We start from the raw sequence: 56559 nt of genomic DNA, 5'->3' as shown, positions 1-56559 counted from the left end.
GCCAGCGCATTGAGGTAGACCGCAAGGGTCGCCACCAGCGTCTTGCCTTCACCGGTCTTCATTTCGGCGATGGCGCCCTGGTGCAGGATCATGGCACCGGTCAGCTGCACATCAAAGGGTCGCATGTGTAGAACACGGCGCGACGCCTCGCGGGCGACGGCAAAAGCCGGGATCAGCAGATCGTCCAGCGATTTGCCGTCCGCAAGCTGCTGGCGGAACTCCGCCGTCTTTGCCGCCAGCGCGTCGTCGGAAAGAGCCTTGGTGGCTTCCTCCAGCGCATTGATGGCTGCGATCTTGCTTTTATAGGAGCGGACGCGGCGTTCATTTGCCGAACCGAACAATTTGCGGGCTATTCCGCCGAGGCTGACCATCTTACTGGCCCTTTCTGAAATTCCGTTTTCGCAGGCGGTTTTTTCCATCACGCCGATTTAGGCAACAAATGACGGACTTCGCCCTTCAACGTATCTGGACGCGAGGTTGCGTGACAGATAAGAGGGGGGGCAAATGATGTCAACGGTTCTGCCCGTTACAGAATGGCCACAATCCGGTGTTTGGAAGTTTTTTCAGAGCCGGAAACCATGTCTGGAGCCGGCATTGTCCCCGAAAGGTTCAAAATGTTGCGCTATAATAAAATTGCGGCTGCGGTGATTGTGGCCACGCTCGGCCTCCAGTTTCCTGCCTTTGCACAGGAAGACAAGGTTGTCGCCAAGGTTGGCGATCTGGAAATCCACCAGTCCGAACTCGACCTTGCCATGGGCAATCTCGATCCGCAGCTCGCACAGCTTCCCGACGAGCAGAAAAAGGTCGCAGCCCTTTCCGGCGCGATCGACGTCAAGCTTCTCGTGAAGAATGCCAGCGCCGAAGGTCTGGAAAAGACCGAAGACTTCAAGAAGCGCATGGAGTTCATTCAGGACCGTGAGCTGCACAACGCCTATTTCCGCAAGCATGTGGTTGACGCTGTCACCAATGAAGAGGTGAAGGCGCGCTACGACAAGGAAGTCGCAGCCTTGCCGAAGGAAGAAGAAATCAAGGCAGCCCATATTCTGGTTGCAAGCGAAGACGAAGCCAAGGACGTCATCAAGCAGCTTGATGCGGGCAAGGATTTCGCAGCACTTGCCAAGGAAAAGTCGACCGACTCCAACAAGGATGATGGCGGCGATCTCGGCTGGTTCGGCAAGGGCCGCATGGTTCCGGAATTCGAAGAGGCCGCTTTCGGTCTCGAAAAGGGCGCCTACACCAAGACGCCTGTCAAGACACAGTTCGGCTTCCACGTCATCAAGCTGGAAGACAAGCGCATCGCACCGCCGCCGGCTTTCGAGCAGGTCGAGCCGCAGGTTCGTCAGCTTGTCATGCGTGACAAGTACGTTGCCCTCATCGAGAAGGCAAAGGCTGACCAGAAGATCGAAATCATGGATGAGACGCTGAAGAAGGGCTACGACGAAGCCACGAAGGAACAGCAGGCACAGCCGCAGCAGTAATAAAACCATGTTACGGGGCGGCCACAGGCCGCCCCGCTTCATCTCAGGCACTTTCAAACCTTCCCCGTTTCCAGAATCTCAGGCGCTTTCCCATGTCCGTTGCCGTTTCCCCGCTCGCTCCGAAATCCTATCCCGACATGCCCGCGCTGCGTGGTGTTCGCATGGCGACGGCTGCCGCCGGCATCAAGTACAAGAACCGGACCGACGTTCTGTTGATGGTGTTCGACAAGCCGGCAAGCGTGGCTGGCGTTTTCACAAAATCGAAATGCCCCTCGGCCCCCGTTGATTTCTGCCGCGCCAATCTCGGCGGTGGCGTGGCGCGCGCCGTGGTGGTCAATTCCGGTAACGCAAACGCCTTTACCGGCGTCAAAGGCAAGGCCGCGACCGAATTGACGGCGAAATCCGCAGCCGCTGCAGTCGGCTGCTCTGAAAATGAAGTGTTTCTGGCATCGACCGGCGTAATCGGCGAGCCGCTTGATGCCACCAAGTTCGCCGGGGTTCTGGGCGACATGCAGGGCATGGCCGAAGCCGATTTCTGGCAGGAAGCCGCCAAGGCAATCATGACGACCGACACTTATCCCAAGGTCGCGACCCGCACGGCCGAAATCGGCGGTGTCGTGGTCACCATCAACGGTATCGCCAAGGGTGCCGGCATGATCGCGCCCGATATGGCGACGATGCTTTCTTTCGTGGTTACGGATGCCGATATTGATCCGGCCGCGCTGCAATCACTGCTTTCCGCCGGTGTCGGCCCGACCTTCAATTCCGTGACTGTTGACAGCGACACCTCCACCTCCGATACGCTGATGTTGTTTGCGACAGGTGCGGCGGCTGAGGACGGTCAGGTCAAGGTGACGCGCACCGATGACGAGCGGCTTTCCTCCTTCCGCGCCGCCTTGAACGATCTCCTGAAAGATCTGGCCCTGCAGGTGGTTCGCGATGGCGAAGGCGCACGCAAGATGGTCGAAGTCACCGTTACCGGCGCGGAAAACGATGTCGCTGCCAAGAAGATCGCCCTTTCGATTGCCAACTCACCGCTGGTGAAGACCGCGGTTGCCGGCGAAGATGCAAATTGGGGTCGCGTCGTCATGGCTGTGGGCAAATCCGGTGAAATGGCCGACCGTGATCGCCTTGCCATCTGGTTCGGCGGCGTGCGCGTTGCCGTCAATGGCGAACGCGATCCGGATTATTCGGAAGCGGAAACCACCGCCGTGATGCGGCTGGAAGACATCCCGGTGAAGGTTGACATCGGTCTCGGTGAGGGCAAGGCCACCGTATGGACGTGCGACCTGACCAAGGAATATGTTGCGATCAACGGCGACTACCGGAGCTGACCGTTGGAGCCGAAGAGAATGCAGGACAATAAAATCGTCAATCTGCCGCTGGTTCGCCGTCTGGAAGCAGTCAGCTTTCGGGCATGGCCGGCCTCGTCGGTGATTTATGACGGTAGCTGGCAAATCCGCCTGACGGGGTCGCATCCATCCAAACGCATCAATTGCGTGGTGCCGCTCGATCCTTCCGATTATGGAAACTGCGCGGTGCGGCTGGAAAAGGCGCGTAAGCGCTTCGAGGATTTCGGCCGTCCGCTGGTGGTGCGCGAAACGACGCTGATGCCGCCGCAGCTCAAGGATTTTCTGGTAAAGGACGGCTGGTCCATGGTTGAGGAGGTCAAGGTCATGACGGCCGATCTCGCTGGCATGGAACTGCCGGAAACGCTGGTCAGCCTGCCGAGCCACGATATTGGCCGTTTTGTCGAGGCGAGCATCAAGGTCAGCGATGGCGACCCGACCCTGCGCCCGGCGATCGCTGAAATCCTCAGTTCGATCAAGCCGACCCTTGGCCTGTTCATCAACGAAGAAGCAGGGGGCAGCGCACTTGCCACCGTTATCTGCGTGCAGGATAACGATCTTGCCGGCATTCTTTCCCTCGATGTCGAGAAGTCGCAGCGGAAAAAGGGCCTCGGCACGCAGCTGCTGGCGTCAGCACTGCGCTGGGCCCGCATCAGCGGCGCCAAAAGCGCCTGGTTGCAGGTCGTCTCCACAAATGCGCCCGCGATTGCACTTTATGAAAAATTCGGCTTCACCGAGGCCTATTCCTATCGCTACTGGCGCAAGGCTGGTGAAGAATGAGCGAAGCGGGCAAAAAAATCCTGCTGGTTGCCGCCTGCGCCCTTCTCGATCAGGACGGCCGTATTCTTCTGGCGCAACGACCTGAGGGCAAGTCGCTTGCCGGCCTGTGGGAATTTCCAGGCGGCAAGGTGGAACAAGGCGAAACACCGGAGGAGACCCTTGTCCGCGAGCTGGACGAGGAGCTGGGTATCAAGACCAAGATAGCCTGCCTTGCGCCGCTGACGTTCGCCAGCCATACCTACGAGACTTTTCACCTGCTGATGCCGCTTTACGTGTGCCGTCGTTATGAAGGCATGGCCCATGGGCGCGAAGGACAGGCAATTAAATGGGTAAAGCCGCAGGCTCTGCGTGATTATCCGATGCCGCCGGCCGACGAGCCGCTCATCCCCTTCCTTCAGGATTTGATTTAAAGCGACCTACCTGGCGGGTTCCATCCCCTCGCGCAGCCTGTTGAAAACATCCCGTAACTCCGCTTTACCGTGCCAAAACGAGGCTGTGTTAACAGATCGTTCAGCACCCTCTGGCAGATTGTTAAGCTAAAGAAGCGGTAAACTGCGCGTATGAGGTTGGCTATGAACGAGGATTTCTGGAAGACGGTGGAAGGTCGTCAGTCTTACTCCAACAAATCCCGTCGCACCGGCGTTCTTAATGTCGCGCTGCTTTTCGGGACGGCTGTGATTGCTCTTTCCTTGATAGTCACCCCCATGCTTGCCGGAAAATCATCAACGCGCGTCGCGCAGTTCTCCGACAATTACGACATGATAAGCACCGGCTCCATCAAGAAGACCGATGCCGGCAAGACCTATTCCATCCGCCGCAGTATAACCCAGCCGATGCCCGAGATGCCCTGTGTCGTGACGGGCTATAGCAGCGAGAGCGGTTGCTGATCGTTTACCATCATCGGTAACGGATTCCTCATGCCCGTGGCATAGTATAAATTCGATTTTAGCAATATATAATGCCGGTTAGCGTAATCACCGGATGGCGGATGGAGAATATCCCGTGCTGCATTGTTTTATTCGTTTCTTTAAAGACGAAAACGGCGCGACCGCAGTCGAATACGGCCTGATCGTCGGCGTTATTTCCGCCACCATCATCGGTGGCGGAGCCACCATCGGCAGCAACATCAATGCTGTATTCCAGTTCCTCGCCGATACTTTTGCCAACATCTGAGGCCTGCGCTACGCCTATCAGGAAAGCTTGACTTCGGTCGTCTTCAAGGCATCGGCAAGGCGCATTTTGGCGGAACCAGGTTTCAGCGGTTTCTGCTGGCTCTCGTGCGGTGCCCAGCCTGAGACATAGATGATGGAAAACGTGGCTCTGATCCGCCCGTCCGGATCGGAATAACGTTCGGCGTAAAGCTCCGCTGCCCGCAGGAAAAAAGCGCGATTGAGCGGTTTTCTGCTGCGGCTTGCCAGCGGATTGGCCATGCCCATGGCGCGCAGATCGCGCATCAGCGGAAAAATCGAGTCGTAACGCACCGTATAAGTTTCCGCGTCGGTGACGGGAAGCGCAAAACCGGCACGCTGCAACAGTGCGCCAACATCGCGCACATCGGCAAAGGGAATGACGCGCGGGCTGGCGCCGCCGGTCAACTCGGCTTCTGCCGTCAACAGCACGTCGCGCAGTTCCTGCAATGTGCCGCTGCCGGGAATGGCTCCGAGAAACAGCCCGTCCGGCTTTAACGCCCGCCTTATCTGGATCAACGCACCGGGGGTGTCGTTGGTGAGGTGGAGGGCAAGCGGGGAAACAATGAGATTGGCGGAGGCTTCTTCGAGCGGCAGATGCTCCATGGAGGCCACCTGCGGCAGATTCCCATCCGTCGCAAAGGAGGTATCCGTCTCGATACGGCGGATGGATTCCACCTTGCCCGTCTCAGTCACACGCCGGGCGGTGATGCCCGTCCCGCCGTGCAGTTCGATTGCGGTCTCGAAACGGCGCTCGACGATGGCGAGCCTGTCGGCAAACTCGTCGGCGGCCATGTCGAGAAGAAACAGGGCCTTGTCGTCACGCCGGTTCCACGCCCGGCGGCGATTTTGTTCGATCAGGGCCTGGTCAAAGAGAATATCCATCGTCGTGCCTGCTCGGCCTGTAGCGCCTTTGGGATCGGCGGGCCGCATCGTTGCTGTCATGCCGCTTCGGGCATTGTTTTTCCGGTCAGAGGCCGAAACATATCTCTCTCGCAAAGGCACCCGTTCGGCGCTAAAGTCAACCTCATGGGCGCTGGTGAAGATTTGTTTTCGGGATTGCTGTCGAAGTCCGCGACGGTTTCGATGGCGGCACGCAGCGTGTTGCACTCGGCCTTCCGCATGGTCTATCCTCCCACTTGCGCAGGGTGTTCCCGCATGACCGGCGGCGAGGGTGCCCTGTGTGCGGATTGCTGGCGGGATGTGGCCTTTATCGATCGGCCTTTTTGCGAGGTTCTGGGTATCCCCTTCGCCCGGGATCACGGCGCGGGTATTGTGAGCGCACAAGCCATCGCCGACCCACCGCCTTTCGACCGTTTGCGTGCTGTTGCCAGCCATGAGGGAACCGCGCGTAAACTCGTACACCGGCTGAAATATCAGGACCGGACCGATCTTGCGCGTTTCATGGCGCTGTGGATGCTGCGGGCAAGCGACGGAACGGTTGATAGCTGCGACTGTATCTTGCCGGTTCCGCTGCATCGCCACCGCTTCTGGCGTCGCCGTTTCAACCAGTCCGCTGAGCTCGCACGGCATCTGGCCAAGGCCACCGGCAAACCGCTGCTTGCCGGCACGCTGTTGCGCGTGAAGCCGACCGAGCGGCAGGTGGGGCTTTCAGCGCTTGCCCGGCAGGACAATGTGCGGGGTGCTTTTGCAATAGCGCCCGGCCGAAAAACCGATGTTTATGGCAAGCGAGTGGTGCTGGTGGATGATGTTTATACCACTGGTGCGACGGTGGGCGCGGCAAGTCGCGTCTTGCGGAAGGCGGGTGCTACGGATGTGACCGTTTTGACCTTTGCAATGGCCATTTCCGGTCCTATATGAAGCCTGAATGAAACGAGGATATCGTGCGTTTCAGCACACGTTTGCGAGGCTTCGAAATACATGGCACCGGTAACGATCTATACACGGGATTTTTGTGGTTATTGCGCGCGCGCCAAGGCGTTGCTGGACAGCAAGGGCGTCGATTACGCCGAATATAACGCGACGACGACGCCGGAGTACCGGCAGGAAATGATCGAGAAATCCGGCGGAACGACCTTCCCGCAAATCTTCATCAACGGCCAGCATATCGGCGGTTGCGACGATCTACATGCACTGGAGCGTGCTGGCAAACTCGACGTTATGCTTGCCGCTTAATCGGCTCGATTTTCGATACGGAGGACGTGATGATTTTCAAGGCTGCCGCCATTCAGATGCGCTCGGGTGTCGATACGGTGAAAAATGCCGCCGATATGGAGCGCCTGGTACGTGTTGCTGCGGCTGCGGGCGCTGTCTATGTTCAGACGCCGGAAATGACCGGCGCTCTCCAGAAGGACAGGCAGGCGCTTCGCGCCCAGCTGCGTGACGACGATGGCGATATCATCGTTGCGACCGCCGCGCGGCTGGCACGCGAACTCGGCATCCATGTCCATGTCGGCTCGACAGCGATTGCCCGCCCGGATGGCAAGATTGCCAATCGCGGTTTTCTGTTTGCGCCTGACGGTTCGCGTATCTGCAGCTATGACAAGATCCATATGTTCGATGTCGATCTCGACAATGGCGAAAGCTGGCGCGAAAGTGCGGCTTACGAACCCGGCGCTGTCGCTCGCGTTGCTGAGTTGCCACTGGGGAAATTCGGCTTTGCGATCTGCTACGATGTGCGCTTCCCGCAGCTTTTCCGGGCGGAGGCACTCGCCGGCGCCGAGGTTCTGACGGTTCCGGCCGCCTTCACCCGCCAGACAGGGGAAGCCCACTGGGAAATTCTGCTGCGTGCCCGCGCCATTGAAAACGGCGCTTTCGTCATTGCCGCCGCACAGGCCGGCCTGCATGAGGACGGGCGGGTCACGTTCGGCCATTCCATCATCATCGACCCCTGGGGCAAGGTGCTGGCAATGGCCGGTGGCGCCGGGGAAGAGATCATTTTCGCAGAGATCGACACGTCTCTCGTGGCTGCCGCGCGCGGGAAAATCCCCAATCTGCGCAATGCCCGCGAGTTCGGACTGGACACGGTTATTCCTGCTGGAGGTGAGGCGGCGTGATCCGTTATGCGTTGGCCTGTGAAAAGGGCCATGAGTTCGAAGGCTGGTTTTCCGGAAGCGACGATTTCGACAATCAGTTGCAGCGCGGCTTCCTGTCCTGCCCGATGTGCAATTCCCCGCAGGTTTCCAAACTTCTGATGGCGCCTTCGGTCTCCACCGCCCGCAAAAAAGACGAACGCCAGACGCTCGCCATGGACGCGGCCAGAAAAGAGGCGCTCGCAAAAATCCGCGAAGCGGTCGCCAATATCCGCGCGAATGCGGAAGATGTCGGCGATAAATTTCCCGAAGAAGCCCGCAAGATCCATTATGGCGAGGCCGACGAACGCGGCATCATCGGCCACGCGTCTGCCCAGGACGCGAAGGCCCTGATTGACGAGGGCATCGAGATTGCACCGTTGCCGGTGCTGCCCGATGATGTGAATTGAGTTTGCCTACGATTTTGATGACGTCCACCACTTAGGGCGACGTCATCCGTCGTTCATGACCGGCGAATTGGGTGCGCTGGCTTTATGCGGGTCTTTTCGCCAGCATCATGTAGTTGACTTCCATGTCCGGCGAGAGGTTCCAGCGGTCCTGCAATACGTTGTAGAAGACGCCGGTACGGTGGACGATATCCATGCCGCTGGCCACCAGCGGCCGTTCAAGCTCATCCGGGCGAACCAGCTTCTCATATTGGTGGGTGCCGCGCGGCAGCCAGCGCAATACGTTTTCGGCGGCGAAGATCGCGAGCGCGCGGGCTTTCAGCGTGCGGTTGATGGTGGCGGCGAACATCAGCCCGCCGGGGCGCACCATTTTCGCGCAGGTGGTGACGAAGAGATCGACATTGGCCACATGCTCGACCACTTCCATGTTGAGGACGACGTCGAAGGTTTCGCCCGCCTCCAGCAACTGTTCGGCGGTCACGGCGCGGTAGTCGACGCTGACACCGCTTTCACGGGCGTGGGTGGAGGCGATGCCGATATTCTTTTCTGAAGGGTCGGCGCCCACCACGTCCGCGCCCATGCGCGCCACGGGTTCGGAAAGCAGGCCGCCGCCGCAGCCGATATCCAGCACACGCAGCCCTTCAAGCGGGCGGTGCGCCTTCGGGTCGCGGCCGAAATTATCGCAGATGCGGTTGCGGATATATTCAAGCCGCACCGGGTTGAATTTGTGCAGCGGCCGGAACTTGCCCGTCGGGCTCCACCATTCCGCAGCCATCGCGGAGAAGCGATCCACTTCGCTCTGGTCGACGGTCGTCTGTGCGGTTTCGCTCATGGTTATGCTCCATATTGCTGTTGCATTGAAGTCGGATGATTGATCCCCGAAGTCAAGACCGGCGGCACATTCCGTCGGCAAATTCCCGGGTGCTTCATTGCCGCAGGTGGAACTGAAACGGGTTGCAATTTGTTTCATGCTGCGTTCATGGAACACGGCGTATTTTCCAGTCATGGCAGTATGTGGAACGCATGCTCGTCCATCGAAATCGATGGACGCCGACAAGGGCAAAGCGGGCTTTTGCTTGAGGAGAAGTAAGTGAAGAAAAAACTGTTTGGCGCAATTGCGCTGGTGGCCATGCTCGCCGCGCCGGCCCTTGCCGAAGCTGCGACTCGCGGCTTTGCCACCGCGAATGTGAATATGCGCTCCGGTCCGAGCACAGCCTATCCGGCCGTGGTCGTGATCCCGGTCGGCGCACCATTGACGGTACATGGCTGCCTGTCCGATACGCCGTGGTGCGACGTCTCTTTCGTCAGCGGTCGTGGTTGGGTCGCCGGTCGTTACATCCAGACGACGTTCAGGCAGAACCGGGTCTACGTTGAGCCGCGTTATTACCGCGATCTCGGCGTTCCCGTGATCACCTTCGAAGCCGGTCGTTATTGGGACCGTTATTATCGTGACCGTGACTTCTACCGCGAGCGTGACCGCTGGCGTCGTCCGCCGCCATCAGGCGGTTACTGGAATGCTGCGCCTCCGCCGCCGCGCGGTGACTGGGAACGCCCGCGTCCGCGCGACGAATGGCGTGATGGCCGCCGGGATGAATGGCGCGATCCGCGTCAGGGCGGTGGACCGAATGATGGCCGCTGGGAGCGCCGTTACGGCGACTGGAACCAGGGTGACAGAAACCGGGGCGATGGAAACCAGGACAGGCCGCGTCGAGATGGTGACCGTCCTCGGTTCGAGGAAGAAAATCGCGACCGCAATCGCGATCGCCAACCAAATCAGGACGAAGGCCAGCGTCGTCCGGAGCGCCGCCAGTGGGATGATCCACGCCGCGCGCCCGCTTCGGAAAACTTTCAGGGCGGTTGCCGGGTCGGTGATCCCGGTTGCGATCCGCGATAAACAGACAAAGCCCGGCGAGATTTCGTCGGGCTTTTCATTTGCCGGTTCAGATTGTCACGAGAGTACTTTTATTTCGCGGTTGCGGCCTTGCGTGCGCGGGCCTTGGATTTTGCGGGGGCTTGTGCCTCCGGCTCCGCAGCAGCGGTCTTCGGCGCTGCTTTCTTGCGCTGGGCAGGCTTGGTCGCCTCCGACGTCTTCAGCAGCGAAAATTCATGCTTTGCCTGTTCCCAATGGTCCGCGTCACGGCCATGAGGATGGCCTTCCTTTTCCCAAAGTGTATAGGCCCGTTTGCTGATCCACTCTTGTTCCGAAACCTGCATGCTCGTCTCCCGTTGCTGTTGACAACGCCTTTGACAAGGCGACATTCCGCTTGGTCCGGCACACGCTCGACAGGAATCAATGCCGGCATTTCAAACTCCATTACATGCCATGATTTTCCGGGCGTCAAGCAAACATGCTGCATTGCGAAAGCGGATTTCAGGCATTTTACGCGGGTGAAAGCGGTTTGAGCGAAAGACGTTCCTGAAGGACAAGATCAACGTTGCGTGATCGCGCCCGGACCTCCAAGATGGGCTGGTGAACGGTAGCGGAGGAGGCGACCTTGGAAGTTGCAACGGAAGCGGAGACGCAGGTCGTCATCGAGAGACGGGTAGGGGCGGGCATCATCCACCTGAACCGTCCGAAAGCCATCAACAGCCTGACGCTGCCGATGGTTCGTGCCATGCTCCAGGCGCTTCACCGTTTCGAGGATGACCCTGACGTTTCCTGCGTGGTGCTGACAGGAGAAGGCGACAGGGGGCTGTGTGCGGGGGGTGACGTTCGCATCATTCACGATCTCGGCAAAGCGGGCGATCCGCAGGTGCTGGATTTCTGGCGCGAAGAGTTTCCGCTGAATTATCACATTGCCCGCTTTGGTAAACCTTATGTCGCGTTGATGGACGGCATCGTCATGGGTGGCGGCGTCGGCATTTCCGCCCATGCCAGCCACCGCATCGTCACCGAGCGGACGAAGCTTGCCATGCCGGAAACCGGTATCGGCTATTTCCCTGACGTCGGCGGTTCCTGGCTTTTGCCCAGAGCGCCGGGCGAATGCGGCACCTGGCTGGGGCTGACAGGCAATGCGGTCTCTGCTGCCGATGCGATCTATGCCGGTTTTGCCGATTATTTCGTCCCTTCTGCGCGCCTTACAGATTTGGTGCAGAATCTATCACAAGCGCTCGATCCTGATGGTGTCGAGGCGGTAATCGGAACTTATACCGTCGAAGCTGGTGAGGGGGGCCTGTCGGCACACCGTGAGATCATCGACGCGGCATTCCGTTTCGACACGGTCGAGGAGATTTTCGCAGCACTTTCGGAGCGTGACGATACGTTTTCGCGCGAGACTCTGGAAATTCTCAAAAAACGCTCCCCTACCAGTCTCAAACTAACCCTGAAGCTGCTGCGTCTGGGGCGGGAAAGCGCCAGCCTCATCGAATGCCTCGAACGGGAATTTGCCGCCGGCACGGAGATATTGCGGGGTCATGATTTTTATGAGGGCGTGCGTGCGGCCCTGGTCGACAAGGACCGCAATCCGCGCTGGCGACCGGCACAGCTGGAAGAGGTGCGTGAAGAAGACCTTCTGCCATATTTTACCAAACATTCCGGTAATCTCTTTCCCGAGCACCGCCTTTAGATTGCGCAACGCAAAAGAAATCCGGCTTGCGGAGATATATGAAATCATCACCTTTTGAATTGCTGTTGCTTGGGTGAAATTTCTAATACGCTTCTGCTTAACGCACGGCTGTTGCTCGCAGGCGTTGTCGCCCCCCGTTATGTTGACGACCATTCGATTTTCCGGGGGTATTCATGAAACGTCTTCTCATCGTCGGCACTGCCATTGCCGCTCTTTTTGCAGGTGCGGCGCAGGCGCAGTCTCCGACCACCATTCTCAACGCCTCCTACGATGTTGCCCGTGAGGTTTTCGCAGCCGAGAACGAGGCTTTCATCAAGCTGCATCCGGGTATCACGGTTGATCAGTCGCACGCCGGCACCTCCAAGCAGGCGCGTGCCATCGTTGAGGGTCTGGAAGCCGATGTCGTCACCTTCAACCAGGTAACGGATGTCGATTTTCTGGTGAAGCAGGGTTTCGTTTCCGCCGACTGGCAGAAGGATTTCGCAAACGACGCCTCGCCGTTCTATTCCTTCCCGTCTTTCCTCGTGCGTGCCGGTAATCCCAAGCACATCAAGGACTGGGACGATCTTGCCCGTGACGACGTGAAGGTGGTTTTCCCCAATCCGAAGACCTCGGGTAACGCCCGTTACACCTATCTCGCCGCCACGGCCTATGCCAAGGAGAAGTTCAACGGCGACGAGAAGAAGGTTCAGGAATTCGTCAAGAAAATCTTCGACAACACCCCTGTTTTCGACACCGGAGGCCGCGCCGCCACCACCACCTTCGTGGAACGTGAAATCGGCGACGTGCTGATCACCTTCGAAGCCGAGACCCGCGGCATTGCCAAGCAATATGGCGCCGACAAGGTTGAAGGCGTGGTGCCTTCCGTCAGCCTGCTCGCCGAATTCCCGGTCGCCGTGGTGGACAAGGTGGTCGACAAGCGCGGCTCGCGCGAGCTGGCGAAGAGCTACCTCGATTTCCTCTATACCGAAGAGGGCCAGCGCATTGCTGCCGAATTCGGCCATCGCGTTCACAACGAAAAGGTTGTCGGCGAGTTCAAGGACAAGTTCCCGGCCGTTCGCCTCGTCAATGTCAATGACGTCTTCGGCGGCTGGAATAAAATCCAGAAAGAGCATTTTGCGTCCGGCGCGACGCTTGATACGCTCTACGGCAGCCGTTAATCACGACGATATGCAACAGGTAAAAGACCCGGCGGGAAACTGCCGGGTCGCTTTATGATGAATTGGGGGCGGGGTTTGAAGCGGAATGTTCTGCCGGGGCTTAAATTGTCCCTCGGCGTTACCCTCACTTACGTCGCCATCATCGTGCTTCTGCCGCTCTCGGCGCTGGTGTTCAAGGCGGCGAGCCTCGGGCCAGCCGAATATTGGGCCATTATCTCTTCGCCGCGCGCTGTTGCGAGCTATCGCGTCACGGTGCTCTGCGCTCTCGCCGCGACCTTGTTCAACGTCGTTTTCGGACTGGCGCTCGCCTGGGTGCTGACGCGTTACCGTTTCCCCGGCTGGCGCCTTGTCGATGCCATTGTCGATCTGCCTTTTGCGCTTCCCACCGCCGTTGCCGGCATTGCGCTGACGACGCTGTTTGCGGGTAACGGCTGGTTCGGCTCGGTGCTTGCGCAATTCGGCATCAAGGTTGCCTATACGCCGCTCGGCATCATGGTGGCGATGGCCTTTACCAGTCTACCCTTCATCGTGCGCACCGTGCAGCCGGTGCTCGAAGACCTCGATCCGGCATTGGAGGAGGCGGCGCAATCGCTCGGCGGTTCCGATCTAGAAATCTTCCGCAAGGTCATCCTGCCGCTTCTGACGCCAGCTCTGCTGGCCGGTCTCTCGCTCTCTTTCGCGCGCAGCCTCGGTGAGTTCGGCGCCATCATTTTCATTGCCGGCAACCAGCCGTTTTCAACGGAAATTACGGCACTGCTGATCTTCATCCGGCTGGAGGAATATGATTATCAGGCCGCCGCCGCCATCGCCTCCGTGCTGCTCATCGCGGCCTTCGTCATGTTGGCGGTGACCAATTACCTGCAGGCGCGTGCGCTTCGTTATACGGTGAGGAGCTGAGACATGAGCGCCATTTCCTCGCATCGCAAGCCACCGCGCGTCGGTGACGCGCCCTGGGTTCGCCGTAGCCTGATCGCTTTTGTGCTCGTCATCGGCGCGTTCCTGGTTGTCGCTCCTCTGACCATCATCGGGGTCGAGGCTTTTTCGCAGGGGTGGAAGGTCTATTCAGCGACCATCACCCACCCCGATACCCGCCACGCCATCATGCTGACGGTGCTGACGGCGCTGATTGCGGTGCCGATCAACACGGCCTTCGGCGTCGCAGCCGCATGGGCGATCACTAAATTCGATTTTCCCGGCCGGCGCTTCCTGCTGGTGCTGATCGAGATACCCTTCTCCATCTCGCCGATCGTCGCCGGTGTCGCCTATCTCTTCGTTTATGGGCTGCAGGGGCTGTTTGGGCCGTTCCTCGATGCGCACAATATCAAGATACTCTTTGCACTACCCGGCATCGTCATCGCGTCGATGTTCGTCACGGCACCCTTCGTGGCGCGCGAGCTGATCCCATTGATGCAGGCGCAGGGCCGCGATCTGGAGGAGGCGGCCACCTCGCTTGGCGCATCCGGCTGGCGCACCTTCTTTTCGGTGACGCTACCGAATATCAAATGGGCACTGCTCTACGGCGTCGTTCTGTGCAACGCCCGCGTCATGGGTGAATTTGGCGCGGTGTCGGTCGTGTCAGGCAATATTCGCGGCCAGACCAACACGCTGCCGCTGCATATCGAGCTGCTTTATCACGATTACCAGACGGCGGGCGCCTTTGCGTCGGCCTCCATCCTCGCTCTGCTCGCTGTCATCACCATCATCGCCAAGGTGGCGCTGGAACGGCGCGGCGCCGGGCGCGGGGCCAAGAAGACCAGCGGCGGTGCCGCCATCGCCACGGAGACCTGATTCCCATGAAAATCCGCCTCGAAAATGTGGTGAAGACTTTCGATACCTTCCGCGCGGTGCGCGATGTTTCGCTCGATATTGAAAGTGGCGAGCTTCTGGCGCTGCTCGGCCCCTCCGGTTCAGGCAAGACGACGATCCTGCGCATGGTCGCCGGTCTCGAATATAGCGATGGCGGCCGCATCTTTTTTGGAGACGAAGACGCCACCAATATTCCGGTGCGCGATCGCGGCGTCGGTTTCGTGTTCCAGCACTACGCACTTTTTCCGCATATGACGCTGCATGAAAACATCGCGTTCGGCATGAAGGTGTCGAAGGTGAAGCGCGACAAGGCCGCGATCGATGCGCGGGTCAGGGAACTGTTGAACTTGGTCAAGCTTGACGGTCTGGGCGACCGGTTCCCGGCGCAGATTTCCGGTGGGCAGCGGCAGCGTGTGGCGCTGGCCCGTGCGCTTTCGGTCGATCCCAAAGTGCTTCTACTGGATGAGCCCTTCGGCGCGCTGGATGCCAATGTGCGCCGCGACCTGCGCCGCTGGCTGCGTGAAATTCACGGCGCGCTGGGCATTACCACGATTTTCGTGACGCATGATCAGGAAGAGGCACTGGATCTCGCTGACCGCGTCGTCATCCTCAATCAGGGCGAGATCGTGCAACAGGGCACGCCGAAGGAAGTCTGCCGCCAGCCGAACAGCGCCTTCGTCATGCGCTTTCTCGGCGATGCCAACCGTGTGTCCGGCGTGGCGCGCGGCGGAAAGGTCTATGTCGGTGACAACGAACTGCCTTTCTCCTACGGTCAGGCAGATGGCGCCGTCGAGATCTATGCCCGTCCCTCCGACCTGGAATGGGAAGATCTGCACGAGGGCATTCCAGCCTCGGTTTCGCGGGTTCTCGACCGGGCAGGCGAGCGGCGGGTGATCGCCAGCACAGATGGCGGCGATCTCCTGGAATTCGACGTGCCGCCGGAAAATGATGTCGCGGCAGGCGATCGCGGTTCCGTCATCATCCGCCGTGCGAAGATTTTCCCGGCGGCTTGAGGGACGCTCTCGCCAGCTTCATATCAGCAGTTCGAAAGAGGCCTCGGCCGCCAGCCTGCCGTTGACCATCAGGTCAACCTTGTGAACACCCGCATAGTGCTTGCGGGTGGTGAAATCACGCATGGCGCGGCTTATCGAGAGCGCGCATGTTTCGCCCGGCTGCAACTCGATTTCTTTCCACTTGAAGACTTTCGCGGAGGCGTCACCGCTCTTTTTCACGTAATGCACGGCATAATCGATCACCAGCTTCTGCGGGCTTTCTGCCGTCGAGGTGAAAGAAGCTGAAATCCGCACCGGATTACCGAGAGCGACCCTTTCAGGAGAAACCTGAAACGCCGAGAGTGCGATCTGAGCCTCCTTATGGGCACCGAAATGGGCGAGCGCGGCAGCGTCACCTTTCTTGACCAGAGTGCGCAAGGCCTGCCGCACGATCCAGCGTGTATGCGGGTTTTCCTTCGGCCATGTGTCGATGAGCGCCAGCACGAAAGCGGGATTGTCCTTGGTGATGTCGTTCAGATGATTGGCGACGGATTTGCGCACGTAAAGCGCCTCGTCAGCTTTCATGGCATCAAGGATCGCGGTGACCGGTGAGGGATCATCGATCAGGGCTTTGAGCTGGAACGACCAAGGCAGGCGCGGCCGGCAGCCTTCGCTCGCCAGCCTCCGCACATGCTCGTTGTCATGTTGCGACCATGTTTCCATCACGGCAAGTGTTCGGGCCAGATCCCTTTGCAGGAAATGGCGGATGGCAAATTCCGAGGAGCCGAAACGGGTGAAATATTGCAGCGCCTGCATGGAAAGATCGAAATCGTCGAGACCGTAAAGCGCCACATATTCTGGCAGCGAAATGGATGCGAAACCGTTGCCTATTCCGGGTGCTGCGGCTGTCAGAATTTCGATGTTGCGGGCATAGTCGCCGGGAAGCGTGGCGTGCAGGCTGGTCGCCACCTGCCGCATGCGCTGCATGATGCCCAGCGCTTCGAGATTTGTCGTGGCAAGCGCCATGAAGGCGGGAACATCGAAAGGCGCATGAACGGCTTTGGTCTGATCGGCGATGTGTCGCAGTTTTTCGTGGTTGAAGATTTCCTTCAACGCGGGTGCCGCTGTCTCGCTCATAGTACCTCTCTAAGTTCACTTTTTGTTCTTTTAGGGCATGATGAGGACGGAGGCAAGGGAGGTGGTACTACCGAAGAAAAGACATAGCAGATCTTGCTTCTTCACAGATTGACGAAGGTCTTTCACTCCGTCATTCCGGGCTTGACCCGGCATCCGGCCACTGGGCGCCTGCGCGGTGAATAGTCTTTTGCGGTCAATGACTTGATCGCGCTGGACCCCGGATCTAGTCCGGGGTGACGACGCGTGGAGATTCCGAGTTCGCCAAATTCAGGTTCAGGGCGGATATTGTCATCCGCCCTGAGCTTGCATCCAAAGCTTCAGCTCATCTGGCTGACGAATTTCGTCTCCAGATAGGCCTGAACCGCCTCCGAACCGCCCTCCGTGCCATAACCGGAATCCTTGACGCCGCCGAAGGGGACTTCGGGAAGCGCAAGGCCGTTGTGGTTGATGGTCAGCATGCCCGCCTCGACCTGGTGGCCGAGCGCATGCGCTGTCTTGACCGAGCTGGTAAAGGCGTAGGAGGCAAGGCCGAAAGGCAGGCGGTTCGCTTCGTTGATGGCATCATCGAATGTCGAGAAGCGGTTGATGATGGCGACGGGACCGAAGGGCTCGTCGTTCATGATCTTGGCTGTCACGGGCACGTTGGCGAGCACCGTGGGCTCGAAGAAGTTGCCCTTGTTGCCGATGCGGCGGCCACCGGTCTTCAGTTCCGCGCCATGGGAAACGGCGTCGTTGATCAGGCCTTCCAGCGCTGGGATGCGGCGCTCATTGGCGAGCGGCCCCATGACGACACCTTCTTCCAGGCCGTTGCCGACCTTGATCGCCTTCGTGGCTTCCACGAAACCTTCAAGGAAGCGATCCGCCACACCGTCCTGCACGAGGAAGCGGGTGGGAGCGACGCAGACCTGACCGGCATTGCGGAACTTGGCAAGCGAGGTCACCTCGATCGCTTTTTCGATATCGGCATCGTCAAAGATCATCACTGGCGCATGACCGCCGAGTTCCATCGTGGCGCGCTTCATGTGCTTGCCGGCAAGGGCTGCCAGATGTTTGCCGATCGGCGTGGAGCCGGTGAAGGAAATCTTGCGGATGACCGGATGCGGGATCAGATATTCCGAAATCTCGGATGGCACGCCGTAAACGAGACCGATGACACCCGCCGGCACGCCCGCATCCACAAACGCTCGGATCAGTTCCGCCGGCGATGCCGGTGTTTCTTCCGGGGCCTTGACGATGATGGAGCAGCCCGTGGCAAGGGCAGCCGAAAGCTTGCGGACGATCTGGTTGATCGGGAAGTTCCATGGCGTAAACGCCGCGACGGGACCAACCGGCAGCTTGATGGCAAGCTGGGAAACGCCGGTTGCACGCGCCGGAATGACCTGGCCGTAGGTGCGACGTGCTTCTTCGGCGAACCAGTCGATGGTATCGGCGGCGCCCATGATTTCGGTTGCCGATTGCGACAGCGGCTTGCCCTGCTCGCGGGTCATTATATAGGCGATCTTGTCCTTGCGCTCGCGCAGGATATCGGCTGCCCTGCGCATGATCTTGGAACGCTCGAATGGCGAGGTGTCGCGCCAGACCTTGAAGCCACGCTCGGCGGCGGCAAGCGCGAGATCTAGGTCCGCCTTTTCGGCATGGGCGATCGCGCCGATGATTTCGTCGGTCGCAGGGTCGGATACGGCGATCGTCTTGCCGGAAACGGCGTCTCGCCATTCGCCATCAATGAGAAGTTTGATGTCGGGATAGGTGTGCATAGGGACTACCTTCATGATGTGGCCGATACGGCAGGGTGCCGTCCAGCCCGGAGACGTGAACAGAATTTTCCTGACCGGACTATATCCGGTATCGCCGCTTGCGCTGCGCGGAACGGGCGTCTGGGCATTTCCGGCAAGAGGAAGCTGAAAATGCCGGAAACGGAAATGACAGCTCTTATATTAAGTTGCGTACGGTATGTTTCAACCGTTCGCTCTGGCAATCGCCATGATTTTTCTGTGATGCGAAACTTGTCTCTCGGCTTTCCTGCCTGACAGGCAGGCGGATGCCGAACGCGCATTGGTCTTGTCCGATACGCGCGAATCATGTGTTGCTGTTGTTAAGCAATCACGCATATGCCGCAATTTGGCCTTTGTCGCACCAGACGGATTGATACGAAGACGTAACTTGTAGTGTTGCTTGCGTCATAACAGGGCGTGAAGTGTAAAAAAGTACAATAAGACGGAAAAATTATCCAAACGGTTTACTCAAAACCTAGAGAAAATACGGATAAAATCTCACTAAGGATATAACATTCATTCCTGATATATATTGCGAGCGTCGGTTCCCTTGACCCTCAGAGGTTGGCGAAAACCCCTCGACCTGAACGCTAGATGGAGAAAGAGTATGAGTTTCGCCCGGGTACTTCTCAGTGCGTTTCTGTCGCTCATGTGGCTTTCCTGTGCCGAGGCCGGGACGATCGCCAAGCCGCAAGGCAAGCCGATATTGACCATCTCCGGAAACATCACCAACACCAATGCCGATGGCGCTGCGGTATTCGATCGCGACATGCTGGAGGGATTGGGCATGGTGACGGTGGAGACCACGACGCCCTGGCACGATGGCCGCGTTCGTTTTGACGGCGTGTCACTGGCAAAGTTGATGGATCTCGTCGGCGCAAAAGGCACCAGCGTAACGGCAGTTGCACTCAACGATTATGTGAGCACCATACCGGTTGAGGATTTTAAGAAATTTAACGTTATCCTCGCGATCAAGCTGGATGGCAACTACATGACAGTTCGCGAAAAGGGTCCGCTGTTTGTCATCTATCCCTATGATAGCGACCCGGAATTGCAGAAGCAGACCTATTATTCGCGGTCCGCATGGCAAGTTGCCAAATTGATAGTGGAATAAAGGTGCCGTTTGCGAAAACTTGTGGCGGTGATCATCTGTTGCTTCGTCCTGGCAACGGGCTATATCGCTTTCGTCATTGCCGAGCGTCAGACCGCTCTGCAGAAATTTGCCCGCTATAACGATTCGTGGGCGGTCAGTCAGACCGTGGCGGAGTATCTCCGCCTTCAGAACAAATTGGCCGTTTTTGCGCTCAGTCCCGGTGTCATCGACCGGGACGAATTGCAGCTGCGCATGGACATCATGCTAAGCCGCCTGGAGCTCTTGAAGCAGGGTAACCTCGGCGCTTTCATCAATGAAAAACAGCAATGGCGGGATCTCGTAACCCGCCTTGACGCGGTTCTGGCCCGCCTGGAACAGCAGATGAACACCCTGGAGCCAAGGGATGTTCCGGATCTGCTCTCCGAGATGAGCTCGCTCGATGCGCCGATGACGACGCTGGCTTCGTCGTCGGTCGCCTATGACGTCAATCTGATCGATACGGCCCATGAGGACGTGCGCAAGCTGCATATCGTCTACACCGCGCTTGCGGGCGGATTGATCCTGTGCGGCATCGCGCTGGTGATATTGCTGCTTCGTCAGAACGATCTGTTGAACCGCGCGCAGAAAAGCATGCGCGGGCTGACGAACGACCTGCGCGCCGCCACGCTTGAATTGCAGGCCAAGAATGTCCGGCTTGAGCATGATGCCTATCATGATGCGTTGACGGGCCTTCCGAACCGCTCGCTGTTCCGGCAGGAACTTATCGAGCGGTTGCGCCGCTCTTTCGGCGGCAATGGAACGACGGCCATTCTTCTGCTTGATCTCGATGGGTTCAAGGACGTCAACGACACGCTTGGCCACGATTCGGGCGACGCCTTGCTTCAGGCCGTGGCACAGCGCCTTTCGGGGATCGGCGGTGATTACGACATGGTTTGCCGCCTTGGCGGCGATGAATTCGCTGTCGTGTCCGATGATCTCAATGAGGACACGGCGCGCCGTCTCGCCTCCAAGCTTATCGAGCAGATCAGCCGGACCTACCAGCTCGGCGAGCAGGAGGTGAAAATCGGCACCTGCATCGGTATCGCCATATCGCATGGTACCGTCGATGCGGATGAATTGTTCAAGCGCGCGGATCTGGCGCTCTATGAAGCCAAGGCCATCGGCCCTGGCCGGGCGAGTGTTTTCAAGGTCCGCATGCAAAAGCAGCTGACCGAAAAGAAATCCTTCGAGGCCGATCTGCAGACTGCGCTGCAGAACGACGAGATGGAGGTCTATTACCAGCCGCAGGTGGCGACGCAGACCCGCAAGCTTTGTGGCTTCGAGGCACTTTTGCGCTGGAAACATCCAGTGCGCGGCGATGTTCCGCCCAGCGTGTTCATTCCCGTTGCGGAACGAACCGGCCTTATCCATTCGCTCGGAAAATGGGTGATGGAGACTGCCTGCCGCGAGGCGATGCGATGGGATGAGGACATGAAGGTGGCGGTCAATCTCTCGCCGGTTCAGTTCCACAGTACCAACCTCATTCAGAACGTGATGGGTGCCCTTGATAAAAGCGGGCTGGAGCCGAGCCGGCTCGAGCTTGAGATCACCGAATCGATCCTGCTGAACAAGAGCGACCAGACGATCAACACGCTAACGCGGCTAAAGGCCGTCGGCATCCAGATCGCCATGGACGATTTCGGCACCGGTTACTCCTCGCTTGCGAATTTGCGCGGCGTGCCGTTCGACAAGATCAAGATCGACCGGTCATTCCTGCGCGATATCACCAGCGACCGCGACGCGCTGGCGATCGTCGAATTCGTGGTCGGCGTCGGGCGCAGCCTTCGAATGACCACCATCGCCGAAGGCATCGAGACGGAGGAGCAATATGAGCTGGTCAAACGTCTGGGATGCGATCTGGTACAGGGCTATCTGATCAGCCGGCCGTTGCCGGCCAAGGAGCTGGTGGCCTGGAGTTCCGTTTGAACGGGTTTGCTTTCGAACAGGGCAAGCCATGTTAAATTTCAGTGGGATACATCGTTGACGGCGAAAACCAATACCGGTTGTCGCACCGATACTGTAGAGCATTCGCGGTCTATGCGGGATCGTTCTGTTGACGAGACCGGGTTTTGAGAAAGGGCTTGGGAAATATGGAAATTCTGGATGTGCATGGAGTAGCCCTGCCTCTTTCTTCCGATGAGGTATCGCCCGTCATATGGCAGGCGCTGACCGACGGCAGCTATGAGGCGAAAGAGGCCCGCAGCGTCCTGAAAGCCATCAAGCCCGGCGACCGCGTATTGGAACTGGGGTCCGGCATCGGCATCATAACCTCGATCATTGCCGGTATTCAGGATGTTTCCGTTTGGGCATTCGAGGCCAATCCGTCCACAGCGGCACTGGCGGAACGGGTGATCAAGGCAAATTGCCGTGGCAATGTCGTGTTTTCCCAAGGACTTCTCACGGCCGACGAGCCGCGTACCTATCCCTTCTATGTCCGCAAGGATCTCTGGATGTCGTCCATGGACGAAAATCAGGGTCCTTATGAAAGGCGCATCGAAATCTCGTCCGAGAATATCGATGCGTTTGTCGCCAGCCGGGGCATCACGGCGCTCGTGATGGATATCGAGGGCGCGGAACGCGATCTGCTCGGCAATGCCGAGCTTGCTGGCGTGGAGCGGATATTCGTCGAGCTGCACGATCACCTTTATGGCCTCGAAGGTGTTCGCGACATCATGCAGGCACTGACCGCCAAGGGATACGCCTATGATCCACGCGGTTCACGCGGCCCTTGCGTGTTGTTTTCCAAGGACGACAGCCCGAGGGAATACGATCCCGACGTGGATTGAGAGTTCGAGCAACTTCGCGAGTTTCGTTTCCGGCGGTGTGCAGTCGCGACCGCGCCCGTGCGCCGTTGATTACAATTTAAAACGCAACTTATCCGGTTGGTTATTTCAATCCGTTTGCGTCTTCTGTCGCAACTTTTCGGTCGCGGTGCCGTTTAGCGCCGGTAACGGGGCATAAGACAGCGGGCGGCACGGCCATTATTACCAGATCAGCAATTCATTCAGAATTATTGTTGCAATTGTTGCGGATGTTTTCCTGCGTCATCATCCCTCCATCAAACCGGCGCACAACATAGATCGCACCGGAAGATGCCAACGCAACCGAAGGAGAAACGATCATGGGCTTTGTTAAGACGACAGATGGAACAGACATCTTCTACAAGGACTGGGGCCCGAAGGATGCTCAGCCCATCGTGTTTCACCACGGCTGGCCACTCAGCTCCGACGACTGGGATGGACAGATGCTGTTTTTCCTCTCGAAAGGATATCGTGTCGTCGCCCATGATCGCCGTGGTCACGGCCGCTCCGCGCAGGTTTCCGAAGGTCACGATATGGACCATTATGCCGCAGACGCCTTTGCGGTTGCAGAAGCGCTGGACCTGAAAAATGCCGTGCATATCGGTCATTCCACCGGCGGTGGCGAAGTGGCGCGTTATGTTGCCAGACACGGTGAACCCGCAGGCCGCGTCGCGAAGGCCGTTCTGGTTTCCGCCGTGCCGCCGCTGATGCTCAAGACCGAGGCCAACCCCGAGGGCCTGCCGATGGAGGTTTTTGACGGCTTCCGTTCAGCACTTGCCGCAAACCGCGCGCAGTTCTTCCGCGATGTGCCCTCCGGCCCGTTCTACGGCTTCAACCGCGATGGAGCGACCGTTCAGGAAGGCGTGATCCAGAACTGGTGGCGGCAGGGTATGATGGGCAGTGCCAAGGCGCATTACGATGGCATCAAGGCATTCTCGGAAACCGACCAGACCGAAGACCTGAAGGCCATCAGCGTGCCTACACTCGTGCTGCACGGTGAAGATGACCAGATCGTGCCGATTGCGGACTCTGCGCTGAAATCGGTGAAGCTCCTGAAAAACGGTACGCTGAAGACCTATCCCGGCTTCTCGCACGGCATGCTGACCATCAATGCAGACGTGCTCAACGCCGATCTTCTGGCCTTCATCAAGGCTTGATCCTTTTGCAAAACGGAATGCGGCTGGATACCCGGCCGCATTTTGTCGTCTTGCGTCAAGCCAGACGGGCCTGCCATTCGCTGTGATAGGCGGGAAGCCCTGCAATGGCATCGGGAGCGAAATGACGCTCGCGACCGGCAAGTGGTTTGATACCGGTGAGGAGTGCTGCCCCGGCACTGGTGCCTGTGGAACCGCTGACGGCGATGACCTCAGTTTCGGCAAAACCTGCCAGCGCCTTGAGATAAAGCGCATTGCTGGCGAATGGCCCTTCGACCAGTATCGGGCCTTTCCGCCCGATGAGCGATAGGCTGAACTCCGTCATCAGGGCGAGATAAAGCGCCGCTGCCGCGTGCCGTTCCGCAACAGTGGCATTGTCGTCGGCAATCCAGCGCGCTGTTTTGCCGGGGAAGGGGCCGGAACCGCTGACGACGCTGGGCAACAGCATCATGCCTCTTGTGAGCACGCCGCCGAGAGCGGCTTCGGTTTCTTCGCCCGGAGCAGGCCCGAATTGGTGCGTCAGCATTTCATATTCCCTGCCGCCCATGAAGCGGGAGGAGGGAACGGGACGCCCGAGGGCATCGACATTCAAAAGCGTATCACGGGCGGGATCCAGCGCCTCTGCCGTACCGCCGATGGCGAAATTCACCACCCAGGTGCCGGTGGAGACGACCGAAAAATCACCCTGCCGCCGCAGCAGATGCGGCAGGAGCGAGGCGTTGGAATCATGGATGCCGCAATAGACCGATATATCCCCCGAAAGCCCGGTTTCCAGCGCCACCGATTCGCGGACTGGCCCGAGTACATCGAAGGCGGAGCGCACCGGCGCCATCAATTGCGCAATGCCCAAGCGCTCGACCAGCGATGAAAACGCCTTCAGCCGCGGATTCCACAAATCCGTATGGCAACCGAGCGAGGTCGTCTCGGTGGCCTGAACGCCGGTCAGCCGCCCCGCCCAATATTGCGCGTAGGTGACGATGCTGCGCACCCCAGCGAATTCCTGCGGAAAGGCGGTTTTCTGGAAATGGATTTGTGCGCCAAGGTTCAATCCGGCTGGAAGCGAGGGCGAGCCGGTTTCAGCAAAATCTGGCCTGATGCGGAGATAGGCTTCCGCAACGCTTGCGGGGTAGCTGTGCTCGTAATCCAGCACAGGCATGGCAAGATCGCCGTTTTCGTCAAGAAGTGCGGCAGACGCGCCATGGGTCGTGATGGAAATCGCGTCGAAACCCGGCTCTTCCGCGAACCGCCGCAGAGAGGCGAGAATGAAGCTCCAGAGCATCTCCACATCGTAATGCGGATAAATGCCGTCACGAAGGACAGGGTTGGAACGTCTGTCACCGGTTATCTCTTCGCCGCTTCGGGTGTCGATGACAACGACCTTGGCATTGGTCTTGCCTATATCGATGACCGCGACGCGGCGTGGCTTTGTCATGTCATTCATGGCAGTTGGAACACTGTCACAAGGTCAGTCGCGACAGGCGAACTATCGGGGTTGCTTTCCATGATGTCAGCCATATGCGCCCACCATTTCTTCATCACGGGATGCTCGGGCAAAGCTGCCATACCGTGGTTCTTCGGGCGGGTCAGCACGCCGAACAGGATGTCGGTTTCCGGGTCGAGGTGGATTGAATAGTCGCTCACACCCGCTTCGTGCAGTAGAGCAACCAGTTCCGGCCATATCTCGTCGTGGCGCCGTCTATATTCGGCTTGCTTGCCGGCGAAGAGTTTCATCTTGAAAGCGTGTTTTTCTAATTCCGGCATGGCTTAGCCTCTGATGGCGCGAAGGCGGCGCACAACGATGGGTATGGCGATGGTGATGATCAAAAGCAGGCCGACGAAGATCGACATGACGATGCCAGGCACGTTCAGAAGACCGAGGCCGAAGGTGACGAGGCCCATGACGAAGGCAGCGATGACGACACCTGCAATGGTGCCGGAGCCGCCGAGAATGGACACGCCGCCGAGCACCACCATGGTCACGACTTCAAGCTCCCAGCCTTGAGCAATCGAGGGGCGGGTGGAACCGAGCCGCGAGGTGAGGCAGATGGCGGCGATGCCGCTCATCAGGCCGGTCAAAAGGAAGAGGATGAATTTCACCCGCTCGACGGGGATACCGGAAAAACGGGCGGCAAACGGATTGTTGCCGATCACGTAGACCTGCCGGCCGAAATTGGTGGCGTGCAGCAGAATGGCGAAGATGACGGCCATGGCGAGGAACAGCACGAATTCGAAGGAGATGACCGAGTATACGTAACCCTGACCGAAATAGGCGAAATCCGCCGGATATTTGCCATAGGCCTGGTCACCCAGCACCATATAGGAAATACCGCGAAACAGGCTCATCGTGCCGATGGTGACGACGATGGATGGCAGTTTGAGGCCAGCGACGAGAAAGCCGTTGAACGCCCCACAGAGTAGCCCGGTTCCGATGCCGATGGCGACGAGTCCCGGCGTGCCAACACCCATCTGCACCGCCGCACCCATTGCGGTGGAGGCGAGAGCGATGACGGCGGCGACTGAGAGATCAATCTCGCCAGCGATGATCAGAAGCGCCATCGCAAAGGCGATGATCGCCTTTTCGGTGAAGTTGAACGTCGCGTCGGACAGGTTCCAGGCATTGAGGAAATAGGGCGAGGCAAACGAATTGGCGATGAAGATGAGGATCGCGACGCCGAGCAGCAGCACTTCCCAGCTTGCCAGGAGACGGCGCAACGGCGTGCCGAGCTTGTCTGGAATGATACGTGGCTTCTGCGCCGGTTGAGAATTCGTACTCATGCTGCGGCCTCCTTGGCCTGATCGCTTGCCGCCCGGTCGCGCAGGATGATGCGCCCTTTTCGAGCTTCGGCGCGGGCGTTGAAGACGACGGCGAGCACGATAACCACGCCGGAAATCGCCATTTGCGCGAAGGGAGAAATGCCGATGACGGGCAGGGCGTTCTTAATGACGCCGAGAAACAGTGCGCCGAGCACAGCGCCTGCCACCGAGCCAATGCCGCCGGCAATGGAGATGCCGCCAATCACATTTGCCGCAACGCTATCGAGTTCGAAACCGGCGGCGATATCCACATAGGCAACGGCATAACGCGATACCCAGAGATAGCTTGCAAGTCCTGCCAGTGCACCCGACAGAACGAAAGCCAGAAAGCGCGTGCGGCCGACATCGATGCCGGCATAGACCGCAGCGCCCGGATTACCGCCGGAAGCGTAGGCGGAGCGGCCGAAAGAGGTCCGGCTGAGCACCAGCCAGGCACCGGCGATGATGAGGATGGCGACCCAAGATAAAACCGGCATGCCGAGGATCATGGTGCGCGGCACGTTGAGAAAAGTCGGCGAAAGCTGGTGCGCATTCACCCAGCCGCCGCCCGACAGCACGAAGGCCATGCCGCGATAGATGGTGAGCGTGCCGAGCGTGACGACGATGGGCGGAATGCCGAGCCACCAGACGAGAATGCCGTTGATCGATCCCAGAAACGCACCGATGCCGACCGCCATGGCGATGAGAAGCGGCAGTGGAATTCCCGGGAAGGCGGCATTGGTCATCGCCACTGCCATGCCGGTGAAGGCGAGGTTGGCGGCAACCGAAAGATCGATGGATTTGGTGAGAATGACCGCCATCTGGCCAAGCGCCAGGATGATGAGGATGGAGGTATCGTTGAAGATATTGACGAGATTGGCCAGCTTACCGAAACCGGGCGCGCGCAGCGCAAAGCCTGCGATCATGATGACGATGATGCCCGCCAGCAGCCATTCGCGATTTTTGAGAAAACGTTGCATGGTTTTGCCCCTCTCAGGCGTTGCCGGTGGCGGCGCGCACCAGCTTTTCCGGAGAAAAATCGGCGCGTTCGAACTGACCTGCCATCAGGCCTTCGCGCATGACGATGGCGCGGTCGGACATGCCGAGAATTTCGGGAAGTTCGGATGAAATCATGATGATGGAGAGACCTTCGGCTGCAAGCTCGCTGATGAAGCCGTGCACGGCGGCCTTGGAGCCGATATCGATGCCCTTGGTGGGTTCATCGAGAATAATGACTTTCGGCTGCGTGGCGAGCCATTTGCCGATCACCACCTTCTGCTGGTTGCCGCCGGAAAGCGTGCCGACGGGCACGGACAGGGCGGCGGCGCGCAGGTCGAGGCGGGAGGCATATTTGCGCGCCAGAGCAAATTCGTTTGCTGCGGCGAGAAAGCCCTTGCGAGAGGTGCGGGCAAGAGAGGGCAGCGACATGTTCTGGTAGATCGGCATGTCCAGCGCCAGCCCATGCCGTCCACGCTCTTCCGGCACATAAACGATGCCGGCGCGGATCGCATCCTCCGGCGAACGGATGACGAGCGGTTGGCCGTTGAGGGTAATCTGTCCTGAGGCTGGGCGGGTGATGCCGAAAAGCGACTGGCACAGTTCCGACCGCCCGGCGCCGATCAGCCCATAAAGGCCAAGAATTTCGCCTTTGCGCAGATCGAGAGAAATATCGCGAAATTCCGTCTGGTGTGAATAATTTTGGACCGAAAGAACCGTCGGGCCGAGCGCGACCGCCTGCTTGGGAAAGGCGTTCGTGACGTCGCGGCCAACCATCAGGCGCACGATCTCATCCTGCGGGGTGGCGGCGAGATTACCCGCGCCGACCATCTTTCCGTCCCGGAATACGGCGTAATTTTCAGCGATTTCATATACTTCATCGAACTTGTGGCTGATGAACAGGATGGCCTTGCCCTGCCGCTTCAGGTTTTCAACGATGCGGAACAGATCATCGATTTCCTTGCGGGAAAGGGCGGCTGTCGGTTCGTCCATGATGACGATGCGTGCCTCGACGGAAAGCGCTCTGGCGATTGCCACGAGGTGGCGCTGCGCGATGGAAAGGTCCTTCAGCCGAATGGACGGATCGATGGTGCTTTCGAGCTGTTCAAGCAGGACCCCGGCGCGCGCATTGATGGTCTTCCAGTCAATGAGGCCGAAACGGCCTTTGGGCGCATGACCGAGGAAGATGTTTTCTCCCACGGAAAGCTCGTCGAACAGCACGGTTTCCTGATGAATGGCGGTCACGCCGGCATCGATGGCATCCTGTGCGCCGTGAAAGGTGACGGGCCGGCCATCGAGAAGGATTTCCCCTTCATTCGGGCGGTAGATTCCGGTGAGAATTTTGACGAGCGTGGATTTTCCAGCACCGTTCTCGCCGATCAGCGCCGTGACCTTGCCGGGATAAAGCGCGATATCGACGCCATCCAGCGCCTTCACGCCGGGGAATATCTGGCTGATGCCGCGCATTTCCAGAATGGGCGTCGCGCTGTAAGTCTCGGTAACGTCTAAGATTTTGGTTTCAGCACGCATCATTCCGTCTTACCGGTTGGTTTTGAGTGAAGCGGCGAGAGGCACCCCCCTCTGCCCTGCCGGGCATCTCCCCCACAAGGGGGGAGATCGGCAAGCGGATACACCCTGCCTATGGAACGAGCGGGTGCGGCATATCGATCTCCCCCCTTCAGGGGGAGATGTCCGGCAGGACAAAGGGGGTTAGCCTTCGCACTGCCGGAAATTATTCAGATCAGAAAATCTTCGAGAACTGATCGATGTTCTTGGCGTCATAAATGAAGGGATCGGCCATGGCCGCTTCGCTATTTTCGCCAACCTTGATCTTGCCCATGCGGCCGGCTTCGATTTCCGAGCCCGGTTTGCCGTCTGCTTCACCCTTCACAAGGCGGTAGGCAATCTGGGTGGCGGAATAACCGAGGTCGATCGGGTTCCAGATGGCGAATTCCTTGGTTGCGCCTGATTTGATGGCGCCAGCCATCTCCGAGGGCAGGCCAAGGCCCGTCACAAAGACCTTGCCGATCTTGCCCGCATCCTTTACGGCCTGAGAGGCCGCAAGAACGCCAACCGTCGTCGGTGCGACGATGACCTTTACATCAGGATGGGAGGAAAGCAGGCCCTGTGCTTCGCGGTAGCTCTTGTCGGCAAGGTCGTCACCATAAACGGTGGTAACGAGGTTGAGGCCGGGGAAGTCCTTCAACTGCTTCTTCATCTCATCGATCCAGATATTCTGGTTCGTGGAGGTGGTGGTAGCAGAAAGGATGGCGAAATCGCCCTTGCCGCCTTCCAGGTGCGATGCGGCAAGCTGCAGGCACATCTTGCCGATCAGCGCGTTGGACGAGGGGTTGAGCTGCAAAATGCGGCCTTCAGGTGCCACGCCGGAATCCCAGGAGATGACCTTGATGCCACGCTGCGCCGCCTTTTTCAGCGCCGGAACTACGGCGTCCGGGTCATTGGCGGAAATAGCGATGGCATCCACGCCCTGCGCGATCAGCGAATTGATGACCTCGATCTGGCCTTCCGCGGTGGTGCTGGTCGGGCCCGTATAGATGATCTCGACGCCACCGAGGTCTTTTGCCGCCTCCTGCGCGCCCTTGTTGGCGGCTTCGAAAAAGCCGTTGCCAAGTGATTTGACCACCAGCGCGATCTTCACATCGGCTGCCTGGGCAACGCCGCCAAGACCCGCGACGGAGAGCGCCGCGCTAAGTGCCAGGACGCTCGTCAATGTTCTGCGTGTAAGTTTCATGTTCCTTTTCCTCCCGTTTTTGAACCTGTTCCTCTTTTCGGTGCTTCCTCAAGCGACCGAAGAGGAATCCTCCTCATCAGGCGGGTTGGCTATCTTGCCATCCCCCGCTGCGCCGGCGATCAGCAATTCGACGCCGGCATTTTCAACCATCCGCGCCGCCTCATCCGAAATCCCGTCATCGGTGATGATGGTCGAGACGTTTTCGAGTGGGCATAAAATCAGGCTGGATCGTTTTTTGAATTTCGAGGAATCGACCATCACGATCAGCTCTTCCGCCTGCCGCATCAGCTTCTGCTCGCTCTGGATCACCAGCGCGTCCGATTCCATGATGCCGAGTGCGCCTATGCCCTGCGCGCCGAGAAAAATTCGTCTTGCGTAAAAATTGCGGATGGCATCGTTTTCGAAGGGCGACAGGATAAGGCTTTGATCGCGATAGATTGCGCCACCCGGCACGCTGACATTGCATTTGGAATGTTTGACCAGATGCTCCGCAATCGCGAAGGAATTGGTCATCACCTGCAGCCGTCGCGCCGCCATGTAGTGCACCATCTGGAATGTAGTCGTGCCGCCATTTAAGATGATCGCATCACCCTCATTACAGAGATCAACCGCCTTGCGCGCAATTGCGCGTTTCTTGTCGATGTTGACCGATTCGGACACGCGGAACGGTCGCGCGGCCAGATTACCCAACTGCGGTGGATGCACCGCTTCGGCACCGCCACGCACGCGTCGCAACTTTCCCTGAACATGCAGGGACGCGATATCCCGGCGGATCGTTGCTTCCGACGCATCCGTCAGTTCGGCAATATCCTGCACCGTCACGACAGCTTTTTCCTGTGTGGCGCTCAAGATGATGCGATGGCGTTCGCGTTCGTGCATGTGGTCCTCCTGATTGTGATTATTCGCAATCTCTTTACGTTGTCAATCAAGAACGATCAAATTAATCAATATCGCGCTGCAACATGAAAATTTATGATCGTTTTTGATTGACATTACGCTTTTGTATGCGCGATATCTGCCGTCAACGGAGGCGGACCGATCTCGGCACCCGCGAATGCAGACTTGACTTGGGAGGAAGACATGACGGGAAAATCCCGCCTTCTCGAAAGCCGTTGGGACGATGCCTATGCCAAAACGCTCGATGAGCCTGGCAAGCTGCTTTATCGCTCCAATCTGCTTGGCGCCGACAAGCGCATCACCAATTATGGCGGCGGAAACACATCCGCGAAGGTGCTCGAAACCGATCCGCTGACGGGCGAGAAAGTCCGCGTCATGTGGGTTAAAGGGTCCGGCGGCGATGTCGGTACCATCAAGCTCGATGGTTTTGCGACGCTTTATCTCGACAAGCTGGAAGCGCTAAAGGGCATTTACAAGGGTGTCGAGGATGAGGACCGCATGGTCGGCTTCCTGCCGCATTGCACCTTCAACCTCAACCCACGCGCCGCCTCCATCGATACGCCGCTGCACGGCTTCGTGCCTTTTGATCATGTCGATCACATGCATCCGGATGCGATCATCGCGATTGCCGCCTCCAAAAATTCGAAAGAACTGACGCAGCAGATCTTTGGCGATGACATCGGCTGGCTTCCCTGGCGCCGTCCCGGTTTCCAACTGGGTCTCGATCTCGAGGCTTTCGTAAAAGCCAACCCCGAGGCCAAGGGCGTTGTGCTGGAAAGCCACGGTCTGTTCACCTGGGATAACGACGCCAAGACATGTTACGAACTGACGCTCGCCATCATCAACAAGGCGATCGAATGGTTTGCGGCCAAGACCGAAGGCAAGACGATTTTCGGCGGTGCCGTTGCCAGGAGCCTGCCACTTGCCGAACGCCGCGCGATTGCTGCGCGGTTGATGCCGGAAATCCGTGGTCGGATCGGCCGCAAGGAGCGCAAGCTCGGCCATTTCGATGATCAGGACGCGGTTCTGGAATTCGTCAATTCGAAGGATCTGAAGCCGCTCGGAAATCTCGGCACCTCCTGCCCGGATCATTTCCTGCGAACGAAAATCCGCCCGCTGATCCTCGATCTCGATACGGCAAATCCCGATGTGGATGCGCTGACAGCCGGTCTCGACAAGGCGCTAGAGGCCTACCGCGCCGACTACGTCAGATATTATGAGGCGTGCCGCCATGATAATTCGCCTGATATGCGCGACCCGAACCCGGTGATTTTCCTGATCCCCGGTGTCGGCATGCTGTCCTTTGCCAAGGACAAGGCAACCGCACGTATCGCCGGTGAATTTTACGTCAACGCCATCAACGTCATGCGCGGCGCTTCCACCGTGTCCGAATATCAGGGCCTACCCGAACAGGAAGCCTTCGATATCGAATATTGGCTGCTGGAAGAGGCAAAGCTGCAGCGCATGCCGAAGCCGAAAAGCCTTGCCGGACGCGTGGCCTTTGTCACCGGTGGCGCCGGCGGCATCGGCCGGGCGACGGCGGAAAGGCTGGCAGCGGAGGGCGCCTGCGTTGTTCTCGCCGATATTGACGAGGCGGCGCTGGAAGCGGCCAAGGGCGATTTCGCGAAGCGCTACAGTGCTGATGCGGTGCGCAGCGTCAAGCTGGATGTGACGCAGGAAGACGCGGTCATTTCCGCCTTTGCGGAAGCGAGCGTGGAATTTGGCGGTGTGGATATTCTCGTCTCCAATGCCGGCATCGCCTCTTCTGCACCGGTGGAAGACACGACGCTTGCCATGTGGAACAAGAATATCGATATTCTCGCGACGGGTTATTTCCTCGTGTCGCGAGAAGCATTCCGGCTACTCAGGCGTCAAAATCTCGGCGGCAACGTGGTGTTCGTCGCCTCTAAAAACGGTCTTGCCTCTTCGCCCAATGCTTCTGCCTATTGCACGGCCAAGGCGGCGGAAATCCATCTTGCCCGTTGCCTTGCTCTGGAAGGGGCGGAAGCCGGCATTCGAGTCAACACCGTCAATCCCGATGCCGTTCTGCGCGGTTCGAAGATCTGGAACGGCGAGTGGCGCGAGCAGCGCGCGGCCTCGTCGAAGATCGAGGTGACCGATCTGGAGGAACATTACCGCAAGCGCTCTATGCTGAAGCTCAATGTGTTCCCGGAAGACATCGCCGAAGCGATCTACTTCCTGGCGTCCGACGCGTCGGCCAAATCAACCGGCAATATCATCAATGTCGATGCCGGCAATGCGCAGAGCTTTACGCGGTAGGAATTTCGGCACGTCTCACCTCCGTCATTACGGCTTAGGCCGGAATGACGGAGGGGGCGATGATCGAGCATGCACTGGACCGATTCCGGGGAGGAAGAGATGACCGACACCAAAATCGCCGCCGATGTGATCGCGGCCGAAAACGACAAGCGCGCCGCCGCGCTGAAGGACGACTACGATGCGCTGGGCAACCAGCTTGCGCGCCGCAACATCGATATCGATGCTGTCACCGCCAAGGTCGCGGAATTCTTCGTCGCTGTTCCATCCTGGGGCGTCGGCACCGGCGGCACCCGTTTCGCCCGCTTTCCGGGCGAAGGTGAGCCCCGCGGCATTTTTGACAAGCTGGATGATTGCGCCGTCATCAACCAGCTGACACGGGCGACCCCGAATGTCTCCCTGCATATTCCGTGGGACAAGCAGGACCCGAAGCGTTTGAAGGACCATGCCGACACGCTAGGTCTCGGCTTCGACGCCATGAATTCCAATACCTTCTCGGATGCACCGGATCAGAGCCATTCCTACAAATACGGTTCGCTCAGCCACACCGATGCCGCAACGCGGGGCCAAGCCGTGGAGCACAACATCGAATGTATCGAGATTGGCAAGGCAATTGGTTCCAAGGCGCTGACGGTGTGGGTGGGCGATGGTTCCAACTTCCCCGGCCAGAGCAATTTCACCAGAAGTTTCGAGCGCTATCTCGCGGCCATGGCCGATATCTACAAGGCGCTGCCGGATGACTGGCGCATCTTTTCCGAACACAAGATGTTCGAGCCGGCTTTCTATTCCACCGTCGTGCAGGATTGGGGCACCAACTACCTCATCGCTAATACGCTCGGTGAAAAGGCGTTCTGCCTCGTTGATCTCGGTCACCATGCGCCGAACACCAATATCGAGATGATCGTCTCCCGGCTCATCCAGTTCGGCAAGCTCGGTGGTTTCCACTTCAACGATTCGAAATATGGCGATGACGATCTGGATGCCGGCTCCATCGAGCCTTACCGCCTGTTCCTCGTCTTCAACGAGCTGGTAGATGCCGAACATCGTGGCGTGAAGGGCTTCCATCCCGCCCATATGATCGACCAGTCGCACAATGTGACCGACCCAATCGAAAGCCTGATTTCCAGTGCCAACGAAATCCGCCGCGCCTATGCGCAGGCGCTGCTGGTGGATCGCGCGGCTTTGGATGGCTACCAGCAAGACAATGATGCGTTGATGGCCTCCGATACGCTGAAACGGGCCTATCGCACCGATGTCGAGCCGGTTCTCGCTAAAGCAAGGCAGTTGGCGGGCGGCGCGATCGATCCTGTTGCCACCTACCGGGCCAGTGGTTATCGCAAACGGGTTGCGGCGGAACGCCCGGCTTCGGTCGGTGGCAGCGGCGGGATTGTTTAGGGGTTGGGGTTTGAGGGGATAGGCGGAGAAGCCGAGCCTACTTACAAACCTTGCCGCAAACGCGACGTCACCCTCGGCCTTGTGCCGAGGATCTGCCGACATTTCACAAAATAGATAGGTAGCAGATGCTCGGGACGAGCCCGAGCGTGACGAAGGTGAAGGTGTATGTCACCACCTCACCACCTCATCTGCGCCGTTCCCTCACTCCGCCGAAGGCGATTGCCTACGGACCTGAAACGTATGCTCCGGCCCCGGAAACGCGCCGGAGCGCACCTCTTCGGCATAACCTGCTGCTGCCTGTGAAACGGTCGCACCCAGATCGGCGAAACGTTTGACGAATTTCGGTTTGAAATCGGTGAAGAGACCGAGCATGTCGTCGGAAACCAGCACCTGCCCATCGCAGGCTGGTGATGCGCCGATGCCGACAGTCGGGACGGAGAGTTTTTCGGTCAATTCGCGCGCAAGCGGCTCGACGGTACCCTCCACGACAATGGCGAAAGCACCGGCCTGATCGACCGCAATCGCATCGCGCCAGATTTTCTGCGTTTCCGCATCTGAATGTCCAAGAGAGCGGAAACCTCCGGCGGTGTGGACCAACTGCGGCATCAGCCCGACATGGCCGAACACCGGAATGCCGCGCGCCACGAGAAAGGCGATGGTTTCGGCCATTTCCTCACCACCTTCCAGCTTCACGCCATCACAGCCGGTTTCCTGCATCAGCCGCACGGCGTTGCGGAACGCCTGTTCCTTTGATTCCTGATAGGTCCCGAAGGGGAGATCGACGATGACGCAGGCGTGTTCCACACCACGCATGACGGCGCGGCCATGGGCGATCATCATATCCAGGGTGACGCCGACCGTCGTGTCCATGCCATAAAGTACCATGCCGACTGAATCGCCAACCAGCAGCAGGTCGCAATGCGGATCGAGCAGGCGGGCAATCGGCGTCGTATAGGCAGTAAGGCAGACGATGCGCGCACCGCCTTTCATTTGCTTGATGGAGGCTGTCGTCAGCCGCTTCTGTTTCGCGTGCGTGCTCATCGTGCAGCCTCCTGTTTGCCAGTTTTATCACGTCCGATGACGCGGTTGTCGAGAAGGCGGGTGCTGCCGACCCGCACAAACAGTGCCACCAGCACAGGCCGCGCCTGCAGCGAAGCCACGGGGGCCAGCGTGTCGGGATCGCGCACCGCCACGACTTCGGGCAATGCCAGCTTCTCGGTGGCGATGAATTTTTCTATTGCTGCTTCGAACGCGTCCGGGTCGTCGCAGCCCTCATTGTACAGCCGCTCGGCCTCATCAAGCGCGCGCGGCACAATTACGGCGGCGGCACGCTCTTCAAGGCTCAGGTAGACATTGCGCGAGGAGCAGGCGAGCCCATCCGCCTCACGTACGGTGGCGACGGGAACGATGCGGACTGGCTGGGCGAGATCGTCCACCATGCGCCGGATCAGCGTTACCTGCTGGTAGTCCTTTTCTCCGAAATAGGCGGCATCCGGCTGCACGAGATTAAAAAGCTTGGTGACAACAGTCGTAACCCCGGCAAAATGCCCCGGCCGTACCGCACCTTCCAACTGGCTTCCCAGTTCCGGCACATCCACCACGGTCTGCATCGGGCGCGGATACATCTCCGTAACCTCGGGTGCGAAAAGAATGTCGACACCTGCCTCTTCCAGCAGCGCGCTATCGCGGGCGAGATCGCGGGGGTAACGGGCAAGATCCTCATTGGCTCCGAATTGCAGCGGATTGACGAAGATCGAGACCACCGTCACGTCGTTCTCCGTCTTCGCCCTGGCAACCAGCGTCAGATGGCCGATATGCAAAAAACCCATGGTCGGCACGAAGCCGACGGTCTTGCCATCGCGACGAAACTTGGCGGTCAGACCGCGCAACTCGGCGACGGTTTTTACAAGGCGCATAGGTTCTCCTCCAGCTCCCCGATCGCCCTCCGGCGAAAGGTGGTGGATAGAACTCGATTTGCCGAACGGGGTCAACGCGGCTGTGGGCATTATATCGATTAAGACCTTGAGCGGTGGTTCAGGACCCGCCAGCCCAGAGCGGCGGGCGTTTTCCAGCGAAGGCGTCTCTGCCTTCGCGCGCCTCCTCGCTGCTGCTGATCTTCGCGATGACGCTTTCGGCAAAGGCGAGCCGTTCACTGGCCGGCATGTCGCGCATCGTCAGCAGCGCTGCCTTTCCGGCGGCGACTGCGCCCGGCGCGTTCTGCCGCAAGCGGGCGAGTACCCCCTCGATCACGCCATCGAGTTCGGCACGTGGCGCCGTGCGGTTGATGAGGCCGATGCCTTCGGCCTCTGCGGCGGTGACCGGTTGCCCCAGATAGGCCATTTCGTGGAGGCGGCTCAGCGGTATTTTGGCCAGAAGTTTCGCCGCCACCATGGCCGGGAAAAGGCCGACGCGAACTTCCGGCAGGCCGAACTCAGCATGATCGGCGGCATAAGCGAGATCGCAGGCCGCGATGAGGCCTAGCCCACCCGCCAGCACCCGGCCATTGACGCGGGCGATGACGATTTTGTTGCAGGTCTCGATAGCGCGCATCACATTGGCGATGGGGTTCGTTCCGTCTCGCGAGAGGAACATGCCACCAGCGCTTTCCTTCAGATCGGCCCCTGAGCAGAAGCTACGGTCGCCCGCCGCCGTTATCACCACGGCACGCAGGTCGCCGTCGCTGGAGGCCGTCCGGATCGCATGCGTCAAGGCGTCCGTCATCGCGGCGTTCATGGCGTTGTGGACGTCCGGCCGGTTAAGCGTCAGCCACAGAACGTCCTTGCGCTTCTCGCTCAACAGCTCACCCACCATGTGCATTATCCTCCATCTTTACGGCAAGCAGTGCCTTACCTGCGCGTGCCGCATTTGCCCTGCCGAGATGGCGACTTATCCAGTCTCCCGTTCTCGCCACCGCCATCAGGTCGATGCCGGTTTTGATGCCAAGCCCGTGCAGCAGATAAATAACGTCTTCGGTGGCGACATTGCCGCTTGCGCCCGGCGCAAAGGGGCAACCGCCGAGCCCGGCCACGGAACTGTCGAACACACAAATACCTTCCTCAAGCGAAGCCAGCACATTGGCGACGCCCTGCCCATAGGTGTCGTGGAAATGCATGGCGAGTTTTTCGCGCGGGATGCGGGTCGATACATGTTGGATGAGCTTGCGGATTTGCCCGGCCGTGCCGACGCCAATCGTATCGCCGAGCGAGATTTCGTAGCATCCCATGGCGACAAGCGCTTCGGCCATCGCCGCCACATCATCGGGTGCGACCGCGCCGTCATAGGGGCAACCGGCGATGCAGGAGACATAGCCGCGCATGCGGATGTTACGGCTGGCCGCTGCCTCCGAAACATCGCGCAGGCGCTCGAGGCTTTCGGCGCGCGAACAGGCGATATTGTGCTGGCTGAAGCCTTCGGATGCGGAGACGAAAACGGCTATCTCCGTCACACCGGCTTCAACGGCGGCCTCGAAACCCTTGATATTGGGAACGAGCGCCGGATAGCCGGTATTGGGATGTCGTTTGAGGCCTAGAAGCACCTCCTTCGACCCTGCCATTTGCGGAACTTTTTTTGGCGAAACGAAGGCTCCTGCCTCCACCGCCGCCAATCCGGCCGCAGCCAGCCGCTCGATCAACCTGATCTTGAAGGCGGTGGGAACCTCAGCAGTTTCGTTTTGCAGGCCATCACGTGCGCCGACCTCGACGATCTTGACGGTTTTGGGCAAGGCCATCTCATGCGCCCTCCGGTTCGAAATCCACCAGCATGGCGCCGGCTTCGACCATATTACCTTCGGCGCAGTTGATGGCGGTGACGGTGCCTTTTGCTGGCGCACGGATAGTGTGCTCCATTTTCATCGCCTCCATCACCACAAGCGCGTCACCGGCCTCAACCGCTGCGCCCTGCTTGCTTAGAATGGCGCGGATGACGCCGGGCATCGGGGCTTCCAGACCGCCGGTATGGGTGGAGGTATCAGCTACATCGACCGGGTCGGGCTGGCTGATGCGATAGTGCTCGCCATCCAGAAAAAGCGCGTGGCCGTTATCGCTGGCAAAGAAACGGCACTGCCTTTGCCTACCATCGACGGTCGCCCGCAGTGCGCCGTCTTGTGAGATGCTGCCATGAGCGCGGATTGCCCGCGTGCCGATCTCCAGTGAAAAACCATCTGGCTCATGTGTAACGGCGACATCGACCGGCTGTTGATCCAGGACGAAACGCAGGGTTTCCCGCGCTGGCGCATTGAGGCGGAAAGAGTTCGTATTGTTCCAAGGGCTATAAGGATCGGCCTGCGGCTTGGCCCCGTTCCGGCGTGAGAGAAGCAGGCCGAGCGTGGCCAAAGCTATTTCGTTCTCGCTCGTGGCTCCGGGGGCAAAGAGCGCCGCTTCGTTGCGGGCTATGAAGCCGGTATCGAGTTCGGCGGCGGCGAAAGCGTCCAGCCCCGCAAGCCGTGTCAGAAAGGCGGCATTGCTGGTGACGCCGCAAATCGCCAGTTTTTCGAGTGCAAGACGCAGACGCCGCACGGCAGACGGACGGTCGTAGTCCCAGACGATCAGCTTGGCGATCATCGGATCATAGTGCACGCTGATGGCGTCGCCGGTGCGTATGCCGCTATCTATCCTAAGGTGAGGTCCTTCTTCCGGAAAGGCGAGGTGGCTGACCGTGCCGATTGACGGCAGAAAATCATGCGTCGGGTCTTCGGCGTAAATCCGTGCCTCGATGGCATGGCCGTTGATGCGCAGATTGCCCCAGTCGTCCGGCAGCGCCTCTCCATTCGCAACACGGATCTGCCATTCTACCAGATCGAGCCCGGTAATATATTCCGTGACCGGATGCTCGACCTGAAGCCTGGTGTTCATTTCCATGAAATAGAACGCGCCGGACGGGTCGAGCAGGAACTCCACCGTTCCAGCCCCGCGATAGTCGATGGCGCGGGCGGCGGCCACCGCCGCGTTGTACATGCGTTGCCTGAGCGTATCGGGCAGGCCGGGGGCAGGGGCCTCCTCTATGACTTTCTGGTGCCGGCGCTGGATCGAGCAATCGCGCTCGAAAAGCGAAAGACAATTGCCATGGCCATCGGCAAAGACCTGCACCTCCACATGTCGCGGCCGTTCCAGATATTTCTCGATCAGCATACGGTCATTGCCGAAGGCGGCGAGCGCTTCGCGTTTTGCGCCGGCGAGCTCTGCCGCAAATTCACGCTTTTCACGGACAACGCGCATGCCCTTGCCACCGCCGCCAGCTGAAGCCTTGAGTAAAACCGGATAGCCGATGGCTTCTGCCTCGCCGGCAAGCTTTTCGTCGGCCTGATCCTCGCCGTGATAGCCGGGCACCACGGGAACGCCCGCCTGCGCCATAAGCGCCTTCGCCTCGCTTTTTCCGCCCATGGCGCGGATGGCATCGGGTGTCGGGCCGATGAAAATGATGCCGGCAGAGGCGCAGGCTTCGGCGAAACCGGCATTCTCCGAGAGAAAACCGTAACCGGGATGAATGGCTTGCGCGCCGCTTGCCTGTGCGGCGGCGATGATCTTTTCAGCATCGAGATACGACGAGCGGGCAGGTGCAGGACCGATCGCAATGGCCTCGTCGGCCAGCGCCACATGCATGGCGTCGCGGTCGGCATCCGAATAGACCGCGACGGTGCGGATGCCCATCTTGCGGGCGGTGCGGATGATCCGGCAGGCGATTTCGCCGCGGTTGGCGATCAGTATTTTTGAGAACATCGTCGCCTCACATCCTGAATATGCCGAAACGGGTGGGTTCAATCGGCGCGTTCAGCGCGGCCGACAGGCCAAGGCCGAGCACGAGGCGGGTGTCCTTCGGGTCGATGATGCCATCGTCCCACAGCCTTGCACTGGCATAATAGGGGTGACCTTCCCGCTCGTATTTTTCCCGGATCGGCTGTTTGAACGCCTCCTCGCCCTCCTTGGACCAGTGGCGGCCATCCGCCTCGATGCCGTCGCGCCGGATTTGCGCCAGAACGGATGCCGCCTGCTCGCCGCCCATGACGGAAATGCGCGCATTCGGCCACATCCACAAAAAGCGCGGCGAATAGGCGCGCCCGCACATGCCGTAATTGCCCGCACCGAAGGAGCCGCCGATAATGACGGTGAATTTCGGCACTTTAGCCGATGCAACGGCCGTAACGAGCTTGGCGCCATCCTTGGCGATACCATCGGCCTCATAGGCCTTGCCGACCATGAAGCCGGTTATGTTCTGCAGGAAAACCAGGGGAATGCCGCGCTGGCAGCAGAGTTCGATGAAATGCCCGCCCTTCAGCGCCGATTCCGAAAACAGAATGCCGTTATTGGCGACGATGCCGACGGGATAACCGTGGATATGGGCGAAACCGCACACAAGCGTCGTGCCATAAAGCGCCTTGAACTCGTCGAATTCGGAGCCATCCACCAGACGCGCGATGATCTCGCGCACCTCGAAAGGCTTGCGCGTATCGGTGGGCACGATGCCGTAAAGCTCCTCCGATGGATAAAGCGGTTCTGCGGGTTCGCGAATATCCAGCTCCACGCGTTTGCGGCGGTTGAGGGTGGAGACGATCCTTCGGGTCAGCGAAAGCGCGTGGCGGTCATCGTGGGCATAGTGATCAGTCACGCCGGATTGCCGCGAATGCACATCCGCGCCACCCAGTTCTTCCGCAGTCACCACTTCGCCCGTTGCGGCCTTCACCAGCGGCGGACCGCCGAGGAAGATCGTGCCCTGATTTTTGACGATCACGGACTGGTCGCTCATAGCCGGCACATAGGCCCCACCAGCCGTACAGCTTCCCATCACGACTGCGATCTGGGCGATGCCTGCCGCCGACATATTGGCCTGATTGTAAAAGATGCGGCCGAAATGATCGCGGTCGGGAAAAACCTCGTCCTGATTGGGAAGGTTCGCACCGCCGGAATCGACCAGATAAATGCAGGGCAGGTGGTTGTCGGCAGCGATCTCTTGCGCGCGCAGATGTTTCTTGACCGTCAGCGGATAATAGGTGCCGCCTTTCACCGTCGCGTCATTGGCCACGATGACGCATTCACGGCCTGCGACCCGGCCGATGCCGGTGACGATGCCGGCGGCCGGAACGGGTTCGTCGTAGACCTCGTATGCTGCGAATTGCGAGAATTCGAGAAACGGACTCCCGGGATCGAGCAGTGCTTCTATCCGGTCGCGCGCAAGCAATTTGCCGCGTGACAGATGCCGTTCGCGCGCCTTGTCGCCGCCGCCCTTGGAGATTTTTTCGACATGCTGCCGCAGGTCATCCACCAGGCCCGACATGAAGGTGACGTTGGCGGAAAAGGTAGGATCGCGGTTCAGACTGGATGTAAGCTTCATCGCATTCCTCACCCATTGCCTTTGACCAGTTCGCGGCCGATCAGCATCCGGCGGATTTCGCTGGTGCCCGCGCCGATTTCATAAAGCTTGGCGTCCCGAAGCAGCCGCCCGGCCGGACTTTCATTGACATAGCCGGAACCGCCGAGAAGCTGGATTGCATCCAGTGCAACTCGCGTCGCCCGCTCGGCGGCAAACAGGATCGCACCTGCCGCATCCTGCCTTGTGATGCGGCCATTGTCGCAGGCGCGCGCCACGGCATAGACATAGGCGCGGGAGGCGTTCATGGCCGAATAGATATCGGCAAGCTTTCCCTGCACCAGCTGGAATTCGCCGATCGGCTTGCCGAATTGCTTGCGCTCGCGCGCATAGGGTAGCACCAGATCGATAGCCGCCTGCATGATGCCAACAGGGCCGGCAGCCAGCACCGCGCGCTCGTAATCAAGCCCGCTCATCAGCACCGTCACGCCGTCGTTCAAGCGCCCGAGGAGGTTTTCCTCCGGGACCTCGCAATCCGTAAACACCAGTTCGGAGGTGGGTGAGCCGCGCATGCCAAGCTTGTCGAGTTTTTGTGCGGGGCGAAAACCCTTGAAGCCTTTTTCGATCAGAAAGGCCGTGATGCCACGCGCACCGGCGGACATGTCCGTCTTGGCGTAGACAACCAGCGTGTCTGCCTCGTGACCGTTGGTGATCCACATCTTTGTGCCGTTCAGCACATAGACGTCGCCCTTACGTTCCGCCTTCAGCCGCATCGAGACGACATCCGAGCCGGCCTCCGTCTCGCTCATGGCGAGCGAACCGACATGCTCGCCCGAAACCAGCTTCGGCAGATATCGCCGCTTCTGCTCTTCCGTTCCCCAGCGATGAATCTGGTTGATGCAGAGGTTGGAATGGGCGCCATAGGACAGGCCGATGGACGCGGAAGCGCGGCTTATCTCCTCCATCGCCACGCAATGAGCGAGATAGCCCATGTCAGCACCGCCGAATTCCTCCGAAACGGTAATACCGTGCAGACCGAGTTCACCCATCCGCGGCCAGAGCTGGCGCGGAAACTGATCGTTGCGATCGATTTCTGCTGCGAGCGGCGCTATTTCATCGTCTGCGAATGCTCTTGCGCTGTCGCGCAATGCTGCGATTTCCGGGCCGAGATCGGCATCGAAAATGGCGGCGAGGTTCAAACTCATCGCGTCTCCTCCTCCGGACGGCCATTTGTCTCCGTCCCTCTCGTCAGCGGCCAGCACCTCCTCCGTGCTGGCAACTCTCATTTATGGCGCGTCACCTCCGGTGAAGGCGGCGGAACGGCGCACGAATGTCTTGATGGCGAAATTGGACTGGATGCGCGACACACCGGGAACCGTGGTCAGGAAATCCAGAAGCTGCTGATAATGCGGTAGATCCCGCACCATGGCATGAATGAGATAGTCGGAACTGCCGCTCGTCTGGTAGCCGCCCACCACTTCCGGAATGGAGGCGACATGGTGCTCGAACGTCGTCAGCGCTTCCTTTATCTGCCGTTCCAGCGTGACGGAAATGAAGACGCCCATATTGCCGAGCAGCCGGTTCTCATCGAACACGGCGGTATAACCGCGAATGATGCCTTCTTCTTCCAGCTTGCGCACGCGGCGCAGTGTCGGCGTGAAGGAAAGCCCGATCCGGGCTGCCAGATCGCGCCAGCTCACACGCCCGTCATCGCCAAGCACATGGAGAATCTTCTGGTCGAAACTGTCGAGCTCAATCATGGATCATTTGCTCTATGATATGACTAATTGTTGGATCAAAGATATCGCCAATCAAAAAACTGTCAATCAAAATAGCTTTGAAATGAATTCGAGATAGTGATAGCGTTCACGTCAGTCGCGGTCTGGAGGAGATTGCGATGACGGTCGTTCTCTCGGTGGGAGGATGGCCAAGGGAGGTGAATTTGGCTGTGCATGACCCTGTCGTTATCGTCGGGGCCGCCCGTACTGCTATGGGTGGGTTCCAGGGCGAATTCAAATCGGTGGCGGCGTCCGATCTTGGGGCGGCGGCAATCCGCGCGGCCGTCGAACGTGCTGCAATTTCTTCCGCTGACATTGACGATGTGCTGATGGGCTGCGTGCTCTCAGCCGGGCAGGGACAGGCTCCTGCCAGACAGGCAGCGATTGCCGCCGCCATTCCCAACTCGGTTGGCGCAACAACAATCAACAAGATGTGTGGCTCGGGCATGAAAGCGATCATGCTGGCACATGACCAGCTTGCGGCGGGAAGCTCTTCCATCGTGCTTGCAGGTGGCATGGAAAGCATGAGCAACGCCCCTTATCTGCTGGACCGCGCCCGCAACGGCTATCGTCTTGGCCACGGCAAGCTCACCGACCACATGTTTCTCGACGGTCTCGAAGACGCCTATGACAAGGGCAGGCTGATGGGGACTTTTGCTGAAGATTGCGCGCAAGAGTATCAATTCACTCGCGCGATGCAGGATGATTTTGCGCTCGCCTCACTGGAACGGGCGCGACGCGCCATAGAGGAAGGTGCGTTCGAAGCGGAAATCGCGCCTGTTGGCGATGATGGCGTGGACGAGTTGCCGGGGAAGGCAAAGCCGGAAAAGATACCGCAGCTGAAGCCCGCCTTTCGCGACGGCGGAACGGTGACGGCGGCGAATTCCAGTTCTATTTCGGATGGCGCAGCCGCTCTCGTTGTCACGCGCCGTTCCGAAGCGGAAAGACGAGGCCTTTCACCGCTGGCGACCATTATCGGTCAGGCATCCCATGCGGATGCACCTGCCAGATATCCGACGGCTCCCATCGGCGCGATGACAAAGCTGTTCGAAAAAACCGGCTGGTCGGCGAAGGATGTCGATCTGTTCGAAATCAACGAGGCTTTCGCGGTTGTGGTGATGGCGGCCATGCGTGATCTCGATCTGCCACATGAGAAGGTGAATTGCATGGCGGCGCCTGCGCGCTCGGCCATCCCATCGGGGCTTCCGGTGCACGCATCGTCGTCACGTTGCTGGCCGCTTTGCAGCGTCACGGACTGAAACGCGGCGTTGCCGCCGTCTGCATCGGCGGCGGCGAGGCGACTGCGCTTGCGGTCGAGCGGCACTGAAGGGAGGCGGAGATGATCCTGAACGAAGCCCAGCAACAGATCAGGGACATGGCCCGCGATTTCGCCCGCGAGCGGCTCACCCCCGGCGCTTCCGCGCGCGACCGGGAAAGCCGGTTCCCGAAAGACGAGCTGAAAGAAATGGGTGAACTCGGCTTTCTCGGCATGCTGGTCTCGGAGGACTATGGCGGGTCGGAAACCGGTGCTGTCGCCTACGCCCTGGCGCTGGAGGAAATCGCTGCCGGTGACGGCGCCTGTTCCACCATCATGAGCGTCCACAATTCGGTTGGCTGCGTGCCGATCCTGAAATTCGGCACGGCAGAGCAGAAGCAGCGCTTCCTCCCCAAGCTCGCCTCCGGCGAATGGATCGGCGGTTTTGCGCTGACCGAACCGCAGGCCGGTTCCGACGCCTCCAATCTGAAGACAAAAGCGCGGCGCGATGGCGACCGCTATATCATCGACGGCGCAAAACAGTTCATCACGTCGGGCAAGAACGGCGATGTCATCATCGTTTTTGCCATCACCGATCCGGCTGCCGGCAAAAAAGGTATCACGGCCTTCATCGTGCCGACAGATACGCCCGGTTACGAGGTAATCAGGATCGAGGAAAAACTCGGTCTGCATTCTTCGGATACCTGCCAGATTGCCTTTACCGACATGGCGGTCCCAGCCGAATTGCGGCTCGGTGAAGAGGGGCAGGGGTATCGCATCGCGCTCGCCAATCTGGAAGGCGGTCGTATCGGCATTGCCGCACAGGCGGTTGGCATGGCGCAGGCGGCTTTCGAGGCGGCGCGGGATTATGCCCGCGAGCGCAAGGCCTTCGGGCAAGCCATCATCGAGCATCAGGCCGTGGCGTTCAGGCTTGCGGATATGGCAACGCGCATAACGGCGGCGCGGCAACTGGTGCTGCATGCGGCGGCGCTGAAGGAAGCGGGCGAGCCCTGCCTCTCGGAGGCCTCGATGGCCAAGCTCTTTGCCTCGGAAATGGCGGAGCGTGTCTGCTCGGACGCCATCCAGATTCACGGCGGTTACGGCTACATGGCGGATTATCCGGTGGAACGGATCTATCGCGATGTGCGCATCTGCCAGATTTACGAGGGAACCAGCGATGTCCAGCGCATGGTCATCGCGCGAAACCTCTGAAAATTGTTTCGTCGTCTGGAGGAGATGGCGATGGGAGGAGTAGAATGGATATTACCGAAACCACGCATCTCAGCCTGCATGTTCCCGAACCAGCGGTGCGGCCAGGCGACCAGCCGGATTTCTCCAATGTGAAGATACCCAAGGCCGGCTCCGTGCCACGCCCGGAGGTGGACGCAGCACCTGAAGACATGCGCGATCTGGCCTATTCCATCATCCGCGTCCTCAATCATCAGGGTGAGGCTGTCGGCCCGTGGGCCGGGCTGCTTTCGGATGAGGATTTGCTCGTCGGCCTGAAGAACATGATGCGGCTGCGGGCTTTCGATGCCCGCATGCTGATGGCACAGCGGCAGGGCAAGACCTCCTTTTACATGCAGCATCTGGGTGAGGAAGCGGTCAGTTGCGCCTTCCGCAAGGCGCTCTCCAAAGGCGACATGAATTTCCCGACCTACCGGCAGGCGGGTCTGCTGATCGCCGACGATTACCCGCTCGTCACCATGATGAACCAGATCTATTCCAACGAACTGGACCCGCTGCATGGGCGGCAATTGCCGGTTCTTTACTCCTCGAAGGAGCATGGCTTCTTCACCGTGTCCGGCAATCTTGCCACGCAATATGTGCAGGCGGTCGGCTGGGCGATGGCATCTGCCATCAAGGGCGATACGAAGATCGCGGCAGCATGGATCGGTGACGGCTCAACGGCGGAATCGGATTTCCACTCGGCGCTGGTCTTCGCCTCCACCTACAAGGCGCCGGTCATACTCAACATCGTCAACAACCAATGGGCCATTTCCACCTTTCAGGGTATCGCGCGCGGCGGTTCCGGCACCTTTGCGGCCAGAGGCCTGGGCTTCGGCATTCCGGCGCTCCGGGTCGACGGCAACGATTATCTCGCCGTTTATGCCGTGGCACGCTGGGCGGTGGAGCGGGCGCGGCGCAATCTCGGACCGACGCTGATCGAATACGTGACCTACCGTGTCGGTGCGCATTCCACTTCCGACGATCCGAGCGCCTATCGCCCCAAGACCGAGTCCGAGGCATGGCCACTCGGTGACCCGGTTCTGCGGTTGAAGAAACATCTCATCCTGCGCGGCGTCTGGTCGGAGGAGCGGCACCGGCAGGCGGAAGCGGAAATTGCCGACGAGGTGCTTGAGGCGCAGCGTGAGGCGGAAAGCCACGGTACGCTGCATGAGGGCCGTAAGCCGCCAAAGAAGGATATTTTCGAGGGCGTTTACGCCGAGATGCCGCCGCATCTCGCCCGCCAGCGCCAGAAGGCAGGGTGGTGAGACATGACAAGAATGACGATGATCGAAGCCGTCCGCAGCGCCATGGATGTGTCCATGGAGCGCAGCGACGATGTGGTGGTTTTCGGTGAGGATGTGGGCTATTTCGGCGGCGTGTTTCGTGCGACGCAGGGCTTGCAGGGCAAATATGGCAAGACCCGCTGTTTCGACGCGCCGATCAGCGAATCCGGTATTGTCGGCACGGCCATCGGCATGGCCGCTTATGGCCTGCGCCCCTGCGTCGAAATCCAGTTCGCGGATTACATGTACCCGGCCTATGACCAGATCACCCAGGAAGCGGCGCGCATTCGTTATCGCTCCAATGGTGATTTCACCTGCCCCATAGTCCTGCGCATGCCGACCGGCGGCGGCATTTTTGGCGGGCAAACGCATAGTCAGAGCCCGGAGGCGCTTTTTACCCATGTCTGCGGGCTAAAGGTGGTGGTTCCCTCCAATCCTTACGACGCCAAGGGGTTGCTGATCGCCTCGATCGAAGACCCGGATCCGGTGATGTTTCTGGAGCCGAAGCGGCTTTATAACGGCCCCTTCGACGGCCATCACGACCGGCCGGTAACGCCATGGTCGAAGCACGAGATGGGCGAGGTGCCGGAAGGACATTACACCATTCCGATCGGCAAGGCCGAAATCCGCCGCGCCGGGCAGGATGTCACTGTCATCGCTTACGGCACCATGGTGCATGTTGCGCTCGCCGCAGCGGAAGAAACGGGCGTGGATGCCGAGATCATCGATCTGCGCAGCCTTTTGCCACTCGATCTGGACACCATTGTGAAGTCCGTTGCCAAGACCGGTCGCTGCGTCATGGTGCATGAGGCAACGCTCACGTCAGGCTTCGGTGCGGAGGTCGTGTCGCTGGTACAGGAGCACTGCTTCTATCATCTGGAAGCACCGGTCGTCCGTGTGGCTGGTTGGGATACGCCTTATCCCCACGCGCAGGAGTGGGATTATTTTCCGGGGCCGGCCCGCGTCGGGCGCGCTCTCGTCGAAGTCATGGAGGCCTGAAGATGGCGGAATTTGTTATCACTATGCCTGATGTCGGCGAAGGTGTTGCGGAAGCCGAACTGGTGGAATGGAATGTCAAACCCGGCGATCCCGTGCACGAGGATATGGTGCTGGCCGCTGTGATGACCGACAAGGCGACGGTTGAAATCCCATCGCCGGTTGCGGGCGTCGTCACATGGTTGGCAGCGGAGGTGGGTGATACGGTGGCGGTTAAGGCGCCGCTGGTGCGCATCGAAACCAATGCCTCCGCTGTTGCTGCTGCCCCCGCGGATGTGACCGAGCCGGAAGCGCCATCCGACATGACGGAAGAGCCGCCAGCGGCTGAAATCCAGCCCGCCCGCGAAATACAGGATGCGCCGCCTTCCCCTGAGGTGGAACACCATAAACCTCTGGCGTCGCCAGCCGTTCGCCAGCGCGCCGACGATCTCGATATCGATCTCGGACAAGTGAGGGGAACAGGGCCGGACGGGCATATCACCCACGCCGATCTCGATACATTTCTGACCGCACGGTCGCAATCTGAGCGGCCCGCTGCGCCGATAGCTTCCCGCGATAGCGCTGTCGAAGAGGTGAAGGTGACAGGGCTTAGGCGCAAGATCGCCGAGAAGATGACGCTTTCTGTCTCCCGCATTCCCCACATCACCTATGTCGAGGAAATCGACGTGACCGATCTGGAGGATTTGCGCACGACCATGAATGGCAACCGCCGGTCAGGACAGCCGAAACTGACGATCCTGCCGTTCCTGATGCGCGCACTTGTGAAAACGGTCGCCGATCATCCCGGCATGAATGCCACCTTCGATGACGAAAAAGGGGTCGTCAGTCACTACGAAGCGGTGCATATCGGCATAGCCACGCAGACACCTACGGGGCTGATGGTCCCGGTCGTTCGCCACACGGAAGCGCTCGGCCTTTGGGAGTGTGCTGCTGAAGTTGTGCGCGTGGCCGAGGCGGCGCGCACCGGCGCCGCGCAACGGGACGAGTTGACGGGGTCCACCATCACAATCAGCTCGCTTGGCCCCCTTGGCGGTATCGTTTCGACGCCCATCATCAATCACCCGGAGGTGGCGATCATCGGCGTGAACAAGATCGTGACGCGACCGGTCTGGGATGGCAGCGGTTTCGTGCCGCGCAAGATGATGAACCTCTCCTCCAGCTTCGATCACCGAGTCGTCGACGGCTGGGATGCCGCCGTCTTCATTCAGGCCATCAAGGCGCTGCTGGAAAAGCCGGCGCTGATCTTCATCGACGGCTGAGCTTCGTTCGAAAAGGATTTTCTTCCGTGAAGCACTTCAGCTTCACGGAACTGTTTCGGTGTCGGTATAGGCTTGCGTTCGCGATCTTCGAGTATAGAAGAGAAAGAACGAGAAGCGTGTTTTCTCATCATGATCATAGTGGCGGACGGGGGCGCTCCGGTGCCCAGCGCTTCGCTGTTCGTCGGCAACCGAATGAAGAAGAAGGTCCTTTCATGAGCACTCCCAAACCCGTTGTCCTGACTATTCTCGATGGCTGGGGACTGAGCGAGGACACGTCCAGCAATGCGCCGGTACTGGCAAACACGCCCACCATGGATCGGCTTTTCGCCACCTGCCCGAATGCGCGGCTGACCACCTTCGGCCCGAATGTCGGCCTGCCCACCGGGCAAATGGGCAATTCGGAAGTTGGACACACCAATATCGGCGCCGGTCGCATCGTCGCCATGGATCTTGGCCAGATCGATCTGGCTATCGAAGACGGCAGCTTTTTCAGGAACGCTGCGATGCTCGATTTCGCCGCCAAGGTGAAGGCTGCGGGCGGCGTGGCGCATGTGATGTGCGTCGTTTCCGATGGCGGCGTTCACGGCCACATCGTCCACGGTCGGGCGGCGGTGAAGCTGCTGACCGATCTGGGTTTGAAGGTCGTCGTGCACGCCATCACCGATGGTCGCGATGTCGCGCCGCAGTCCGCGGAAGGCTTCGTCGCCGCATTTGCGGCAAGCCTGCCGCAAGGCGCCAGCATTGGCACGGTGATCGGCCGTTATTATGCGATGGACCGCGATAATCGCTGGGAGCGTGTTGAAAAGGCCTATGACGCCATGGTTCTCGGCCGGGGCGAACATGCGCCGGACGCGGTGAGCGCCGTTGCCGCAAGCTACAAAAATGATGTTACGGACGAATTCATCCTGCCAACGGTCATCGATGGTTACGAAGGCTTCAAATCGGGCGACGGTCTCTTCTGCCTGAATTTCCGTGCCGACCGCGCTCGTGAAATCCTGCTTGCTATCGGTGCGGATGATTTCGACGGGTTTGTCCGTGAAAAGCCAGTGCTTTCGGCGCTGCTTGGCATGGTGGAATATTCCACCAAACATGCGACCTTCATGACGACGGCTTACCCTAAGCGCGATATCGAAAATACGTTGGGCGCGTGGGTTGCCAAGCAGGGTCTGCGGCAGTTCCGACTGGCCGAGACGGAAAAATATCCGCATGTCACTTTCTTCCTGAATGGTGGCAAGGAAGAACCTGAAGTGGGCGAAGACCGCTTCATGCCGAAGTCTCCCAAGGTTGCGACCTACGATCTGCAGCCGGAAATGAGCGCGCCTGAGGTGACGGAGAAATTCGTCGAGGCGATCGGCAAGGGTTACGATCTCATCGTCACCAATTACGCCAATCCCGACATGGTGGGCCATACCGGCGATCTGCAAGCCGCGATCAAGGCTTGCGAAGCCGTGGACCGGGGGCTCGCCGCAGTCGTTGCCGCTCTGGAAAAGGTTGGCGGCGCCATGCTGGTGATTGCCGACCACGGTAATTGTGAAACCATGGTTGACCCGGTAACTGGTGGCCCGCACACCGCGCACACCACCAATCCGGTGCCGGTGATCCTGTTCGGCGGACCTGAAGGCGCGAAGCTGCATGACGGTATCCTTGCCGATGTCGCTCCCACGCTGCTGCAATTGATGAATGTGCCGCTGCCTGCGGAAATGACGGGCAAAAGCCTGATCGACCTGTAATCCAGCGATGATGCGCGAGAGCCTGCTGCTCTCGCGCATGTCCAGGCAAGGCGGAAATGCCTACCGTTTGGCGTAGATTCGGTCGTGAACGAGCATGCCGGCGATCATGGCGCAAACGAAGAGAATGACCGGCATTAGGCCGAGAGCAAGCGCCGATATCGCCGGGCCGGGGCAGAAACCGGCAAACCCCCAGCCTGCGCCGAAAATAGCCGAGCCCACAACCAACGGCGCGTCGACCCGAGTTTTGGCGGCAAGGTGAAATTCAGCACTGAGAACTGGTTTGGCAAGGAAACGGCACAACAGAACGCCCGGCACGGCGACCAAAACCGCACCGCCGAGAACGAACATCAGGCTCGGATCCCAATGGCCGCTTGCCACGTCGAGAAAGCCTGAAACGCGGGCAGGATCGATCATGCCGGACAGGGAGAGGCCAAATCCGAACAGTGCCCCGGCCGCAAGTGCCACCACGAAACGCGCCATGACCTGATTTTTCATGACAGCGCTCCGGTTATCGTAGCGGCAAGGATACCGGTGATCAGGAAGATGGCAGTGGCGGTGATGGAGCGCCGGGAAAATCGAGCAAGACCCATGATGCCATGGCCGGATGTGCAGCCGGATCCCATGCGCGTACCGAACCCCACCAGCAGCCCAGCAATGACGATCAGCGGCCAGGGTGCAGATATGGTGAGCGCGGGAAAGCGGCCGAATGCGGCGGCGTAAAGATACGGGCCTGTCAGCAAACCTGCGACGAAGGCCACATCCGTCAAGCGCCGTTCCTTGCCGAGCACATTGCCCAGGATGCCGCTGATACCGGCGATGCGGCCGTTAAAGAGAAACAGAAGAATACTCGCGAGGCCGAGCAGCATACCGCCGAATAGAGAGGGCCAATAGGCTGTCACGGGTTTTCCTCCGGCGCACAGAAGATGGTATAGAGAGCCTCGATCAGCTGCGCCGCTTTTTCCTCGGTTAACCGGTAGAAGATCTGTTTGGCCTCGCGCCGCGTTTCAACAACGCCCGCCTCACGCAAAACCCCAAGTTGCTGGGAAAGTGTGGGCTGGCGGATATCCAGCTTGGCTTCCAGCTCGCCAACAGAAAACTCCCCCTGCGCCAGCGTGCAGGCGAGCATCAGCCGCGCGGGATGGGCAAGTGTCTTCAAGAGTATGGCGACCTCGACTGCGCGTTCCTCCATCTCGGCAAGCGGGATTTCGGTGATATCAGGTATCTGTTTCCGCATGTTTTCCTTTACCATGTGCTGCCCCCCAGCACGTCAAGCGGGAACTTCAGATAACGTTTGCCATTGGCCTCCGGCTCAGGCAGGCGCCCGCCACGGATATTGACCTGCAAGGCGTGCAGAATGAGCTTCGGCATCGGCAAGGTGCGATCCCGCGCCTCACGCAGCTGGATGAAGCCTTCCTCTGTCATGCCAGCCAGATGCGGATTGCCGCGTTTCTGTTCTCCAACAGTGCTTTCCCATTTGGGCGCGCGGCCACCGGGTTGATAGTCGTGTCCGGTGAAAAGCCGCGTTTCGTCGGGAAGGGCGAGAATCTCCTGAATGGATGCCCAGAGTTCTCTGGCGCTGCCGCCTGGAAAATCGGCGCGCGCCGTGCCGGAATCAGGCATGAAAAGAGTGTCATGCACGAATGCGGCGTCGCCCACCACGTAGGTTACGGAGGCAAGCGTATGTCCGGGTGAAAACAGCACGCGAGCTTCCAGCGAGCCGATGTTGAACCGGTCTCCCGCTTCAAACAGCCGGTCCCATTGCGAGCCGTCTGTTTCAAGATCGGGCCAGTTATATTTCTCCTGCCACAGCCGCTGCACACCGGTGACCTTGGCGCCGATTGCCGTTTTCGCGCCGGTTCTTTGGCTGAGATAGTGCGCGGCGGAAAAATGGTCGGCATGCGGATGCGTGTCCAGAACCCATTCCACCGACAGGCCTTGCTCCTTGACATAGGCCAGAATGGCATCGGCATTCACCGTGCCGGTCGCCCCCGATTTCTCGTCGAAATCGTAGACCGGATCGATGATGGCGCAGCGCCGGGTTGCGGGGTCGGAAACGACATATTGCACGCTCGATGTGCTCGGATCGAAGAAAGCCTTGACGTGCGGCTTTGCCGCAGCCTGCCGCTCCAGCCAGCGGACGGCGCCGGAAAGATCGAAACCATGCTGTTGGCCGAAAGTCGCGATCTCGCTTTGTTTCATGCGCCCGTCCAGCGCTTCGCCAAGCACATAAAGCGTTAGCGCCCGAGCTCCACCCTTGCAATGGGCGAATACGGGGCCTTTTGCCTCGGTCATCGTCTGCTGAAAGGCACGAATATCGGCTTCGGTAATAGTCGGGCCATTGACCGGAATAAAACTGTAGGCAAGACCCGCAGCATTGGCGGCGCTTTTTTCATGTTCATTGCCCGGCTGGCCGGGCTCTTCGCCATCCGGCCGGGCATTGATGATGCTTTTGTAGCCCTGATCGGAAAGCGATGAAAAGTCGGAGATATCCGGCTGGCCTGCGACCGTCAGACGTTCGTTGATTCTCACGGCACTCATCGGTTTCTCCTGTTGTTCTAAATTAATATACGTTATCATATAATGTATATTGTTCGGCGGCAACAGACGGAAGAGAAAATTTCAGAGGCGGCGATTTCCTGTGTTCACGACGAAATCACAAGCTTGCCCGAAGGGGATCGAGCAAGTGTGCTTTTCCGGGAAGCCCGCAGGTGAGTGTGGGCGGGGGCTGGCTTCAGGCTAAAAGCTTGCGGCGCGTCGCTTTCCAGCCAAGACAGATTGCCGCAATAAGCAGGGCGAGTTGAGCGACAAGGAATGGTGGTTCGTTGCCGTTCGGAGCCAGTGCGTTCAGTGCCTCGACCTTGAGAAAGGACTGAACGATCAGCACAAACATATTCAGATAAAGGCCCATCGTGGCGGTAATCGAATAAACAGTTCGCGCCCTGCCATTGAGACCGTATCCGTAAAGCGCGACCAGCGCGACCGCCAGAATGATGGTCGAGATGATGCCGACGCCGAGTGCCGGTGTGAAGTTGCCGATTGGAAACAGGAAGCCGGTGAGCGTTGTGGCGAGCGTGGTGACGAGAAACAGCGCCATCATGCGCGGCATCCATCGCCCTGCCGCATAAGCGGGCAGGGCGATCAATCCGGTTACAATGCCTATGAGGCTCAAGGCAACGTGCAATGTCGTGAATTGGGGAATGGTCAGTCCGAGGATCATGATGCGTCTCCCTCTATTCAGTTTGGGTTGCACGATACCGGCTGGCGGCATGTGCATGCGATAGATTGGGCCTCAATGCAGCGCGGGCCGCAAGAAAATTTTCAAGGTCTGCCGTATCCGGCAGGGAAGGAATGGTCAGCGTCTCGCCCAGATCAAGACCGGCCAGGGCTGCATCCACCATCTCGTGAGCATCCATGACCATGGCGGCGGGAATGGCGTCGAGACGTTCCTCTTCCCAGATGGCCGTGCGGGTGATGCCCGGCAGGACACCTTGAACCCGCACGCCGGAAGGGGAAAGCTGCGCGTGCAGCGCCTCGGTGAAGGCAAGCACAAAGGCTTTGGTCGCCGGATAAACGGCGGTAAATGCCGCCGGCATCAAGGCCGTGACCGAGGTGATATTGATGATCGTGCCCTTTCCATCTGCTGCAAGACGCGGTGCGATCGCCGCTGCAAGCCGGGTGACGGCAAGGATATTGAGATTGATCATCGTCGTGACATGGGCCGGGTCCAGTTCCGTGATAGCGCCGTCTCCGGCAATACCGGCATTGTTGACGAGACCGGTGATCCGCCGGTCCTCGCGCAGCCGTGCCTCTACCCTTTCGAGGTCTTCCGCCCGTGAAAGGTCTGCTGCCAGAACCTCGACAGCGATCTGGTGATCCTTTTCCAGCCGCTCGGCCAGCGCCTTCAGCTTTTCGGCGCGTCGCGCCACGAGGATAAGATCGTGGCCGCGTTTTGCCAGGCGCTCGGCATAAACAGCGCCAATGCCATCGGACGCGCCGGTGATGAGAAACGTATTCTGTGTCATGTCCCGTGTTTCCTTTGTCTGATGGTTTCAGGCGTTGATGAAAGCAAGAAGGTCGGCGTTGAACCGGTCCTGATGGGTCTGTGTCAGTCCATGGTCGGCGCCCTCATAGACCTTGAGGGTCGCATGTTTGACGATCTTGACCGTGGAGAGCGCCGAAGCGCCGATCGGCACGATCTGGTCGTCGTCGCCGTGCAGTACGAGCGTTGGCTTGTCGAAAGCCTTCAGGTCCTGATGGAAATCGCTTTCCGAAAAGGCGCGGATGCTGTCGAGCTGGCCCTTGAGGCCGCCCATCATGCCCTGCCGCCAGAACTCGTCGCGAATACCTTCAGAAATCACAGCACCTTCACGGTTATAGCCGTAGAAAGGAATGGTCAGATCCCTGAAGAACTGGCTGCGATTGTCGTAGGTACCCTTGCGGATGCCGTCGAAAACATCGATCGGCAGGCCGATGGCATTGCTTTCCGTCTTCAGCATCAGCGGCGGTACTGCGCCGATGAGGGCGATCCTGGCGACGCGGGCCGTACCATGGCGGCCAGTATAGCGCGTCACCTCGCCGCCGCCGGTGGAATGGCCGACGAGAATGATGTCGTGAAGATCGAGCTGTTCGATTAGCTCGGCCAGATCGTCAGCATATTGATCCATGGTGTTGTTGTGCCAGACCTGGTCGGAGCGGCCGTGGCTGCGGCGATCATGGGCGATGGTGCGGAAACCGTTATTGGCAAAGAATACCATCTGCGCGTCCCATGCATCGGCACTGAGCGGCCAGCCGTGGGAAAAGATGATGGGCTGGCCGTCTTTCGAACCCCAGTCCTTGTAGAAGATGTGCGTTCCGTCTCTGGTGACT

At 59.3% G+C, this 56559-nt stretch carries 55 protein-coding genes and 1 pseudogene (2 of these 56 running past the window's edge); 28 read left to right on the top strand and 28 right to left on the bottom strand.

Annotation, left to right across the window (positions count from 1 at the left end; genetic code table 11):
- A protein-coding gene (gene secA, locus GH784_RS10065; protein WP_065659718.1) for a preprotein translocase subunit SecA crosses the window boundary here: on the bottom strand, positions 1 to 371 show its start. It extends 2338 nt beyond the left edge of the window; 371 of the gene's 2709 nt are visible here — the first part of the coding sequence; the start codon lies at positions 369 to 371; the stop codon falls past the left edge of the window.
- A gap of 243 nt (positions 372 to 614) precedes the next feature.
- Between secA and GH784_RS10060 the strand changes: the two genes are divergently transcribed.
- The 6 genes from GH784_RS10060 to GH784_RS10035 all read left to right on the top strand — a co-directional run bounded on the left by GH784_RS10060 (position 615) and on the right by GH784_RS10035 (position 4780).
- Positions 615 to 1478 (top strand): peptidylprolyl isomerase, encoded by an 864-nt coding sequence (locus GH784_RS10060; RefSeq protein ID WP_013761725.1) that lies wholly within the window; start codon positions 615 to 617, stop codon positions 1476 to 1478.
- Between the two features lie 92 nt (positions 1479 to 1570).
- Entirely contained in the window at positions 1571 to 2812 is a 1242-nt protein-coding gene (gene argJ, locus GH784_RS10055; RefSeq protein WP_065704349.1) for a bifunctional glutamate N-acetyltransferase/amino-acid acetyltransferase ArgJ, read from the top strand.
- 18 nt (positions 2813 to 2830) lie between these two features.
- Entirely contained in the window at positions 2831 to 3607 is a 777-nt protein-coding gene (locus GH784_RS10050) for a GNAT family N-acetyltransferase (protein WP_013761724.1), read from the top strand.
- Positions 3604 to 4017, top strand: coding sequence for an 8-oxo-dGTP diphosphatase MutT (gene mutT / locus GH784_RS10045; protein ID WP_065704347.1), 414 nt, complete (start codon positions 3604 to 3606; stop codon positions 4015 to 4017). Before GH784_RS10050 ends, mutT begins: the two co-directional genes overlap by 4 nt.
- Positions 4018 to 4179: 162 nt before the next feature.
- Complete coding sequence (locus tag GH784_RS10040; RefSeq protein ID WP_003511234.1) at positions 4180 to 4494, top strand: hypothetical protein; 315 nt, start codon at positions 4180 to 4182, stop codon at positions 4492 to 4494.
- A gap of 94 nt (positions 4495 to 4588) precedes the next feature.
- Positions 4589 to 4780, top strand: a complete 192-nt coding sequence (locus tag GH784_RS10035; protein ID WP_153793397.1) for a Flp family type IVb pilin — start codon at positions 4589 to 4591, stop codon at positions 4778 to 4780.
- 17 nt (positions 4781 to 4797) lie between these two features.
- Here the strand turns inward: GH784_RS10035 and GH784_RS10030 are convergent, their stop codons facing one another.
- Positions 4798 to 5679, bottom strand: coding sequence for a methyltransferase domain-containing protein (locus GH784_RS10030; protein ID WP_065704534.1), 882 nt, complete (start codon positions 5677 to 5679; stop codon positions 4798 to 4800).
- Positions 5680 to 5880: 201 nt separating this feature from the next.
- Here GH784_RS10030 and GH784_RS10025 point away from each other — a divergent pair, with 201 nt between their 5' ends.
- From GH784_RS10025 to GH784_RS10010, 4 genes are read left to right on the top strand one after another with little or no spacing between them, the layout of a single operon-like run.
- Complete coding sequence (locus tag GH784_RS10025; protein ID WP_376909369.1) at positions 5881 to 6615, top strand: ComF family protein; 735 nt, start codon at positions 5881 to 5883, stop codon at positions 6613 to 6615.
- 60 nt (positions 6616 to 6675) lie between these two features.
- On the top strand, positions 6676 to 6930 hold the full coding sequence (gene grxC, locus GH784_RS10020; protein WP_003511229.1) for a glutaredoxin 3: 255 nt from the start codon (positions 6676 to 6678) through the stop codon (positions 6928 to 6930).
- Between the two features lie 29 nt (positions 6931 to 6959).
- The gene (locus GH784_RS10015) at positions 6960 to 7811 is read left to right on the top strand and encodes a carbon-nitrogen hydrolase family protein (protein WP_003511228.1); all 852 of its coding nucleotides are present in this window, start codon (positions 6960 to 6962) and stop codon (positions 7809 to 7811) included.
- Positions 7808 to 8236, top strand: a complete 429-nt coding sequence (locus GH784_RS10010) for a DUF1178 family protein (protein WP_065704342.1) — start codon at positions 7808 to 7810, stop codon at positions 8234 to 8236. Before GH784_RS10015 ends, GH784_RS10010 begins: the two co-directional genes overlap by 4 nt.
- Before the next feature lie 82 nt (positions 8237 to 8318).
- Here the strand turns inward: GH784_RS10010 and ubiG are convergent, their stop codons facing one another.
- On the bottom strand, positions 8319 to 9065 hold the full coding sequence (ubiG, locus tag GH784_RS10005; protein WP_026330704.1) for a bifunctional 2-polyprenyl-6-hydroxyphenol methylase/3-demethylubiquinol 3-O-methyltransferase UbiG: 747 nt from the start codon (positions 9063 to 9065) through the stop codon (positions 8319 to 8321).
- Positions 9066 to 9323: 258 nt separating this feature from the next.
- Here ubiG and GH784_RS10000 point away from each other — a divergent pair, with 258 nt between their 5' ends.
- Positions 9324 to 10127 (top strand): SH3 domain-containing protein, encoded by an 804-nt coding sequence (locus GH784_RS10000; protein ID WP_003511225.1) that lies wholly within the window; start codon positions 9324 to 9326, stop codon positions 10125 to 10127.
- 68 nt (positions 10128 to 10195) lie between these two features.
- On the opposite strand, the gene GH784_RS09995 is transcribed toward GH784_RS10000, so the two are convergent.
- Positions 10196 to 10447 (bottom strand): DUF2934 domain-containing protein, encoded by a 252-nt coding sequence (locus GH784_RS09995; RefSeq protein ID WP_065704340.1) that lies wholly within the window; start codon positions 10445 to 10447, stop codon positions 10196 to 10198.
- 281 nt (positions 10448 to 10728) lie between these two features.
- Here GH784_RS09995 and GH784_RS09990 point away from each other — a divergent pair, with 281 nt between their 5' ends.
- The 5 genes from GH784_RS09990 (at position 10729) to GH784_RS09970 (ending at position 15778) form a co-directional block, all read left to right on the top strand.
- The gene (locus GH784_RS09990) at positions 10729 to 11799 is read left to right on the top strand and encodes an enoyl-CoA hydratase/isomerase family protein (RefSeq protein ID WP_065704338.1); all 1071 of its coding nucleotides are present in this window, start codon (positions 10729 to 10731) and stop codon (positions 11797 to 11799) included.
- A gap of 173 nt (positions 11800 to 11972) precedes the next feature.
- The gene (gene cysP / locus GH784_RS09985; RefSeq protein WP_153793396.1) at positions 11973 to 12959 is read left to right on the top strand and encodes a thiosulfate ABC transporter substrate-binding protein CysP; all 987 of its coding nucleotides are present in this window, start codon (positions 11973 to 11975) and stop codon (positions 12957 to 12959) included.
- Positions 12960 to 13013: 54 nt separating this feature from the next.
- Complete coding sequence (cysT, locus tag GH784_RS09980; RefSeq protein ID WP_083211639.1) at positions 13014 to 13856, top strand: sulfate ABC transporter permease subunit CysT; 843 nt, start codon at positions 13014 to 13016, stop codon at positions 13854 to 13856.
- 3 nt (positions 13857 to 13859) lie between these two features.
- Complete coding sequence (gene cysW, locus GH784_RS09975) at positions 13860 to 14747, top strand: sulfate ABC transporter permease subunit CysW (RefSeq protein ID WP_065704334.1); 888 nt, start codon at positions 13860 to 13862, stop codon at positions 14745 to 14747.
- Positions 14748 to 14752: 5 nt separating this feature from the next.
- Positions 14753 to 15778 carry a sulfate/molybdate ABC transporter ATP-binding protein gene (locus tag GH784_RS09970; RefSeq protein WP_003511215.1) on the top strand — a complete coding sequence of 342 codons (1026 nt, stop codon included), beginning with the start codon at positions 14753 to 14755 and terminating at the stop codon, positions 15776 to 15778.
- 18 nt (positions 15779 to 15796) lie between these two features.
- Here the strand turns inward: GH784_RS09970 and GH784_RS09965 are convergent, their stop codons facing one another.
- Entirely contained in the window at positions 15797 to 16894 is a 1098-nt protein-coding gene (locus tag GH784_RS09965; protein ID WP_065704332.1) for a DNA alkylation repair protein, read from the bottom strand.
- Positions 16895 to 17211: 317 nt separating this feature from the next.
- Positions 17212 to 18648: an NAD-dependent succinate-semialdehyde dehydrogenase gene (locus GH784_RS09960; protein ID WP_003511213.1), complete on the bottom strand. Its 1437-nt coding sequence runs from the start codon at positions 18646 to 18648 to the stop codon at positions 17212 to 17214.
- 625 nt (positions 18649 to 19273) lie between these two features.
- On the opposite strand from GH784_RS09960, the gene GH784_RS09955 reads away from it, so the two are divergent.
- The 4 genes from GH784_RS09955 (at position 19274) to GH784_RS09940 (ending at position 23756) form a co-directional block, all read left to right on the top strand.
- On the top strand, positions 19274 to 19780 hold the full coding sequence (locus GH784_RS09955) for a putative pterin-binding protein (RefSeq protein WP_003511212.1): 507 nt from the start codon (positions 19274 to 19276) through the stop codon (positions 19778 to 19780).
- A gap of 9 nt (positions 19781 to 19789) precedes the next feature.
- Positions 19790 to 21724, top strand: a complete 1935-nt coding sequence (locus GH784_RS09950) for a putative bifunctional diguanylate cyclase/phosphodiesterase (protein WP_153793395.1) — start codon at positions 19790 to 19792, stop codon at positions 21722 to 21724.
- Between the two features lie 164 nt (positions 21725 to 21888).
- Entirely contained in the window at positions 21889 to 22584 is a 696-nt protein-coding gene (locus GH784_RS09945; RefSeq protein ID WP_003511210.1) for an FkbM family methyltransferase, read from the top strand.
- Positions 22585 to 22919: 335 nt separating this feature from the next.
- Positions 22920 to 23756, top strand: a complete 837-nt coding sequence (locus GH784_RS09940; RefSeq protein ID WP_065659631.1) for an alpha/beta fold hydrolase — start codon at positions 22920 to 22922, stop codon at positions 23754 to 23756.
- A 55-nt stretch (positions 23757 to 23811) separates the two neighbouring features.
- Here the strand turns inward: GH784_RS09940 and GH784_RS09935 are convergent, their stop codons facing one another.
- From GH784_RS09935 to GH784_RS09905, 7 genes are all read right to left on the bottom strand, one after another.
- A complete protein-coding gene (locus GH784_RS09935) occupies positions 23812 to 25194 on the bottom strand; it encodes an FGGY-family carbohydrate kinase (RefSeq protein WP_065704331.1) in 1383 nt (460 codons plus the stop codon).
- Positions 25191 to 25514, bottom strand: coding sequence for an L-rhamnose mutarotase (gene rhaM / locus GH784_RS09930; protein WP_065704329.1), 324 nt, complete (start codon positions 25512 to 25514; stop codon positions 25191 to 25193). Before rhaM ends, GH784_RS09935 begins: the two co-directional genes overlap by 4 nt.
- Before the next feature lie 3 nt (positions 25515 to 25517).
- Positions 25518 to 26528 (bottom strand): ABC transporter permease, encoded by a 1011-nt coding sequence (locus tag GH784_RS09925; protein WP_065704328.1) that lies wholly within the window; start codon positions 26526 to 26528, stop codon positions 25518 to 25520.
- A complete protein-coding gene (locus tag GH784_RS09920) occupies positions 26525 to 27526 on the bottom strand; it encodes an ABC transporter permease (RefSeq protein WP_065704326.1) in 1002 nt (333 codons plus the stop codon). Before GH784_RS09920 ends, GH784_RS09925 begins: the two co-directional genes overlap by 4 nt.
- A gap of 13 nt (positions 27527 to 27539) precedes the next feature.
- Positions 27540 to 29075 (bottom strand): sugar ABC transporter ATP-binding protein, encoded by a 1536-nt coding sequence (locus GH784_RS09915; RefSeq protein WP_065704323.1) that lies wholly within the window; start codon positions 29073 to 29075, stop codon positions 27540 to 27542.
- A gap of 208 nt (positions 29076 to 29283) precedes the next feature.
- On the bottom strand, positions 29284 to 30294 hold the full coding sequence (gene rhaS, locus GH784_RS09910) for a rhamnose ABC transporter substrate-binding protein (RefSeq protein WP_003511200.1): 1011 nt from the start codon (positions 30292 to 30294) through the stop codon (positions 29284 to 29286).
- Positions 30295 to 30342: 48 nt separating this feature from the next.
- Positions 30343 to 31173: a DeoR/GlpR family DNA-binding transcription regulator gene (locus GH784_RS09905; protein WP_065704321.1), complete on the bottom strand. Its 831-nt coding sequence runs from the start codon at positions 31171 to 31173 to the stop codon at positions 30343 to 30345.
- Positions 31174 to 31374: 201 nt separating this feature from the next.
- Between GH784_RS09905 and GH784_RS09900 the strand changes: the two genes are divergently transcribed.
- Together GH784_RS09900 and rhaI are read left to right on the top strand one after the other, a co-directional pair.
- The gene (locus GH784_RS09900; RefSeq protein ID WP_065704319.1) at positions 31375 to 33471 is read left to right on the top strand and encodes a bifunctional rhamnulose-1-phosphate aldolase/short-chain dehydrogenase; all 2097 of its coding nucleotides are present in this window, start codon (positions 31375 to 31377) and stop codon (positions 33469 to 33471) included.
- 99 nt (positions 33472 to 33570) lie between these two features.
- On the top strand, positions 33571 to 34863 hold the full coding sequence (gene rhaI, locus GH784_RS09895; protein ID WP_003511194.1) for an L-rhamnose catabolism isomerase: 1293 nt from the start codon (positions 33571 to 33573) through the stop codon (positions 34861 to 34863).
- A gap of 201 nt (positions 34864 to 35064) precedes the next feature.
- On the opposite strand, the gene panB is transcribed toward rhaI, so the two are convergent.
- The 8 genes from panB to GH784_RS09855 form a co-directional block, all read right to left on the bottom strand.
- Entirely contained in the window at positions 35065 to 35904 is an 840-nt protein-coding gene (gene panB / locus GH784_RS09890) for a 3-methyl-2-oxobutanoate hydroxymethyltransferase (RefSeq protein ID WP_003511192.1), read from the bottom strand.
- Positions 35901 to 36779: a pantoate--beta-alanine ligase gene (gene panC, locus GH784_RS09885; RefSeq protein WP_065704317.1), complete on the bottom strand. Its 879-nt coding sequence runs from the start codon at positions 36777 to 36779 to the stop codon at positions 35901 to 35903. Before panC ends, panB begins: the two co-directional genes overlap by 4 nt.
- Before the next feature lie 118 nt (positions 36780 to 36897).
- A complete protein-coding gene (locus GH784_RS09880; RefSeq protein WP_065704315.1) occupies positions 36898 to 37674 on the bottom strand; it encodes an enoyl-CoA hydratase-related protein in 777 nt (258 codons plus the stop codon).
- The gene (locus tag GH784_RS09875) at positions 37664 to 38590 is read right to left on the bottom strand and encodes a hydroxymethylglutaryl-CoA lyase (protein WP_065704312.1); all 927 of its coding nucleotides are present in this window, start codon (positions 38588 to 38590) and stop codon (positions 37664 to 37666) included. The genes GH784_RS09880 and GH784_RS09875 overlap by 11 nt, the downstream gene beginning before the upstream one ends.
- A gap of 1 nt (position 38591) precedes the next feature.
- Positions 38592 to 40577, bottom strand: coding sequence for an acetyl/propionyl/methylcrotonyl-CoA carboxylase subunit alpha (locus GH784_RS09870; RefSeq protein WP_065704310.1), 1986 nt, complete (start codon positions 40575 to 40577; stop codon positions 38592 to 38594).
- 7 nt (positions 40578 to 40584) lie between these two features.
- Positions 40585 to 42186, bottom strand: coding sequence for a carboxyl transferase domain-containing protein (locus GH784_RS09865; protein ID WP_153793394.1), 1602 nt, complete (start codon positions 42184 to 42186; stop codon positions 40585 to 40587).
- 8 nt (positions 42187 to 42194) lie between these two features.
- A complete protein-coding gene (locus tag GH784_RS09860; protein ID WP_035199562.1) occupies positions 42195 to 43367 on the bottom strand; it encodes an isovaleryl-CoA dehydrogenase in 1173 nt (390 codons plus the stop codon).
- A gap of 81 nt (positions 43368 to 43448) precedes the next feature.
- The gene (locus GH784_RS09855; protein WP_003500312.1) at positions 43449 to 43922 is read right to left on the bottom strand and encodes an Lrp/AsnC family transcriptional regulator; all 474 of its coding nucleotides are present in this window, start codon (positions 43920 to 43922) and stop codon (positions 43449 to 43451) included.
- A gap of 137 nt (positions 43923 to 44059) precedes the next feature.
- On the opposite strand from GH784_RS09855, the pseudogene GH784_RS09850 reads away from it, so the two are divergent.
- From GH784_RS09850 to gpmI, 6 genes and pseudogenes are all read left to right on the top strand, one after another.
- Positions 44060 to 45267, top strand: a pseudogene (locus GH784_RS09850) (acetyl-CoA C-acyltransferase).
- A gap of 12 nt (positions 45268 to 45279) precedes the next feature.
- Positions 45280 to 46407, top strand: coding sequence for an acyl-CoA dehydrogenase family protein (locus tag GH784_RS09845; protein ID WP_065704306.1), 1128 nt, complete (start codon positions 45280 to 45282; stop codon positions 46405 to 46407).
- 44 nt (positions 46408 to 46451) lie between these two features.
- Complete coding sequence (locus GH784_RS09840; RefSeq protein ID WP_003511177.1) at positions 46452 to 47690, top strand: 3-methyl-2-oxobutanoate dehydrogenase (2-methylpropanoyl-transferring) subunit alpha; 1239 nt, start codon at positions 46452 to 46454, stop codon at positions 47688 to 47690.
- Between the two features lie 3 nt (positions 47691 to 47693).
- Entirely contained in the window at positions 47694 to 48707 is a 1014-nt protein-coding gene (locus GH784_RS09835; RefSeq protein ID WP_013761697.1) for an alpha-ketoacid dehydrogenase subunit beta, read from the top strand.
- Between the two features lie 2 nt (positions 48708 to 48709).
- Entirely contained in the window at positions 48710 to 49963 is a 1254-nt protein-coding gene (locus GH784_RS09830) for a dihydrolipoamide acetyltransferase family protein (RefSeq protein ID WP_019564783.1), read from the top strand.
- A 212-nt stretch (positions 49964 to 50175) separates the two neighbouring features.
- Positions 50176 to 51693: a 2,3-bisphosphoglycerate-independent phosphoglycerate mutase gene (gene gpmI / locus GH784_RS09820; RefSeq protein ID WP_019564782.1), complete on the top strand. Its 1518-nt coding sequence runs from the start codon at positions 50176 to 50178 to the stop codon at positions 51691 to 51693.
- A gap of 60 nt (positions 51694 to 51753) precedes the next feature.
- Here the strand turns inward: gpmI and GH784_RS09815 are convergent, their stop codons facing one another.
- The 7 genes from GH784_RS09815 to GH784_RS09785 form a co-directional block, all read right to left on the bottom strand.
- Positions 51754 to 52188: a YeeE/YedE family protein gene (locus GH784_RS09815; protein WP_013761694.1), complete on the bottom strand. Its 435-nt coding sequence runs from the start codon at positions 52186 to 52188 to the stop codon at positions 51754 to 51756.
- Positions 52185 to 52592 carry a YeeE/YedE family protein gene (locus tag GH784_RS09810; protein WP_003511172.1) on the bottom strand — a complete coding sequence of 136 codons (408 nt, stop codon included), beginning with the start codon at positions 52590 to 52592 and terminating at the stop codon, positions 52185 to 52187. The genes GH784_RS09815 and GH784_RS09810 overlap by 4 nt, the downstream gene beginning before the upstream one ends.
- On the bottom strand, positions 52589 to 52942 hold the full coding sequence (gene bigR / locus GH784_RS09805) for a sulfite-sensing transcriptional repressor BigR (protein ID WP_003511171.1): 354 nt from the start codon (positions 52940 to 52942) through the stop codon (positions 52589 to 52591). The genes GH784_RS09810 and bigR overlap by 4 nt, the downstream gene beginning before the upstream one ends.
- Complete coding sequence (blh, locus tag GH784_RS09800; RefSeq protein ID WP_065704303.1) at positions 52936 to 54231, bottom strand: bifunctional sulfur transferase/dioxygenase Blh; 1296 nt, start codon at positions 54229 to 54231, stop codon at positions 52936 to 52938. Before blh ends, bigR begins: the two co-directional genes overlap by 7 nt.
- A 193-nt stretch (positions 54232 to 54424) precedes the next feature.
- Positions 54425 to 54910, bottom strand: a complete 486-nt coding sequence (locus tag GH784_RS09795; RefSeq protein ID WP_065704301.1) for a hypothetical protein — start codon at positions 54908 to 54910, stop codon at positions 54425 to 54427.
- A gap of 13 nt (positions 54911 to 54923) precedes the next feature.
- Positions 54924 to 55715 (bottom strand): SDR family NAD(P)-dependent oxidoreductase, encoded by a 792-nt coding sequence (locus GH784_RS09790; RefSeq protein ID WP_065704299.1) that lies wholly within the window; start codon positions 55713 to 55715, stop codon positions 54924 to 54926.
- Positions 55716 to 55742: 27 nt separating this feature from the next.
- On the bottom strand, positions 55743 to 56559 hold the 3' portion of the coding sequence (locus tag GH784_RS09785; RefSeq protein WP_065704297.1) for an alpha/beta fold hydrolase. Its footprint extends 11 nt past the window's final position; 817 of the gene's 828 nt are visible here — the last part of the coding sequence; its start codon lies beyond the right edge, outside the window — the gene reads right to left on this strand; the stop codon is at positions 55743 to 55745.

The sequence above is a fragment of the Agrobacterium tumefaciens genome, from assembly GCF_009649785.1.
GTDB lineage: Bacteria > Pseudomonadota > Alphaproteobacteria > Rhizobiales > Rhizobiaceae > Agrobacterium > Agrobacterium tumefaciens.
The sequence above is the reverse complement of the archived record's forward strand: the minus strand, read 5'-3'. Positions and strand labels throughout refer to the sequence as shown.

Coding starts and splice junctions, on each gene's coding strand:
- GH784_RS10060 (WP_013761725.1), top strand. CDS start 615: ATGTTGCGCTATAATAAAATTGCGGCTGCGGTGATTGTGGCCACGCTC.
- argJ (WP_065704349.1), top strand. CDS start 1,571: ATGTCCGTTGCCGTTTCCCCGCTCGCTCCGAAATCCTATCCCGACATG.
- GH784_RS10050 (WP_013761724.1), top strand. CDS start 2,831: ATGCAGGACAATAAAATCGTCAATCTGCCGCTGGTTCGCCGTCTGGAA.
- mutT (WP_065704347.1), top strand. CDS start 3,604: ATGAGCGAAGCGGGCAAAAAAATCCTGCTGGTTGCCGCCTGCGCCCTT.
- GH784_RS10040 (WP_003511234.1), top strand. CDS start 4,180: ATGAACGAGGATTTCTGGAAGACGGTGGAAGGTCGTCAGTCTTACTCC.
- GH784_RS10035 (WP_153793397.1), top strand. CDS start 4,589: ATGGCGGATGGAGAATATCCCGTGCTGCATTGTTTTATTCGTTTCTTT.
- GH784_RS10030 (WP_065704534.1), bottom strand. CDS start 5,679: ATGGATATTCTCTTTGACCAGGCCCTGATCGAACAAAATCGCCGCCGG.
- GH784_RS10025 (WP_376909369.1), top strand. CDS start 5,881: ATGGCGGCACGCAGCGTGTTGCACTCGGCCTTCCGCATGGTCTATCCT.
- grxC (WP_003511229.1), top strand. CDS start 6,676: ATGGCACCGGTAACGATCTATACACGGGATTTTTGTGGTTATTGCGCG.
- GH784_RS10015 (WP_003511228.1), top strand. CDS start 6,960: ATGATTTTCAAGGCTGCCGCCATTCAGATGCGCTCGGGTGTCGATACG.
- ubiG (WP_026330704.1), bottom strand. CDS start 9,065: ATGAGCGAAACCGCACAGACGACCGTCGACCAGAGCGAAGTGGATCGC.
- GH784_RS09995 (WP_065704340.1), bottom strand. CDS start 10,447: ATGCAGGTTTCGGAACAAGAGTGGATCAGCAAACGGGCCTATACACTT.
- cysP (WP_153793396.1), top strand. CDS start 11,973: ATGAAACGTCTTCTCATCGTCGGCACTGCCATTGCCGCTCTTTTTGCA.
- cysT (WP_083211639.1), top strand. CDS start 13,014: ATGATGAATTGGGGGCGGGGTTTGAAGCGGAATGTTCTGCCGGGGCTT.
- cysW (WP_065704334.1), top strand. CDS start 13,860: ATGAGCGCCATTTCCTCGCATCGCAAGCCACCGCGCGTCGGTGACGCG.
- GH784_RS09970 (WP_003511215.1), top strand. CDS start 14,753: ATGAAAATCCGCCTCGAAAATGTGGTGAAGACTTTCGATACCTTCCGC.
- GH784_RS09965 (WP_065704332.1), bottom strand. CDS start 16,894: ATGAGCGAGACAGCGGCACCCGCGTTGAAGGAAATCTTCAACCACGAA.
- GH784_RS09960 (WP_003511213.1), bottom strand. CDS start 18,648: ATGCACACCTATCCCGACATCAAACTTCTCATTGATGGCGAATGGCGA.
- GH784_RS09955 (WP_003511212.1), top strand. CDS start 19,274: ATGAGTTTCGCCCGGGTACTTCTCAGTGCGTTTCTGTCGCTCATGTGG.
- GH784_RS09945 (WP_003511210.1), top strand. CDS start 21,889: ATGGAAATTCTGGATGTGCATGGAGTAGCCCTGCCTCTTTCTTCCGAT.
- GH784_RS09940 (WP_065659631.1), top strand. CDS start 22,920: ATGGGCTTTGTTAAGACGACAGATGGAACAGACATCTTCTACAAGGAC.
- GH784_RS09935 (WP_065704331.1), bottom strand. CDS start 25,194: ATGAATGACATGACAAAGCCACGCCGCGTCGCGGTCATCGATATAGGC.
- rhaM (WP_065704329.1), bottom strand. CDS start 25,514: ATGCCGGAATTAGAAAAACACGCTTTCAAGATGAAACTCTTCGCCGGC.
- GH784_RS09925 (WP_065704328.1), bottom strand. CDS start 26,528: ATGAGTACGAATTCTCAACCGGCGCAGAAGCCACGTATCATTCCAGAC.
- GH784_RS09920 (WP_065704326.1), bottom strand. CDS start 27,526: ATGCAACGTTTTCTCAAAAATCGCGAATGGCTGCTGGCGGGCATCATC.
- GH784_RS09915 (WP_065704323.1), bottom strand. CDS start 29,075: ATGATGCGTGCTGAAACCAAAATCTTAGACGTTACCGAGACTTACAGC.
- rhaS (WP_003511200.1), bottom strand. CDS start 30,294: ATGAAACTTACACGCAGAACATTGACGAGCGTCCTGGCACTTAGCGCG.
- GH784_RS09905 (WP_065704321.1), bottom strand. CDS start 31,173: ATGCACGAACGCGAACGCCATCGCATCATCTTGAGCGCCACACAGGAA.
- GH784_RS09900 (WP_065704319.1), top strand. CDS start 31,375: ATGACGGGAAAATCCCGCCTTCTCGAAAGCCGTTGGGACGATGCCTAT.
- rhaI (WP_003511194.1), top strand. CDS start 33,571: ATGACCGACACCAAAATCGCCGCCGATGTGATCGCGGCCGAAAACGAC.
- panB (WP_003511192.1), bottom strand. CDS start 35,904: ATGAGCACGCACGCGAAACAGAAGCGGCTGACGACAGCCTCCATCAAG.
- panC (WP_065704317.1), bottom strand. CDS start 36,779: ATGCGCCTTGTAAAAACCGTCGCCGAGTTGCGCGGTCTGACCGCCAAG.
- GH784_RS09880 (WP_065704315.1), bottom strand. CDS start 37,674: ATGGTGGGTGAGCTGTTGAGCGAGAAGCGCAAGGACGTTCTGTGGCTG.
- GH784_RS09875 (WP_065704312.1), bottom strand. CDS start 38,590: ATGGCCTTGCCCAAAACCGTCAAGATCGTCGAGGTCGGCGCACGTGAT.
- GH784_RS09870 (WP_065704310.1), bottom strand. CDS start 40,577: ATGTTCTCAAAAATACTGATCGCCAACCGCGGCGAAATCGCCTGCCGG.
- GH784_RS09865 (WP_153793394.1), bottom strand. CDS start 42,186: ATGAAGCTTACATCCAGTCTGAACCGCGATCCTACCTTTTCCGCCAAC.
- GH784_RS09860 (WP_035199562.1), bottom strand. CDS start 43,367: ATGAGTTTGAACCTCGCCGCCATTTTCGATGCCGATCTCGGCCCGGAA.
- GH784_RS09855 (WP_003500312.1), bottom strand. CDS start 43,922: ATGATTGAGCTCGACAGTTTCGACCAGAAGATTCTCCATGTGCTTGGC.
- GH784_RS09845 (WP_065704306.1), top strand. CDS start 45,280: ATGATCCTGAACGAAGCCCAGCAACAGATCAGGGACATGGCCCGCGAT.
- GH784_RS09840 (WP_003511177.1), top strand. CDS start 46,452: ATGGATATTACCGAAACCACGCATCTCAGCCTGCATGTTCCCGAACCA.
- GH784_RS09835 (WP_013761697.1), top strand. CDS start 47,694: ATGACAAGAATGACGATGATCGAAGCCGTCCGCAGCGCCATGGATGTG.
- GH784_RS09830 (WP_019564783.1), top strand. CDS start 48,710: ATGGCGGAATTTGTTATCACTATGCCTGATGTCGGCGAAGGTGTTGCG.
- gpmI (WP_019564782.1), top strand. CDS start 50,176: ATGAGCACTCCCAAACCCGTTGTCCTGACTATTCTCGATGGCTGGGGA.
- GH784_RS09815 (WP_013761694.1), bottom strand. CDS start 52,188: ATGAAAAATCAGGTCATGGCGCGTTTCGTGGTGGCACTTGCGGCCGGG.
- bigR (WP_003511171.1), bottom strand. CDS start 52,942: ATGGTAAAGGAAAACATGCGGAAACAGATACCTGATATCACCGAAATC.
- blh (WP_065704303.1), bottom strand. CDS start 54,231: ATGAGTGCCGTGAGAATCAACGAACGTCTGACGGTCGCAGGCCAGCCG.
- GH784_RS09795 (WP_065704301.1), bottom strand. CDS start 54,910: ATGATCCTCGGACTGACCATTCCCCAATTCACGACATTGCACGTTGCC.
- GH784_RS09790 (WP_065704299.1), bottom strand. CDS start 55,715: ATGACACAGAATACGTTTCTCATCACCGGCGCGTCCGATGGCATTGGC.